At 58.1% G+C, this 44,445-nt stretch carries 40 protein-coding genes and 5 pseudogenes; 26 read left to right on the forward strand and 19 right to left on the reverse strand.

The genetic code is table 11. From position 1 onward, the window contains the following. Window positions 1-844: pseudogene (locus G442_RS22975) on the forward strand (IS701 family transposase); the annotation flags it as partial. Window positions 845-958: 114 nt separating this feature from the next. Here the strand turns inward: G442_RS22975 and G442_RS0116735 are convergent. Continuing rightward, entirely contained in the window at window positions 959-1,495 is a 537-nt protein-coding gene (locus G442_RS0116735; protein WP_051292466.1) for a YybH family protein, read from the reverse strand. A 618-nt stretch (window positions 1,496-2,113) separates the two neighbouring features. Between G442_RS0116735 and G442_RS22980 the strand changes: the two genes are divergently transcribed. The 6 genes and pseudogenes from G442_RS22980 (at window position 2,114) to G442_RS23000 (ending at window position 8,312) form a co-directional block, all read left to right on the forward strand. Then, window positions 2,114-2,527, forward strand: coding sequence for a DUF2946 family protein (locus G442_RS22980; RefSeq protein ID WP_051292467.1), 414 nt, complete (start codon window positions 2,114-2,116; stop codon window positions 2,525-2,527). A gap of 408 nt (window positions 2,528-2,935) precedes the next feature. Then, window positions 2,936-3,403, forward strand: coding sequence for a DUF2946 domain-containing protein (locus G442_RS22985; protein WP_246789507.1), 468 nt, complete (start codon window positions 2,936-2,938; stop codon window positions 3,401-3,403). A gap of 99 nt (window positions 3,404-3,502) precedes the next feature. After that, window positions 3,503-5,698 carry a TonB-dependent siderophore receptor gene (locus tag G442_RS22990; RefSeq protein ID WP_084440672.1) on the forward strand — a complete coding sequence of 732 codons (2,196 nt, stop codon included), beginning with the start codon at window positions 3,503-3,505 and terminating at the stop codon, window positions 5,696-5,698. A 2-nt stretch (window positions 5,699-5,700) separates the two neighbouring features. Further along, window positions 5,701-6,615 (forward strand): alpha/beta hydrolase, encoded by a 915-nt coding sequence (locus tag G442_RS22995; RefSeq protein ID WP_084440673.1) that lies wholly within the window; start codon window positions 5,701-5,703, stop codon window positions 6,613-6,615. Window positions 6,616-6,788: 173 nt separating this feature from the next. Beyond that, window positions 6,789-7,690 (forward strand): annotated as a pseudogene (locus G442_RS0116765) (IS3 family transposase). A gap of 94 nt (window positions 7,691-7,784) precedes the next feature. Next, the gene (locus G442_RS23000) at window positions 7,785-8,312 is read left to right on the forward strand and encodes a substrate-binding domain-containing protein (RefSeq protein WP_264801185.1); all 528 of its coding nucleotides are present in this window, start codon (window positions 7,785-7,787) and stop codon (window positions 8,310-8,312) included. Window positions 8,313-8,320: 8 nt separating this feature from the next. On the opposite strand, the gene G442_RS23005 is transcribed toward G442_RS23000, so the two are convergent. Continuing rightward, entirely contained in the window at window positions 8,321-9,220 is a 900-nt protein-coding gene (locus G442_RS23005) for a serine hydrolase (protein WP_246789508.1), read from the reverse strand. Window positions 9,221-9,747: 527 nt separating this feature from the next. On the opposite strand from G442_RS23005, the gene G442_RS0116780 reads away from it, so the two are divergent. Next, window positions 9,748-10,452 carry an IS6 family transposase gene (locus tag G442_RS0116780; protein WP_026398910.1) on the forward strand — a complete coding sequence of 235 codons (705 nt, stop codon included), beginning with the start codon at window positions 9,748-9,750 and terminating at the stop codon, window positions 10,450-10,452. Between the two features lie 52 nt (window positions 10,453-10,504). Here the strand turns inward: G442_RS0116780 and G442_RS0116785 are convergent, their stop codons facing one another. Together G442_RS0116785 and G442_RS0116790 are read right to left on the reverse strand one after the other, a co-directional pair. Next, window positions 10,505-11,200, reverse strand: a complete 696-nt coding sequence (locus G442_RS0116785) for a creatininase family protein (RefSeq protein ID WP_026398911.1) — start codon at window positions 11,198-11,200, stop codon at window positions 10,505-10,507. Window positions 11,201-11,224: 24 nt separating this feature from the next. Further along, window positions 11,225-12,328 (reverse strand): GntR family transcriptional regulator, encoded by a 1,104-nt coding sequence (locus G442_RS0116790; protein ID WP_026398912.1) that lies wholly within the window; start codon window positions 12,326-12,328, stop codon window positions 11,225-11,227. Between the two features lie 176 nt (window positions 12,329-12,504). Here G442_RS0116790 and G442_RS0116795 point away from each other — a divergent pair, with 176 nt between their 5' ends. From G442_RS0116795 to G442_RS0116810, 4 genes are read left to right on the forward strand one after another with little or no spacing between them, the layout of a single operon-like run. After that, window positions 12,505-14,844 carry a TonB-dependent receptor domain-containing protein gene (locus G442_RS0116795; protein ID WP_026398913.1) on the forward strand — a complete coding sequence of 780 codons (2,340 nt, stop codon included), beginning with the start codon at window positions 12,505-12,507 and terminating at the stop codon, window positions 14,842-14,844. Window position 14,845: 1 nt separating this feature from the next. Then, entirely contained in the window at window positions 14,846-16,309 is a 1,464-nt protein-coding gene (locus G442_RS23010) for a peptide MFS transporter (protein ID WP_051292473.1), read from the forward strand. Further along, the gene (locus G442_RS0116805) at window positions 16,306-17,220 is read left to right on the forward strand and encodes a polysaccharide deacetylase family protein (protein ID WP_026398914.1); all 915 of its coding nucleotides are present in this window, start codon (window positions 16,306-16,308) and stop codon (window positions 17,218-17,220) included. Before G442_RS23010 ends, G442_RS0116805 begins: the two co-directional genes overlap by 4 nt. Continuing rightward, window positions 17,217-18,155 carry an isoaspartyl peptidase/L-asparaginase family protein gene (locus G442_RS0116810; protein WP_026398915.1) on the forward strand — a complete coding sequence of 313 codons (939 nt, stop codon included), beginning with the start codon at window positions 17,217-17,219 and terminating at the stop codon, window positions 18,153-18,155. Before G442_RS0116805 ends, G442_RS0116810 begins: the two co-directional genes overlap by 4 nt. Window positions 18,156-18,371: 216 nt before the next feature. Here the strand turns inward: G442_RS0116810 and G442_RS26270 are convergent. The 4 genes and pseudogenes from G442_RS26270 to G442_RS0116825 form a co-directional block, all read right to left on the reverse strand. Further along, window positions 18,372-18,578: pseudogene (locus G442_RS26270) on the reverse strand (IS5/IS1182 family transposase); the annotation flags it as partial. Between the two features lie 226 nt (window positions 18,579-18,804). Beyond that, window positions 18,805-20,115, reverse strand: coding sequence for an MFS transporter (locus G442_RS0116815; protein WP_026398916.1), 1,311 nt, complete (start codon window positions 20,113-20,115; stop codon window positions 18,805-18,807). A gap of 73 nt (window positions 20,116-20,188) precedes the next feature. After that, window positions 20,189-21,886, reverse strand: a complete 1,698-nt coding sequence (locus tag G442_RS0116820; RefSeq protein ID WP_026398917.1) for an alpha-keto acid decarboxylase family protein — start codon at window positions 21,884-21,886, stop codon at window positions 20,189-20,191. Window positions 21,887-21,919: 33 nt separating this feature from the next. Further along, window positions 21,920-23,755: a hypothetical protein gene (locus G442_RS0116825; protein ID WP_051292474.1), complete on the reverse strand. Its 1,836-nt coding sequence runs from the start codon at window positions 23,753-23,755 to the stop codon at window positions 21,920-21,922. 146 nt (window positions 23,756-23,901) lie between these two features. Here G442_RS0116825 and G442_RS25315 point away from each other — a divergent pair, with 146 nt between their 5' ends. Together G442_RS25315 and G442_RS26595 are read left to right on the forward strand one after the other, a co-directional pair. Further along, on the forward strand, window positions 23,902-24,057 hold the full coding sequence (locus tag G442_RS25315; RefSeq protein ID WP_154660403.1) for a hypothetical protein: 156 nt from the start codon (window positions 23,902-23,904) through the stop codon (window positions 24,055-24,057). Window positions 24,058-24,217: 160 nt separating this feature from the next. Next, window positions 24,218-24,604: a transposase gene (locus G442_RS26595; protein ID WP_146882609.1), complete on the forward strand. Its 387-nt coding sequence runs from the start codon at window positions 24,218-24,220 to the stop codon at window positions 24,602-24,604. A gap of 84 nt (window positions 24,605-24,688) precedes the next feature. On the opposite strand, the gene G442_RS0116840 is transcribed toward G442_RS26595, so the two are convergent. The 3 genes from G442_RS0116840 to G442_RS0116855 all read right to left on the reverse strand — a co-directional run bounded on the left by G442_RS0116840 (window position 24,689) and on the right by G442_RS0116855 (window position 28,112). Then, complete coding sequence (locus tag G442_RS0116840; protein WP_026398919.1) at window positions 24,689-25,576, reverse strand: hypothetical protein; 888 nt, start codon at window positions 25,574-25,576, stop codon at window positions 24,689-24,691. A 98-nt stretch (window positions 25,577-25,674) separates the two neighbouring features. Further along, the gene (locus G442_RS0116845; protein WP_026398920.1) at window positions 25,675-26,817 is read right to left on the reverse strand and encodes an FAD-dependent oxidoreductase; all 1,143 of its coding nucleotides are present in this window, start codon (window positions 26,815-26,817) and stop codon (window positions 25,675-25,677) included. Between the two features lie 425 nt (window positions 26,818-27,242). Beyond that, the gene (locus tag G442_RS0116855) at window positions 27,243-28,112 is read right to left on the reverse strand and encodes an alpha/beta fold hydrolase (RefSeq protein ID WP_026398921.1); all 870 of its coding nucleotides are present in this window, start codon (window positions 28,110-28,112) and stop codon (window positions 27,243-27,245) included. Window positions 28,113-28,198: 86 nt separating this feature from the next. On the opposite strand from G442_RS0116855, the gene G442_RS0116860 reads away from it, so the two are divergent. After that, a complete protein-coding gene (locus G442_RS0116860; protein ID WP_026398922.1) occupies window positions 28,199-28,561 on the forward strand; it encodes a winged helix-turn-helix transcriptional regulator in 363 nt (120 codons plus the stop codon). Window positions 28,562-28,684: 123 nt separating this feature from the next. Here G442_RS0116860 and G442_RS0116865 read toward each other — a convergent pair whose 3' ends face one another. Continuing rightward, window positions 28,685-29,053 carry a hypothetical protein gene (locus tag G442_RS0116865; RefSeq protein WP_026398923.1) on the reverse strand — a complete coding sequence of 123 codons (369 nt, stop codon included), beginning with the start codon at window positions 29,051-29,053 and terminating at the stop codon, window positions 28,685-28,687. A 25-nt stretch (window positions 29,054-29,078) separates the two neighbouring features. Beyond that, window positions 29,079-29,984, reverse strand: a complete 906-nt coding sequence (locus G442_RS0116870; RefSeq protein WP_026398924.1) for an SDR family oxidoreductase — start codon at window positions 29,982-29,984, stop codon at window positions 29,079-29,081. A 156-nt stretch (window positions 29,985-30,140) separates the two neighbouring features. On the opposite strand from G442_RS0116870, the gene G442_RS25945 reads away from it, so the two are divergent. The 6 genes from G442_RS25945 (at window position 30,141) to G442_RS23030 (ending at window position 33,955) form a co-directional block, all read left to right on the forward strand. Next, window positions 30,141-30,518 carry a LysR family transcriptional regulator gene (locus tag G442_RS25945; protein WP_211229166.1) on the forward strand — a complete coding sequence of 126 codons (378 nt, stop codon included), beginning with the start codon at window positions 30,141-30,143 and terminating at the stop codon, window positions 30,516-30,518. Beyond that, entirely contained in the window at window positions 30,472-31,071 is a 600-nt protein-coding gene (locus G442_RS23025) for a LysR substrate-binding domain-containing protein (protein ID WP_211229167.1), read from the forward strand. The genes G442_RS25945 and G442_RS23025 overlap by 47 nt, the downstream gene beginning before the upstream one ends. 199 nt (window positions 31,072-31,270) lie before the next feature. After that, the gene (locus G442_RS0116880) at window positions 31,271-31,723 is read left to right on the forward strand and encodes a MarR family winged helix-turn-helix transcriptional regulator (protein WP_035376833.1); all 453 of its coding nucleotides are present in this window, start codon (window positions 31,271-31,273) and stop codon (window positions 31,721-31,723) included. Window positions 31,724-31,780: 57 nt separating this feature from the next. Further along, window positions 31,781-32,347 (forward strand): cysteine hydrolase family protein, encoded by a 567-nt coding sequence (locus G442_RS0116885; RefSeq protein ID WP_026398926.1) that lies wholly within the window; start codon window positions 31,781-31,783, stop codon window positions 32,345-32,347. Window position 32,348: 1 nt separating this feature from the next. After that, window positions 32,349-32,678 carry a hypothetical protein gene (locus G442_RS0116890; protein WP_026398927.1) on the forward strand — a complete coding sequence of 110 codons (330 nt, stop codon included), beginning with the start codon at window positions 32,349-32,351 and terminating at the stop codon, window positions 32,676-32,678. A 5-nt stretch (window positions 32,679-32,683) separates the two neighbouring features. Beyond that, window positions 32,684-33,955, forward strand: a complete 1,272-nt coding sequence (locus G442_RS23030) for an MFS transporter (RefSeq protein WP_371863421.1) — start codon at window positions 32,684-32,686, stop codon at window positions 33,953-33,955. Window positions 33,956-34,137: 182 nt separating this feature from the next. Here G442_RS23030 and G442_RS25325 read toward each other — a convergent pair whose 3' ends face one another. The 3 genes and pseudogenes from G442_RS25325 to G442_RS0116905 all read right to left on the reverse strand — a co-directional run bounded on the left by G442_RS25325 (window position 34,138) and on the right by G442_RS0116905 (window position 35,683). Then, the gene (locus G442_RS25325; protein WP_154660404.1) at window positions 34,138-34,299 is read right to left on the reverse strand and encodes a hypothetical protein; all 162 of its coding nucleotides are present in this window, start codon (window positions 34,297-34,299) and stop codon (window positions 34,138-34,140) included. An 18-nt stretch (window positions 34,300-34,317) separates the two neighbouring features. Then, window positions 34,318-34,812, reverse strand: a pseudogene (locus G442_RS23035) (SDR family oxidoreductase); the annotation flags it as partial. Between the two features lie 235 nt (window positions 34,813-35,047). After that, window positions 35,048-35,683 carry a TetR family transcriptional regulator gene (locus tag G442_RS0116905; protein ID WP_026398928.1) on the reverse strand — a complete coding sequence of 212 codons (636 nt, stop codon included), beginning with the start codon at window positions 35,681-35,683 and terminating at the stop codon, window positions 35,048-35,050. Between the two features lie 503 nt (window positions 35,684-36,186). Between G442_RS0116905 and G442_RS0116910 the strand changes: the two genes are divergently transcribed. The 4 genes from G442_RS0116910 to G442_RS0116925 are packed head-to-tail and all read left to right on the forward strand — an operon-like array spanning window position 36,187 to window position 38,676. Next, a complete protein-coding gene (locus G442_RS0116910; RefSeq protein ID WP_035376835.1) occupies window positions 36,187-36,870 on the forward strand; it encodes an O-methyltransferase in 684 nt (227 codons plus the stop codon). A 25-nt stretch (window positions 36,871-36,895) separates the two neighbouring features. Further along, window positions 36,896-37,759: an SDR family oxidoreductase gene (locus tag G442_RS0116915; RefSeq protein ID WP_026398930.1), complete on the forward strand. Its 864-nt coding sequence runs from the start codon at window positions 36,896-36,898 to the stop codon at window positions 37,757-37,759. A 32-nt stretch (window positions 37,760-37,791) separates the two neighbouring features. Then, complete coding sequence (locus G442_RS0116920) at window positions 37,792-38,187, forward strand: darcynin family protein (protein ID WP_026398931.1); 396 nt, start codon at window positions 37,792-37,794, stop codon at window positions 38,185-38,187. 42 nt (window positions 38,188-38,229) lie between these two features. Then, entirely contained in the window at window positions 38,230-38,676 is a 447-nt protein-coding gene (locus G442_RS0116925) for a GNAT family N-acetyltransferase (RefSeq protein ID WP_026398932.1), read from the forward strand. 221 nt (window positions 38,677-38,897) lie between these two features. Here G442_RS0116925 and G442_RS0116935 read toward each other — a convergent pair whose 3' ends face one another. After that, window positions 38,898-39,956: an IS110 family RNA-guided transposase gene (locus G442_RS0116935; protein ID WP_026398933.1), complete on the reverse strand. Its 1,059-nt coding sequence runs from the start codon at window positions 39,954-39,956 to the stop codon at window positions 38,898-38,900. Between the two features lie 232 nt (window positions 39,957-40,188). Between G442_RS0116935 and G442_RS23040 the strand changes: the two are divergent. Then, window positions 40,189-40,894, forward strand: a pseudogene (locus G442_RS23040) (IS6 family transposase). 53 nt (window positions 40,895-40,947) lie between these two features. Here G442_RS23040 and G442_RS0116945 read toward each other — a convergent pair. Together G442_RS0116945 and G442_RS25620 are read right to left on the reverse strand one after the other, a co-directional pair. Then, window positions 40,948-44,013, reverse strand: a complete 3,066-nt coding sequence (locus tag G442_RS0116945) for a glycosyl hydrolase (RefSeq protein ID WP_026398934.1) — start codon at window positions 44,011-44,013, stop codon at window positions 40,948-40,950. Between the two features lie 23 nt (window positions 44,014-44,036). Continuing rightward, on the reverse strand, window positions 44,037-44,445 hold a 409-nt coding region (locus G442_RS25620; protein WP_026398935.1), incomplete at its 5' end, for a Gfo/Idh/MocA family oxidoreductase.

The following is a 44,445-nucleotide window of genomic DNA, read 5'->3' on the forward strand; positions in this document are numbered from 1 at the left end:
CCTGGCGGCGCACGAGGTACCGGTCATGGTAGGCCTGCGGCTGTTCCTGCCGGACAGCTGGATCGCTGACCCGACGCGTATGACCCGGGCGCGCATACCCGAAGAATATCAGACTGCCAGGAGCAAGCCCGAGATTGCGATCGCGGAAATCGACCGGCTGAGAGCGGCAGGTATACGGTTCGGCTGCGTGCTGGACGATGCCGGCTATGGCCTGTCGGCATCGTTCCGCCAGGCTTTGAGCGCGCGGGGTCTGTATTGGGCCGTCGGCATTCCGCGTCACCAGAAAGTCTACCCGCACGATGTCCAACTGATCTTCCCCGAGAGTGCGCGCGGTCGGCCACGCGTCCGCCATGTGCCCGATCAGCCCTCGGTCAAGGCCGAGGCGGCGCTGGAGACCGCCACATGGCGGAGAATTAGCTGGCGACGGGGCACCAAGGCCGGCCTGGCCGCCCGGTTCGCCGCGGTGCAGATCCGCATTGCGGACGGACCGCCCCAGCGTATCGGCAGGCTTGGGGCACAGCACATGCCGGGCGAAGAAGCCTGGCTGATCGGGGAGCGGCGAAGCACCGGCGAGCGGAAATATTATCTGTCCAATCTACCGGCCGATACGCCGCTCAAGGACCTCGCCCGAGCGATCAAGGCACGATGGGTCTGCGAGCAGGCCCATCAGCAACTGAAGGAGGAACTCGGCCTCGATCACTTCGAGGGGCGATCGTGGATCGGGCTGCATCGGCATGCTCTGCTGGGCATGGTGGCCTACGCCTTTCTCCAATCCTGTCGCCTCAAGGCAGCAGGGCGAAAAAAAAACCATAACGGGTCCACCGCCTCAGCCCAGCCTGCCAGCGATCCGTCAGGCCATACTTGATCGCATCCTCCGACCACCATGCCGGCAGTGTCCTCACTGCGGCAGGACGCTCAGCCCACCCTCACCACAGAAAATGCCAAAGTAGTGCTAGGTTCATGGCTTGGAGTGCAGATCGGCCATCCCGGTTTCAATATTCACCGGCACCGAGACATGCTCATGCACGATAAACCAACGACCAGCGATTTTGCGATATACGTCTGTGACCCGCGCGGATAGATCCACATTGCCGCCACCTTTCTGTTTGCCGGAAAAATGCTGGATCATGTAACCGTAAGCCAGATCTCCACTCACTGTGATATTCAGATTTGCAATTTCGAGGCTGGCTGGCCCATCGAAGGATGCAAAATAGCCTGCGACATTTTTCTCCCAGGCTACTCTACTGAGATATTGGCGAGGAGGAACGACATCGAAAATCACTACATTCGTGCCTGGTTCGTAAAGCCGCATGACGGTTGCAACGTCTTTTTCATGGTTGGCTTTGATAAGCCGATTCTCAAGCGCCTGAATGGCCGCCACATCGATTTGTATGACGTCTGCGGCTGCGCTCTTGGCTATGCTTGCTGCGACCAACGGGAGGCAAATCCCGATCATCGAAAATGCTTTTACGATCATGATGATTCGATTTTTCATTGCGATGGTTATCTAAGGGCGGTTCATAATTGGCTTTCTACCGGCAGGATCTTCAATTTCTTGCAATTAAGTACCTCGGTGATGAAGATCGTGGCTCATTGTAGATTTTAGTCACCACGTCTCAAAGGACAGATTACCCTCATAAAAGGTCATATCGACCATAAGTATATTTAAACACTTAATCGGAAATAGGAGGCTGATTTTGTATTCAGCGGGCTGCTGAAGAAGCCAGTGATGTCCAGCGCGAGCACGAAACACTCGAACAAGATCTCAGCTATTGCGCTGTTTCGCGCAAAACCTGTCTGTCCGCTTCTCCCCACTGGATTGCCTATCCACTCATGGAATATGAAGCGGACAGGCTGCTTCGCCCTCATACCGGCCGTTCGATCGCAGTGGAGGCTGCACTGATAGCGGACATATTTTCCCGATCGACTGTCAGTTTGCCGCGTCTCTCCACTCGTGGGACATTTGGACGTAATATGTAAAACGTGTCATCAAAGCTCTTCCAGCCGTCAGAGCAAACTGATCGGCGCATTCGGGAAGGCGTCGTTTTTTGTGAGGTTGTCAGGTTCAGGTGTACGCGATCGATCGAGGAGCTGGATACGCAAGGCGTATCTGGTGCTCGTCGTGTGTGCGCTGATCGAGCTCATGGGCCAACTCACATTGCAGAGCCGCGCGCTACCAGATGAAATGCCGCGTGCGACATTTGAGCGCTTGACTGGTCTGCAGATCGGTCCGGCTGACGCTGATGTAACCGATGTTGTTATGATGGATAGCGACATGCCGGCCATGAAGATGGCCGACATGTCCGATATGGGCGGAACATCCAGACCGCATCACCATCACGATGGCTACTGTCCACTTTGTCCACTACTCCATTTGCCGATCGTGGTCCTGGCATTCGGACTGGCGGTTCTGCTGGCTTTCCTGCGCGTCTGCTACAGCCCTTATCTGACCGAAAAAGTATCTTTCCTCGGCTATCGTATGGACAGGGTGCACCCCCCGTCCACCGGACCGCCGATCTTTTCGTGACACTGTAAGCCGGCCATCTCGCGCCCCCGAAGGGGCGATCGTCCGACCTCGTCACGGATTAACGACCATGTCTTTCATTCCAAGCCGACGCGCCTCGCGCGGCGGCCTGCCCCTGCTTGTGTTAGCTGGGGGCTGCGCCCATGCGCACCCTCAGACGGACAAGACCCTAAACGCCGCCGTCATGTGGTGGCGACAACGTCTGGCGTACAGGCTTGATGCACCGCCAGTCCGCACACGACCGGCATTTTCCATGGCATTGGTAATTTCAATAGCCGCCCTTGCCTTACTGTTCCCGTTGTTCGGCCTGTCTCTGGCGGTGGTATTGCTACTCGACAGGATAGTTCTGCGACAGGCGCCGGGTGCTCGACGATGGTTGGGCCCGACGAGTATCGCCAGATAACTCGCCTCATGCCCGCTGTTCCTTGCTGTGCTTCGTTGCCTAACCGTCGCTTGCCTCGCGCGCTGAAAACGCTTGTGGTGCTGGTGACGTTACTGGGACTGTTCGGGCAGCTTGCCTTACAAAGCTTGGCGCATCTGGATGAAATGCCGCGGACCACACTGGAACGCCTGACCGGGTTCCAGATCGGACCGAAAGCCGTCCACCACGATATGCACATGACCATGCCCGGCATGAGCATGGCGATGGATCGGCACCACACGGCGCCCGATCATCAGCATTCGCATCATGACGATGGCGCGTGCTTTCTGTGTCCTCTGCTACACTTGCCCGGCATCGTGCTGACAACCTCACTCATCGTCATGGTGGTGGCGGTTCGCGTTGTTTGCACGCGATACATTCTGCCCCCTGCACAAGCACCACCTTATGGGCACGGGATCCGGTTGCCGCCGCCGACGGGGCCACCCATGACCGCCTGAGTCATCGTCACTGCCCGATAACAGGACTGAGCGTCTTCGAATAGACGACACACATCTGTTTTCTCGGGCTGCCTTCTGCCTCAGATCCGGATCTCTTTCATGAAATATCTTATCACTTTCCGTGCGTCCTGCGCACGGGCGCTCGCCTGCGGCTGTGCTCTTGCCGCGCTCAGTTGTGGACCTATCGCCCTCGCGTCCGAGCCATCAAACGTCACATCAAAAAAGGCGGCAGCATCCAAAAAGCGCGCCGATGAGCCAACAGACGTCCAGATGTCGAACTGGTCTGGAGAGACTCTCATCGTGAGAGGCAAGCACCTCAGTTACACGGCACCGACGTCCTCAGCAGCAACACGCACCGATACGCCGGTCATTCAGGTTCCCCAGTCGGTCCAGGTGATCACACGCACACTCATTCAGGAGCAGGACAGCCACTCATTGAGCGCCGCTCTGGTCAATGTTTCTGGCATTACGCCGACACGAACGGACGCGATCCTGTTTGTTCCCCCGATCGTGCGGGGATTTCCCGCAGAGGTCTATCTCGATGGCTTGCCTATTTTTGCGGGCAACCAGCAGGCCTTCGCCCCCAACGCATTAGTGGGGGTCGAGCGCATCGAAGTTTTCAAAGGACCGAGTGCTACACTTTACGGCGGCGGGCTTGGCACGCCGCTTGGCGGGATCATCAACATTGAATCAGAGCGGCCGGGTGACAAAACGGGCGGATACGTGGCGATGCGTGGAGGGAGTTACGATACCCTGAACCCATCTGGCAATGTGAACCTGAAGCTCTCACCAAGGGTATCCATCCGTCTGGCCGGTGAATACCAGAGCTATGAAAGCTGGATTAACGAGGTTCATGGCAAGCAATGGTCGGTGCAACCCAGCCTGTTGTATCAGATCGATGACGACACCGATCTGATCGTGCGCGCTCAGTTCAATGACCGACGAAACCTCGAATATTCTGGTCTCCCGGCTGACGAAGCCCTTGCCGGTAAACTTGACCGCCACGCGTTTCCCGGCTCACCGATTAACCAGCCTGAGACAAACAATGAGAACCGTATGGGCTCGATTGCCCTGCATCATGCTTTTAATGATCGTGTAAAGCTAACCGTTACCGGACGCTACTACGACAATACCGTGCATGAATATGGTAGCTTCGTCGATCCGGATCTATTTCCGACAGAAGCCTCTGCACCAACTGTTTATGAGGTGTCGCCGATCCTGATGCATAACCGCACCAAGGAGGCAACTTTTGATGCCAACCTGTCTGCCAAACTGCGTTTTCTGGGTGGAACCCATCAGCTTCTCGGTGGGATTAATTATGACTGGACAAACTTTTACAGTGCCATGGGTTTTGGCGTCAGTGATACGCCGTCCGGCACGATCGACCTCGCCAATCCGGTCTATGCCCTCAGCTACACGCCACAGCTTCCTGTTAATTCGTATACCAACGACCATTATCAGACCTACGCCGTCTATGCGCAGGATCAGGCGACTTACGGCCGTCTCCATGTAACCGGAGGCCTACGTTTCACCGCTCTCAAATTCCGGGAGACAAGCGATTACGGTGTAGCGAATAATTCGACGTATTATCACGTTTCGCCGCGAATAGGCGCTACGTTTGATATTGCGCAAGGTGTTGCGCTTTATGCGGGCTATGCGACGGCATTCAGGGCAGCCTTTGGATTTGTAGGGCTGGAAGCGCCGAAACCCGAAACGTCTCACAACGTCGAGGTGGGTATGAAGTTTGCACTTCCTGAAACCGGCCTTTCGGGCACGGTCGGGCTGTTCCGCCAGACACACGATAATGTTGCCGTCTCCGATGTGAACAATGTGGGCTATTACGTGCAGAGCGGCCGTCAGCGCGCGCAGGGTGTGGAGGCCGATATGGTCTGGGAACCTAGCCCGGCTTTCTCTTTGCTCGCCAATTACGCCTATACGGACACAAGGGACGAAGGCGTGTCTCCAGGAGACCAGATCGCCCGTGTCCCTAAAAGCAGCGGGCGTGTCGCTGCGCGCTATCGGATATTACATGGCTGGGCAAAAGGCCTGTCGTTCGGCGCTGGCGTGACAGCCTACACTTCGCGGGCATTGACACTACCCAATACCATTTCCGTCCCCGGCTATGCCGTAGTCGATGCTCAAGTGGACTACACATTCGATCGGTATACTCTTGGTATTTCCATTGTGAATCTTGGAAACAGGAAAGCTTGGGATCCCTATTCCTACATGGGAAATCCTGTCGTTGCTCCCATTCAGCCGCTGTCGGCTTATGCGACGCTGAAGGTTAGGCTCTGATCATGAAGCAAGCAATAAAGTGTCCTGACGCGGCGATTTTCTTCGTCTTCGTCAGCCTGTTTATCTGCGCCGCGTCCCCGGCTCCGAGCCCAGGCACAACAATATCACTTTACCCCGATCGCGCTTTGCCGTCGCTCGGTGTTCCGGAGACGCAGGCCAAGATAGGTAACACGGATGAAACGATGATCTTCAACGTCAGTAATCCGACGCTTGAGTTGTTAAGACCTCGTGCTGATCACTCAAACGGCACCGCAGTCATCATCGCGCCCGGTGGTGGCTTCGTCGGCCTCAGTTATGAAGCCGAGGGAACCGCTGTGGCGCGTAAGTTGACCGAATATGGTATCACCGCTCTGGTGCTGAAATATCGAACGATACGAAGTCCTGATGACGCGATGCATATGCCGTCTGTTCATATGAAGGAGATGGAGACGATCATGGCGCGCGCAAAGAGTGGCATACCCGCTGAGGTGCCAACCTTTGCAGGCGAGCCCCATGCCGTGGAAGACGGCAAGCGTGCTATCTCACTAACGCGCCAGCATGCAGTGGAGTGGGGCATTAACCCGAGGAGAATTGGATTCATTGGTTTCTCGTCTGGCGCTTTTTTGGCAGCCGATCTCGCGATCGGGGACAAAGCCACTCGACCAGCTTTCGTCGGTTTATTTTATGGCGGATTGCGCACTCCCGTGCCGACAGATGCGTCTCCCGCTTTCATCGCAGCCACAGCGGATGATCCGTATTTACCCAACGACAGCACGCTACTCTATACAGCCTGGCGAAGGGCGGGCTCTTCGGCTGAGCTCCATATCTACGAACAGGGCGGCCACGGCTTCGGCTTCAAGGTAAGGGGCGGCAGGAGTGATCACTGGTTTGACGAAGTTATTTGGTGGATGCACGCGCGAGCTTTACTGAAAGAGTGAAAAAGACATCACTGTAAAGACTCTCGTATCATCGCCGGGATAATATGGTTGGGTCTATCCGCTATTGATTGTTCTCTCCCAAGAGCGGACAGACAGGCATCGCCCTCGAGTGATCTGCCCCCCGCTGAGTGGCCCAGAGACTATGATAGTCTGGACCACGAAAGGGACGATGAATGCCGAGCAAGAAGCACAAGCCGGAAGAGATTATAGGCAAGCTGCGTGAAGTTGAGATTGTGCTGGCGCAGGGAGCGAGCACGGCCGAAGCCTGCCGTCGGATCGCGGTCAGCGAGCAGACCTATTATCGCTGGCGCAAGGAATATGGCGGCCTGAAGACCGACCAGGCGCGGCGGATGAAAGATTTAGAGAAAGAGAACCAGCGTCTTCGCCGGGCGATCTCGGACCTGACGCTGGACAAGCTGATTTTGCAGGAGGCTGCCAAGGGAAACTTCTGAGCCCTGCGCGGCGGCGGCGCTGCATCGATCATTTGCGACGAGAGCTTCCGGTGTCCGAGCGACGGATATGCCGGGTGTTGGGTCAGCATCGATCGACACAGCGCAAGGCGCCGCGCGGGGCGGATGACGGTCGCAAGTTCCGCATCCTCACGATCATCGACGAGGCCAGCAGGGAATGCCTGGCGCTCATCGTTGCACGGCAGCTCAAGCATGAGGATGTTCTGGCGGCCTTGGCCGACTTGTTCATCGCGCGCGGTCCGCCCGCACATATACGGTCTGATAATGGCAGCGAATTTATCGCGACCGCTGTCCAGAAATGGCTGGGGCAGATCGGTGTGAAGACGCTCTATATCACGCCGGGATCACCATGGGAGAATGGCTATAACGAAAGCTTCAACGGGTCGCTTCGCGACGAACTGCTCAACGGCGAGATCTTCTACAGCCTCGCAGAGGCCAGGGTGATGATCGAAGCATGGCGGCGGCATTACAACACCGTTCGCCCGCATAGCAGCCTGGGATATCGACCGCCGGCGCCAGAAACGGCGACGCCGCCATATCCGGCCTCCGGTTCCGCTTCGCTCCACCTCCGTCCGGATATGGCGGCGATGGGCTTAATCCACTAACAAACCAAACGGTCCACTCGGTGGGGGCACATCACCCGCAATCCGGTCTGCGATCCTGCCTGATCGTGGGGGGATCGAGGCGAATCTGGCGGCGCTGGTCGATGGGGAGGTCGATGTGTTTCTGACCTACGCTCACCGTCATGTTAGCCTACGCTTGGAAGACGGGCAGTTTGAGTTCCTGACGGTCGCATCGGATCAGGCGATCCCTGTCGTTGCGCCGGAGCTGGTCGTGGATGACATCCGCCACGATGGACGCTCGGTTCTGGCGTCGGCAATAGCGGGAGAGCTGACGCTTCCTTACGCGAGCTATGGCGGTGAATCGTTCTTTGGCCTTGCCCTGAGACGCCTTTTCGACTTGTCGCCCTCCTTCCGGCGAACCACGGTTCATGAAAACTCGATCGCCCACGGATTGAAGGCAATCTGCATGTCAGGCGGAGGTGTGTGCTGGCTGCCCAGGAGCCTGGTCGCCGCAGAACTCGCATCCGGCGCTTTGGTCCAAGCATCGACAGATCCAAGATGGATCCTGGATCTGGATATCCGCCTCTACCGTGCAGCGGAAGGAGGAAAAAGCGCAGTTGCGGCCAGCTTGTGGGATCGCGCCCGCAGGCTGGCCACGCGCTGAACTCCTGGCTATTCGCCGGAAGGGGGGTGGTGGAATGCGGCGAAGACCACTTCAGATATCCGATTCATCACCTTGATCCCTTCGGATTCGTTCGGCAAATCGCGGCTGAGTTCAACCAGGATGAAATGCCTGCCGCTTGGCAGGAACACGATGGCAGCGTCATTGCGCACGCCATTGACCCAGCCGGTCTTGTGCGCGACCGGCGTGTGTGTGGGCAAGCCGGGCGGAATGATGTCATTGAATTTCTGGCCTAACATGATGTCGATCATGGCGTGGCTTTCAGGCGCCCCGACGATTTCGCCGTGGTCCAGCTTCTGCAGGAAATTGCCCAGTCCCCGCGCACTCACGCGGTTGCGGATACCCTGTCGATCCGCATCGAAATCCTCGATCATGCGGCCAAAGGTGATGCCGTCCAGCCCCTGCTGGCTAACAACGGCACGGATCGGCATGACGCCCAGCCGCTCGATCATTAGGTTGGTTGCAAGATTGCTGCTGTACTGGATCATGACCCTCAGTAGCTCGGCGACACTGACCGGCTTGCCTGCCTGAGCATAAAGAGGATCATAGGAATCCTCCTTCTGTTCCAGCGCGAAGTTACCTGTCCCGACCAGGGAATGAAAGCGATTATGGACGATGATCGTCTCGTCCGGCTTCAATGCGCCTTCATGAAACGCGACATACGCGGCATCCAGCACGAAAAGCTTGATCGTGCTGGCGGCATTGATCGGCTCGTCGCAGTTCAGGCAGGCCGAGGGCGATTGTCCGCTTCGCGCTGCATAAACGGAGAAATATCCGGGTTGTCCGGCGGTGATCTTCGATATGGACTCCGCAAGCGTTCTGGCATGCGCCGATGCCGCAAGCTGGAGCGCCAAGCCGATCATCAAGAACCATGCCGCTCCAGATTGCATGAAACGAAACCCAGATAGAGTCATGTGCCTGTTCCTTGCCGGAGAGGATGTAGGTGCCTAGGGGCAGGTATAGGCGTCGGCGCGTGTCATGGCCAATTCATGATGCTTGTGTAGGGTTAGCCTGAGGTTATCAGAAGAGGATAAAGTTTAGCTTTCATGGACGTCCCATGGTCGGCGCAGGAGGGAAATCGAGGCCTTACCTTGTGGGGGTGATTTAGGGGCACTGCTCCTCGACAGGTTCGCGAGAATCCTGCCGCTACGACGGACCGCTGGAATGCTTGATTCTCTCATGGTTTGTATGGCTTGTCCGTGATTCCATTCCGCCTGTGGTGGTTTGGGAGTGCTTTCACGTTAACTGCGCGGTTGTATGTTCTCCTGCACGAGTGCTCCTACTGTCCGCTACAAACGTCACCGCTTTCCGTGCGAACTGATCGCACACGCTGTGTGGCCGTATTTCCGGCTTCCGTTGAGTTTCAAGTTGATCGACGGGTGCTGTCACGTTAAGTGGGGCGTGATAGTTTTGCGGCATGACCGTCGGCTCTGTGAGCTACAAGCGACATCGTTTTCCGCGTGAGATCATCGGGCGCGCGGTGTGGCTGTATTTCCGGTTCCCGCTGAGCTCTCGGCTGATCGAGGAGATGCTGCTCGAACGCGGGATTGTCGTTTCGTATGAGACGATCCGCCGGTGGAGCCTGAAATTCGGCGCGGCGTATGCGCGCAGGCTGCACCGAAAGTCGGCGAAACGCGGAGACATCTGGCATCTCGACGAAGCCCGGATTGTGATCGGCGGCAGTCCGCACTGGCTGCGGCGGGCCGTCGATCAGGACGGTTACGTTCTCGATGAAATCCTGCAGGCGCGGCGCAACACGAAGGCCGCGAGACGCCTCCTGACCCGATTGTTGAAGAAACAGGGCGCTCGTCCCCAAAGGATGATCACCGACAGGTTGAAATCATACGGGACGGCCAGACGCCAGGCCATGCCGGGCGTGGAGCACCGCTCTCACAAGGGGCTGAACAACAGGGCGGAAAATTCACACCTGCCGCTGCGAAAGCGCGAACGCGTCATGCAAAAATTCCGGTCTCCGGGAGGCTGCCAGCGTTTCGTCTCCGTCTTCTCCGCCGTCCGTAACCTCTTGGCCGCGCCCCGCTCCATCGACAACGCCCTCTCCAGGCATATCCAGCGGGTCAGGGCATTTGCCCAATGGAATAACGCCACCGCGCTCCCCGCCTGAAAACGTCAAGCCAGCGGGTAACTCAAAATGCCAAAGTTAACGTGACAGCACCTCAGATCGCCGCGACGATTTGCCGCGTCTCCTCGACCGCAATGGCCCATATGGCGTGCATTTCGGCGTCTGTGCGTTCATAGCAGCCGCCAAAATTACCGTCGCCAAGATAGGACCTTACCATCTCCGGAGTTGCGCCTTGCAATTGCTCCAGCCTGATAGCTGGCTTTTGATTTTCAGGCTGAAGAATGCCAGCAAGACGTGTCCACGGAAAATTCTCCATCCAAGACGCATGCATTGCCACGGGATCAGTCTTGATGACGGTGCGCCATGTTTCCGGTGCGCGCCACCAATCATGAAATGCATATTCACAATCAATATGTTCATCAAACCATGACGAGAGTGACGAGCAGATCGGGGTATTGCCTCCATGCCCGTTCACGAATACGAAGCGCCGAAACCCCTGGCCATGCAGGCTGCTGACCAGATCCTCAAGCACAGCAAGATAGGTTTCCCTGCGCAGGGAAATCGTGCCGGGATAAGCGAGGAAACGCGGGGTCATGCCGTACGGCACGACAGGACAGACTGGCACCCCCAGCGGCGCGCAGGCGTCAAGCGCCACACGCTCCGCGAGAATTGCATCCGTGAAAAGGCTTAGATAGGCATGCTGTTCGGTCGAACCTAGTGGAACAACGATGCGATCATCGGCTTCCAGATAGGCCTCGACCTGCATCCAGTTCATCTCGCGTAAATTCATAATGCTTCCTATAAACCTGCCGTCTTACGGCTGCCGCGCCGTCAGTTCCGCGACCAGGCGGTCGACGTCATGGGGATTGGGAGTGTGCTGATATTCAAAGTGAACCGCTTCAGCAGGGAATTTCAGCCCGAGATCGTCTGCGCCCGTCGCATAAACAATCACATCGGCGTTCTTCATCCGCTCTTCGCATTCCGGCGTGCCGATCAGAACGACTGCGGGCTTCGTGATATGCGGCGCGAACTGCTCCACACCCGCCTTCATCGAACCTGCGAATTCCGGATTGATGACGACGAGAACAACGAGGCTTCCCGGGTCGATCTGTGCCAGTTTCATCCGTGTCTCCATCGACGGAATGAAGGTGATGACTGCCACACCCAGCCCGGGAAGCATACGGGCGACTTCCGCTCGACGGTGCGCAAATGTAATAGCCATATGGCACAAATCGACACGGTGACGCTCTGACGGAGTAGTCTGCAAATGGGTGATGGTCGTCGCCAGAAACCGCACCTTCCCCTCGCTCAACCGATCCATCTGTCGGCAGTAAGCCAACGTGGTCTGCATGAAATTGCCCACCACCATCACAGTTGGTGGCGGCCCCGCCAGACCCCCGCCTTCCATCCGCGCACTGACCAGCCCCAGAACCTCGCTCGTGCTCAGTCCTAGCGCGCGCGCCCGGGTCACCAGCCCATCGATGGCGACCTGAATTTCTGAACTGCGCACCCCTCGTGCCGGCCATCCGGCCATCAGGTCGGCAACGAAGGTTCCAGCCCCTGTCCGCCCGCGCAACACGCCGCCACGCTTGAGCTCGGCATAAACCTGCCCCACCGTGACGGGGGAGATTCCAAGCCATTCGGCCACCTCACGCACCGGGGGCAACCGCTGGCCTGGCCTGATTACGCCCAGTCCGATGCCATATTCGATCTGCCCTTTGAGCTGCGTTCCAATGGGCAAATCCAACGTCCTGTCGATTCGGAAAATGGTCACGCTCAGACGTTCGACCTTATCCTGGTTCACGGCATCCAGGTTGGTGCTGTCCTGTCGAATGACCCGATCCTCCTCCTTATGACCCGAGGCCGGACCGCCATGACGGCATGCCGGCGGGCCGGCGGGCCCGATCTGCCAGATCATCCTAGGGCGAAAACTTGTCACACACAAGAATGCTAAATTTCGTCAAATCGTTTATCTTGTGTCATTGTGGAGTAACATATTGTGTGCTTAATCCGATATCGGTTCGTTCCGGTATTTGAATGACCTGCCAACGGACCCGACGACTGACATGACGTAACGGAAGCGCAGGTAAGCATATGTTCACAAGAAAGATGAGCCCCTTCGGCGCCGCAGCGTTCATGCTGCTGTCCTCGACCGCCCTGGCTGCAGCAACACCAGACGTCCATACCCGTCAAAAGCCGCATGCAAAACCGGTGCCTCCGCATGCCGGGCCTGCGGCAGTAAACGAGAACGTCCTGGTCACCGCCGCCTTGCGGGCCGCCCACAGCGCCATCACCGATGTATCCCGCAAGGATATGGAAAAATTCGTTGCCGGCACCAGTCCGCTCAAGATCCTCGGCAGCCTGACCGGCGCGAACTTTGTGTCGAATGATCCTCTTGGCCTCGATATCTATTCCAAATCGTTTTATGTGCGCGGCTTCAACCAGAGCCAGCTCGGCGCCACCCTCGACGGCATTCCGCTGGGCGATCAGTCGTATAACAAATATAACGGCCTCGACATCAATTCGGCGATCACGCAGGACAACATTGCCCGTATGAATCTCAGCCAGGGGGGCGGGGATGTCACGCTTCCCTCGACCAGCGAACTCGGCGGCGCGATGGAATTCTATTCCGCCGATCCGGCGGACAAGGCTGGCGGCGTTATCTCGCAGATGTTCGGCAGTTACAACAGCTTTCGCACATATGTAAAAGGCGATACCGGCACGTTCACGCCTTTCGGTACAAAGGCCTATGTGTCCTACATGCGGGTCGATGCCGACAAATGGAAGGGTTACGGCGACCAGTTCACCCAGCAGGTCAATGCCAAGATCGTCCAGCCGATCGGCACCAACAGCAGTATCAAGGCGTTTTTCAACTGGAGCGATCTTGCCCAGTACGAATACCAGGACTTGTCTCTCGAACTTCTGCACAAGGTGGGCCAGCGTCTGGACAATTATGCGCCGGACTATCGCGCCGCCTACCTGGCTGCGCAGGGGGTTTACCCCGCGTCGTTTGCGTCGCTATCCGATCCCGCAGATGCCGCTTATTACAACGGCGGACAAGCCGAACGTGACTATCTGGGCGGCCTGACACTGGATTTCGACATGGGTCACCACATCCGATGGAAGACCCTGTTTTATGGCCATGGCAGTCAGGAATATTCGACCTGGGCCAACCCGTTCGTCGCCTCGCCGACCGGTGCCCCGCTGTCGTTCATGGCCATCCCTGAACAGGTCCGGCGTCTTGGCTTCACAACCGAGATGACACACACGTACAAAAACAATGTGCTGCGCACGGGAGTGTGGTTCGAAAACAATGACTACAGCATAGGTAAATATTATTATTCAGAACCCGTGCTCGGCCAGGGCGCTCCGATCGGCGCCATCGGCCCGTTCAACACCTATGGCGGCCCTTTTGCCCAAGTCTGGGGCATGGGCTTCAACACCAATACGGTTCAATACCATCTGACCGATACATACCACATCCTGCCCGGCCTTGCGATCACGGGCGGTTTCAAGTCTCTGGTCGTCACCACGGCAGGCGGCGCGAACGAAAATGACGTCTCCTATACCCATGTCGAGCAACTGCCCAATGGCAGCGTCACCTCGTCAGCCGCGTTCCTGCCGCACATTAATATCGATTGGCATTTCCTTCATGATCACGAACTCTATTTCGACGTGGCCGAGAACATGCGCGCCTTCACCTATGAAGGGTACCAGTCCGGCAGCGTGCCCTCGCTATGGGGTGTGAAGAACCAGGCAGCATTCGACGTCGCGCGCCGGACACTGCGTCCGGAGCGGAACTGGACCTACGTCGTTGGCTATCATTATTACGGTAAGGTCGTCTCGGCCTCGGTCGATGCCTACCGCTCCAACTTCACCAACCGTCTTGGCCTCATGGCTTCCGGCTCGCTGGTCAACCCGACATCGACCGTCGGCAATCTGGGCGGCGTGACCATGAACGGTGTGGACGCCGACGTGGTGATCCGCCCGATCCGCCACCTCACGATCGACAACAGCATCAGCTACAACCACTCGACCTACGACAACAACATCACCTCGGCGGGCGTGCTCTATCATCTTCAGGGCAAGAAGGTTCCTGCCTATCCCCAGTTCATGTACAAAACGAGCCTGATCTACAGCTACCAGGGGCTCACGGCGCATTTCGATGCAAACTACATTTCACGGCGCTATCTCAGCTACACCAACGACACTGGCGTGCCAGGTTTCTGGATGACCAATATCGGCGCGCGCTACAGCTTCGGCCAGCAAAGCATCTTCCGCGACCTTTCGGTCTCGTTTGATGTCTACAACCTGCTGAACACGCCTTACATCTCGACGGTGGGTGAACAGGGCTTCCCCCTTGTTGGCGACCGCCAGTCCTTGTTGGCAGGCTCGCCTCGCCAGTTCTTCGGCTCAGTCAGCGCCAAGTTTTGACATGATGGAATCCCGCCGGCGCACCTTCCTGCGGATCGCGACGCTCGAATTATGCGAACGGTTCGGCTTCTACGGTCTGCAAAGCGTCTCGGTCCTGTATTTCGTCAGGACCATGGGTCTGTCGGAACAGGGTGCCATCATGCTGTGGGGTGCGTTCAGCGCCCTCATGTTCGGCGTGCCCGTCCTGGGCGGCTGGCTGGGCGACAGGATGCTCGGTGCCCGGCGCACGGTCGCTGTGGCGCTCGCGCTTCTGGCCACCGGATACACCGGTCTGGCCAGCGGCATGGGCGGGGCGGCCGGCGTCTCCCTCGTGCTGGCCGTCCTGGTCTGCGGCGGCGGCATTTTCAAGCCCAATATCACCAGCCTGCTGCGTCATGCTTTCAGTGACGGCGACGACCGGCTCGATATCGTGTTCACCATCTATTACATGTCCATCAATGTCGGTGCGACGATTGCGGCCCTTGCCATCCCCTTTCTCGCCGTTCACATCGGCTGGCAGGCCAGCTTCGGCGTTTCTGCCGCCGTGCTGTGGATCGGCTTTGCCGTCTCGCTGACACTTCCGGCCACCGCCCCCCCGCCAGCCGGCGGTGGAGATCGCCGCCTGTGGCTGCTGCTCGGTGCCGGTATCGGCGTCGCCTTCACATTGCTGCACTATCCGGCTCTCGCTAAAATCTGTATCTGGATCGCCGCCGCCGCGATCGTGCTGATCTGGATTGTGCTGTATAGGCGCGCGGCACCGATCTGGCGCGCCGGCCTTAAGCTGTCCTTCGCCCTTCAGGCCGAAGCCATCCTGTTCTTCCTGTTCAACCAGCAGATCGCAACCTCCCTGACCGGCTTCGCACGCGATCATTTGGCGGGCACCATCCGCCTCGCGGGCGTGGACTGGGCCGTGCAGCCAGGCCAGTTTCAATCGCTGAACAATCTCTGGATCGTAATCTTCGCTCCTTGTCTCGCTGCCCTGTATTATCACGCAGAACGGAAAGGCCGGCCGATTTCCGTTCCAATCCGCTTCCTGTTCGGCTTCGTGCTGCTGACGGCGTCCTTCGTCCTGTGGCGTGCGGCCGCACTGGCCGGCGCGGCCGGTCCCATTTCCCCCTGGTGGATGGTCGCGGGATATGCGCTATTCTCGCTGGGCGAATTGCTGATCGCGGCCCTCGGCCTCGCCGTCATCGCCCGCTATGCACCGCCCGACGGCGTCGGACGCCTGATGGGCTGCTTCTCGGTGTTCGGTGGTCTTGCAAGCTATCTCGGCAGCCTCGTCGCCACCTATGGAATGGCGGGCTCCGGCACGGCTTCAACCGCAGGCTATACCCACCTGTTTGGAAATCTCGCGGCACTTTCGGCCATTGTCGCACTTGCCTCCGCGCTGTTCATCCCTTTTGCCCGCAAGATGGACGCCCATTGGCGCCACGCCATTCCGCGGCCGTCTTCCACCGATAAAACGCCTACGGAAATCCTGCCATGACGACGCCCGACATGCCTCTCCCCCCCTGGCAATGGCCTGAAAGGCGCTGGCGCGCCGCGGTCGGGCGCGCCAGAGCAGGGCGCTCGCTCCATCCTGCCTTCTGGCCGGGCGGCGCGCGCTGCGCCTTCGCCATTTCCTTCGATGCCGACCACGACACGATTCCGCTGCGCGATGGCGACGAAAGCCCGATGCGGATCAGCCAGGGCCATTACGGCAATCGTCGCGGCGTGCCGCGTATTCGCGCGTTGCTGCAACATCATGCGGTACCGACAACTTTTTTTTACCCGGCTGTTTCTGCCCTCATCTATCCCGATGAGGTACGAGGCATCGTCGCCGACGGGCACGAGATCGGCATCCATTCATGGATTCACGAACGAAATACCCATCTGGATGCCGAAACCGAAATGGACCTGACATCGCGCGCACGCGATGTCCTGCAGGATATCAGTCGCAGGCCGGTCGTCGGCATCCGAACGGCAAGCTGGGATTTTTCGGTCAACACCCTGTCCATCATCCGGCAGATGGGCCTGCTGTACGACAGCAGCCTGATGGCCGACGACGACCCGTACGAACTGGTGCAGGACGGAGAAGCCACCGGCATCGTCGAACTGCCGCCTGAATGGATCAGGGACGACGCGGTCTATTTCAATTTTGACCGCTTCTCGGCCCTGCGTCCTTATACGGCGCCGCGTGACGTGCTGGATATCTTTATGGCCGAATTCCAAGGCGCTTATGAGGAAGGCGGTCTCTTCCTGCTGACGCTGCACCCGCACATCAGCGGGCACCGCAGTCGCATCGGCGTCATTGCCTCCCTTCTTGAAGCCGCCCGACAGAAGGGTGATGTCTGGTTCGCCACGCACCGGCAGGTGGCGGCCTGGTGCGCGACCCAGTCTCACGGAACGACAGCATGACCACCGTACCAACCCGCACCGTCATTGCCCTGCATGGCGGTTGCGGCGTCATGTCCCGCGCCCTTCTATCCGAGGCGGAATGGGAAGACGCGTGCGCAGACATCCGTAAAGCGCTCGAAGCTGGATACACGGTCCTGTCCGAAGGCGGCTCCGCCGTCGAGGCGGTCGAGGCCTGCGTAACGGTTCTGGAAGATTCCCCGCATTTCAATGCCGGGCATGGTGCCGCGCTGAATGCCAACGGGCAGCATGAACTCGATGCTTCAATCATGGACGGCGCGACCGCGCAGGCGGGCGCCGTCGCGGGCGCCCAGGCGGTCCGCAATCCGGTGCGCCTGGCCCGAAAGCTCATGGGACAGACTATCCCCATGATGCTCGCTGGCCCCGCCGCAGACGCATACGCCGTTACCCAGGGGTTGGAGACCATGCCCCAATCCTACTTCACTACGCCACGCCGCGCCGAAGCCCTGGCCGCCATGCGCGCGCACGACCGTTTGGGCACTTTCGCCAGCGAAAGCGAGAAGCACGGCACCGTCGGCGCAGTAGCTCTGGACTGCGCCGGTAACCTCGCGGCCGCCACGTCCACAGGCGGTTTTACCAACAAGGCGGTCGGCCGGGTGGGCGACAGTGCGGTCATAGGTGCCGGCACCTACGCGCGAAACGGGATCTGCGCGGTCTCCTGCACCGGACAGGGTGAACAGTTCATCCGCCATGTCGTGGCACATGATATCGCGGCGCGCATATGCTACGGGAACCAGACCCTTACCGAAGCAGCCCGCACGATCCTGGCGGAATCCTTCACGCCCCATGGTATCGGTGGCGGTATTATCGCGATCGACCAAGAGGGCACGATCTGCGCGGAGTTCAATACCGAAGGTATGTTTCGCGGCTGGATCGATGCCGACGGTGCACTCTTCGTTGCCACCCACAGGGACTGAACCGCAAGATTCACGGCATCGACGCAACGCGGCCCGGACGGGCCACGCGAAGGCATGGAAAACCCGCGTTGGATCGTATCAGTTGGAGGGTTCGAAGAACCGTTGGTTGATGTGCCTTGGCTCTGATTATAAGCTTTTGGCGTGCTGATTGACGGTTCCTGGGGTCGCTTTCGATCTGCGTTTTGAACAGATCAGGGGCTGCCACCCGCAAGATTGCTACGCAGCGCTACTGATCTGTTCCAGGAAGAGAAAACGGCGCATGTTGTAGACGATATTGGCCAGGCCGATCCTCATCGTGGCCCGGGTGATACCGACAGTTCAGATGAACAATCCCATCTGTGATTTCTGATCAGCAAAGACATGCTCGACAAGCGAGCGGACCACCGACTTCCTCGCGTTGGACCGCTGGATATGGCGGGGCATGCCCCGAGACACTTGTCATCACATCAACCCCAAGACATAAAAAACGGGAACTCTCCTTTTGAGTGGATACAAAAAGGGGGGCACGTCAAGACACTTAAGCGTGGTTGCGGGGACACGGTCTGGCCGTTGCCGACATTCGTTATCAGCAGTCATCTAAGAGCGAAGGCTGGAGAATTTCACAATATGACCAAAAGGCAGTGATAGATTTCTTGGATTATACAAATCGTCACTCGGCCTTTTGCACAGCCCAGCCTGTTTCGCGTAGCGGAGATGAGAGGACGATCGCGATGACAATGCCGATGATCAGTGGCATGAAGGCGCGCCGATAATCCGCCATCGACAGGTCCACGCCCTTGTGCATGAGAGACGAGACCAGTGGCGACATGACCCCGGTTGTTCCAAACACGAGGAAGTTCATAACACCGGCCGCCGTTCCCTTGACCTCAGGCGGGTTAGCTTCTTTCATTGAAGAGAACGGAATCATAGCGGCGCCCGAGGCAATGCCCATGACCAGCGCCACCATGTATTTTGGCATTACACCGACCGGGACATACAGGGCGCACAAGCTGGCGGCCAGAAGAACCACCGCGCCACCGATCAGCACAGGTTTGCGACGTCCGATCTTGTCGGATATCCACCCCAACAGCGGGCAACCGATCACCCAGCCGATGGGCACCATCGACACGTCCGAAGCCGCAAACGCCATGCTGGTGTGTTCACCACCGCTCAGCATCGACGCCCCCCAGCCAAGCGCGCCAATGGTGGTCGGCACGAACAGCAGGCCGCCGATCAGGCCCGCGATCCAGCTTTGGGGGTTGGAGAAGATAATCCTGAACGGCTTGAGCAGGTTGGTCAGCGTGAAGTCACCGTGATGATGTGCGCTGTCTCCTTGGTCACGAGGCATAATGAACCACACGGCAACCGCCAAAATCAGACCAATGGCACTGAATCCAAGCCAGATATGCTCCCAGGAAAAATGGAACGAACCATTGGGATCAATGAGCATCCGCGTGGGTTTTGAGCCGAACGCCGCGCCTGCCATGCCTAGGCACTGCGTCAATCCCACGAACAGCGCAAGCGTGCGGGCCGGCAGATACCGGGCCGCGACATAGGAAGACCCCACAAAAGCGCAGATCGCGCCAATGGCCTGAATGACATAGCCCCCGACACCCGCCACGGCACTCCCTTGGGCGAAAATCAGGCAACCGACAGCCGTAATAACAATAAAGCTGGGAAAAATGGCGTGGGCGCCATACCGGTCGAGCAGCACACCGACTACCAGCGCCATCAGCGCATAGACGATATAGTAAGACGCAATCATCAGACCCAGATGGCTGCTTCCCCATGCGGCCGTCAGCTCGTGCTGCATGATGCCCGGGGCCGAGCGGATGGCATATTGATAGAAATAGAACAGCGCGCAGAGGAACCACGCCAGAACATAGAGCGGCTGGAGTTTCTGGGGCCCGGTCGGCGCGGCTTGTGCGCCCCCTGCCGCCGACGCGGAAAAAGCAGGCGCAGATAAAAGTGCAGGCGGCATGGAAGCTCCAGAACAATAAGAATATTCAGACAGACCGGGTAGCCGGCAGGCCACCCGTTGCGCGGAATAATGTTTAGTGCGCTGGCGGACGGGCATTGGCAGTCGCCACATGCCGCCCCCACGAGATCAGTTCGCTGGTGCAGTCATCGCGCGGAATGACACATTCAATCAGAACCGGACCGTCCTTATGCGCAAGTGCGGCTTTCACGGCCGCGTCCAGCTCGCCGATCGTGGTCGCGCGCAGACCTTTTCCCTTGCCGTCCTCGGCATTGAAACCCTCGACGACGGCCGCATAGTCCCAATTTTTGATATTATTGTAGGGACCGTCGTGAATCTCCACCTCGATCGTGTAACCGGCATTGTTGATCAGAAAGATGATAACCGGCAGCTTGCGCCGCACCATCTGCCCGACTTCCTGCGCAGTGAGCTGGAATGAACCATCACCGACCATCAAGATGTTGCGCCGCTCCGGCGTGGCGACAGCGTAGCCGAACATGGCAGGCACCGACCAGCCAATATGGCCCCACTGCATTTCGTATTCCACGCGAGCGCCACGGGGGAGTTTCGTGCGGGCCACGTTGAACCACGAGTCGCCCGTCTCGCCAAAGATCGTCGTTTCTGACGTCACAATGGATTGCAACGTGCGCTGTATGTGCTCACGGGTGAGCTTGCCGCCCTTTGCCGGTGCTTCCATGGTATTTTCCGCGACGCCGCCGCCGATACGGCGGTATTCGACCATCGTCGCGTCTTTCTTCGCCTTCCCGGCAAACTGCTTCGCCACACCGTCCAGAAGATCGCGCAGATGGATGGAGTCAAAAGCCAGATCAGCGACCTTCGTCACCTCCTTGTCCGCGTTCACCACGTTCGCGCCCTTCGGCCACTCGGTCCAGCCCTCTGTGGAGTAATCATTGAAAATACAGGCAAGCGCCAGAACGCCGTCGGCCCAGTTGAAGACGTCATTCACCTTGGGCGAACTGGCGCTTCCCCAGAATGTGCCGATGTAACCGGGATGATCCTCGGGGAAGAAGCTCTTGGCCGCGCCCATGGTGGCGACACTGCAGCCCAGCGCATCCGCCAGACGAATAGCGGCCTCTTCCGCGCCCGCCGCACGCAGCTTGCTGCCAATCAGGATGACCGGTTTTTCCTTTTTCTCGATGAACTCAGCTACGGCCTTCACGGCCGCCTTGAGCGTATCCGCATCGGATGGCGCATCGGAGACGACGGCGCTGATCGGCCCGGGCGCACGGCAGGACTGTCCTGACACGTTGCACGCAATCTCGATATAGGCCGGCTTCTTCTCCCTCAACGCCGTCCGGATAACGTAGTCGATCTTTTCGGGCGCATCTTCTGCGGAGGTAATGGAAACTGCGGCGCAGGTGAGTTCCTTTGCGATGCGGAGCTGATACCCGTAATCGGTGGTGCCGATCGTATGATGAAGGATATGACCGCTGCCGTGATCGTTGGAGTTGGGCGCACCCGAAACCAGAATGACCGGCAGATTTTCCGCATAGGCCCCGCCAATGGCATTCAGCGCGGAGAGGGCGCCGACACTGAACGTAACAACCGCCGCCGCCGCGCCATTGGCCCGCGCATATCCTTCCGCCGAAAAACCGCAGTTCAGTTCATTGGAGCAGTAAACCTGCTCACACTCTCTGTTCTTCAGAAGCTGGTCGAGTAAAACGAGATTGTAATCACCCGCCACGGCGAAGTGATGCTTCAGTCCGATCTGCGCGAAGCGTTCTGCGAGATAGGTGCCTACTGTATAAGACATGCTGGTCTCTCCGGTATTGCGTATAGGTTTCTGTTATTGAAAGGGAAGATATCGGAATGTGACATAGACTGTATTACCCGATGTCGTCGGGTAGACACTGTTGCCCATGCCGTCATTGCCTCGAAAGGCAAATTTCCGGATATAGGTATACTGGACTCCGCCCATGACGCTGCCCCACTGGCCATCGAGGAAATGCCACCACCCGCCGGTCGTAAACGAGGCCAGTGTCCGCGTCTGCGCGTTGCAGGTCCCGAATTCGATGTCGCAACCGCCGAGATTCTGGTCGGAAACACCATAACCGTACTGGTGACCGTCGGCCGCCGTATAACGGCGCCGCCCGGCTGTCTCTACACCCCCATAAGCGTACAGCAGCACGGATTTACGGGGATGCCCAATCAGCCCCAACGCCCCACGCAACTCGGGAATCGGCGTGAGCTGCCCACGACTGTTGAAGGTGGTATCCGGCAAAAGTGAAGGCCCGTAACGGCCAATGCCCTCACCTGCGATGACATTCCCCGCGAGCTGGAGCTTCGGCGTGCCTAGCGGAACAGTCATGGCGCCACCCACACCACCACCGAATTGTGTGTCCTTATGAGTATGGCTCGCCCCGGGAGACTGGATGACGGAGCGAAACCAGCGCGCAAGCCCAAATACCTCGTAATGACCGATTGAAGTATCGATGGCGCCCTTCAGGACGATATCCGGAACCGGATTGTCCGTGTACTGTGTCTCAGGGTTGAGCAGGACACCGCCGCTATTGGAATAATAAACACGCGGCCCTTCGCTCTCGGCGCCCACGGCTGGCAACCTGCCGCCGGATGTCATGGAGGAGGAATAGGAAACCGTTGCCTGCGGGTCCTCGATGGAGAGTGCTAGCCAGTATTTCTGCCCCCAGTCCTTACCGATCCGGATCTGGGGCACGCGGGTGAATGTAATGCCGGGGATCTGGTTATTGTCGGTGACGGCGGGGAGTTGCTCGTTTCTGGGCAGAACGCCCTTCGCATACGCGGTCGTCAGGCTCCAGGCCTGCCCCATCAGCAGGTGAAAGCCCCAGTCCTTCTGCGTAAATGTAAAATAGCCCTGCCGCAGGCGCGGCGTATAGCCATTGACCTGCACGCTATTGGTCGTTCCACCCGCCCCCCCGAAATCGGACTCAATATAGGCTTGCAGGCGCGTTGAAGGGGTGGGGTTCGCTTCGAGCAGGGTGGAGAGACGACTGAGCTGGGACGAAAGACGCTCTTCGCTCAACCCGTGGTTGGGACTGTTGGCATAAGGAAAATTGTTCCATGCGGTGGCAGGACCACTGGTCATGTTCGAGTCGCGCCATATATTTGAAAGTTCCAGAAAACCACCAATCTTGACTGAAATGTTTCCGATACTGAACACGGGCGGCAAACGGTCCACGTCAGTCTGGGTAATGGCCAGAGGACTGGACGAGCTGAGATCCATTCCCTGCCTTTCAGAGGCAGACGCTGGCTGTCCCGAACTCATGTCCGCCGGGAAAGAACCGCCCATATGGAAAAATGGGGATGGTATCTTCGCATCATGAAACGCAATGTCCGACTTGGATGGCGTCATGTTTCTCGAGACCATCCGAGACGACGCAGTCTTCGCTCCTGATGACGTGCGGATGGTTCGCTCGGGCGAGGGCAGCCGTCCCCTTCCTTGCGACTGTCGTTCATGTCGGCGATTTTCAATCGCCAAAACGCGCCCCTCCAACTGACGGATCTGCGCCTTAATGGCAGCCAAATCGTCATCGTCATCGGCATGGGCGACATTTCCCGCACCAACGGTCAAACCTGATCCGACGCAGAATACAAGAACAGCGCGTATTAAGTCTTGCGGGGATAGGTATACGGAAGGCTTCATTCATTGATGTTTATCGACATGGCAGTGGTATGAACTTGATCTACGTCAAATCATTGTTAAAATATATTTTATTATTTTTTGCAACATCCCGTTGCCTACGGCACAGGCGATGTCACGTGTACCCTGTCCTGTGATAAACAGGGCCGATGAACGACACATTAGTGAAGGTGCTGTCACGTTCACTGGCGTGGGGTATTGGAAGGCGCTTGAGTGATTTTTCAGGCGGGGAGAGCGATCGCGCTATTCCATTGGGCGAACGCTCTCAGGCGGTGCAGATGTCGGGCGATGGCGTAGTCGACTGAGGCTGGTGGAACGAAGGCGTTACGCACAGCGGAGAAGACTGCGACGAAGCGCTGACAGCGTCCCGGTGCTGGAAACCGTCGCATAGCGCGTTTGGACTTGTGACGATTTTGTGCCGGTGCACTGAGCATTTTATGCTCGCATCAGGAGAGGCACGGAATCATGGCTGTGACACACACAGAAGAATTTCGCCGTGAGGCGGTAAGGATTGCCTTAAGCAGCGGTTTGTCACGGAGCCGCGTGGCGGCGGATCTGGGGATTGGCAAATCGACATTGGGACACTGGATTTCGCAGTATCGGACGGTCGAACTGCCAGTGCCTGAACTGCTGGCGGATCTCCCCGGTGAGACAGAAGAACTCATCGGGGATCGTGGTTATGACAGCAATAAAATCAGGCAGTCTCTCGCAGACCGGAAGATCGCCGTCTGTATTCCGCCGAAGAAGAACCGGAAATCAAAACCATTTTACAACTGGCATCTGTATAAGCAGCGTCACCTGATCGAAAATATGTTCGCAAAGCTGAAAGACTGGCGGCGCGTGGCTACCTGATATGATCGCTGTGCTCATACATTCATGTCCGCAATCAACATCGCCGGAAGCTTCATCTTCTATCTCAAAGAATAAGTCCTGAGCCTAGATGGCATTTACTTCAGCTTCTGATTTGTGCGGCGTGGCAACATGTACACTGGCGTAATGCCATGTTAATCCAGAGAGAAGAGCCAATACTGTTGCCTCGAACAAAAACTGACTCTCACTCAACACGGCCTCCCCTAGAGGCGAACTCGAAAAAGGAGCATAGAGAAACCACCGCAGCGCCACACCATCCATGAATAGAACAATAATCACGAATTGAGCCAGTCGCACCAGGATACGCTTCGAAAGCCTGTCCCACACAAGAGCCGCCATGATGACCGTTGCGACAGCCGGTTCAAGATAACTGACATATGCCGGAACCAGGACATTCCATCCGTACGGGATTGAATAAACATCTTTATGACCCAGGTAAGATAGCGAACTCAATAGCGGGCTGGAAACAGACTCCACCAAAGGAGCCACTGCGAAATGAACAAAAAATCCAATGGCCGCGCCAGCGACAGGCCATACCCACCGCCCCTGAGCCAACTCCCCTGAAAAGACAACCAAGGCGGCCGACGTGAACAAAAGAAACAGGCCGGGAAGCGCCTGTAGTATTGGATACAGCCATGCTGTGGTTACGACACCATTCATAATGATCCCGCGTACTGTCTCGTGCTCCATTGCTGTCAACGCAAACAGCGCGACAGTGGACAATATAAGCCCACCTTTGCCCAGCACAGGGCGAGCCAGCCCGTAAAAAGCACATGTCGCCGTAATCGCACTGATTTCGATCAGCATGTGGGTCCATACTGGGGTTGATCTTGTATCAGGGAAGCTAACCCCCAGCACCTGCAACATCACCACATGAATACTTAGCGCACACGCTCCTGAAATCACGACGCCAGGAAGGAGAGTTTTCCACTTTGTCGCCGGCATCACATCCATTCTCATTTCACACCTCAAAATCTACTGATGTGGTCTTTTTTGAAATCAGACGTATTAGTCTGATAAATAACACAATGATGACAGATGCCATCTATAAATCACTCATTGCAACCCTTGTTCCTTCCATTCGAGAGTAAGAAACTGGCCAGCACGTCTGGAGCCTCATCTCCAAGCATCATTGACAGCATTTCATAAGCGCCCGCAGCTGCCTTTTGACTCCGGGGAAACATCGCCTGCTCATATTCCGCTATCGCCTCGTCCGGGTCGTTCACGTGAAGGATGATGGCGTTTGCAAGTTCCGCACCGTCCAGCAGGGCAAGGTTGGCGCCTTCTCCAGCCGGAGGCGCGAGATGAGCCGCATCACCTAACAATGTCACGCCGGAACTGCGTGCCCAATGATGATTAATAGGCAACCCGTATAACTTGCGTAAAACCGGCGCCGCCGTGCCGTCCAGAATCAAGGATAAACAGCCAGCCGGCCAGCCTGCGAATTCAGACGCCAGACGCGCCCGCACTGCGGAAGAATCATCAAAATCAATCCGAGCAAGCCAGTCCAGAGAACGCTTCAGGGCAACGTACGCGTGCAAGACGCCATTCGGTTCCCGGTGTACGAAGATACCCTGCCTCGGCGCGGGCACCATCAGGCTTCCGCTTCCGACAATTCGTGCGGCTAGTGAATGCTGCGCATCAACGTTCTCCAGCCAGGTTTCTACGAAGGAGACGCCGGTATAGACAGGTTGTGCTTCAGACAATACGGGCCTGACTCTGGACCATGCCCCATCTGCTCCGACAAGGAGACGACTGACGCAGGTCGATGCATCAGCAAAAGTCAATTTATGCTGTCCGTCTCCCAAAGGGGTGACGTTTTCGAGTTTTTTCCCCCACCTGATCGTCCCAGCCGGCAACGATTCCAGCAAAATTCGCCGCAAATCCCCGCGCAGCACCTCAGGCCGACTGCCGCCCCCGTTGTCATGGGCTTCAAACAGGACGACTCCGTCCTGTCTGAGCACACGCGTCGCTTCCGCTCCGTGATGAACGATCGCGCGAAATTCTTCCATCAAGCCTGCCGCGGCGAGCGCGAACTGCCCGTCGTGCTCGTGAATGTCAAGTTGACCTCCCTGTACACGAGCGTCAGCCGACGCTTCAGCCTCGAACACCGTCGCGCTGACACCATGGAGGTGAAGAATACGGGCCAGAACGAGTCCTCCCAGCCCTGCGCCGACAATCGTTACTTCCGACATATCTCTGTGTCTCACGTGTTAAAATGAGGTTCAAATTCATAGTTATTGAACAAAACGCGATGTTTTCAAAGTAAAATTGTTGTCGAGCACGAAAAAGAAACTGTTTGGCAACGCCATAATCTTTCGAAAGCACGAATCTTACTTTGTCAGACTCGGAACTTTCGAAGCCGGAGGCAAAACAGCACTCATGCTTCGCTTCGCGTCCCTCCAAACCTTACGCGAGGCATCTACTAGCATGTCGCCGATAAACAGGATCTCCTTATTGGCGCAATCGACCGCATCATTACCCCAACGCATGCCCGCATCGAAGAGACTTGCGATTCAGAAAAAGGCTGCCCGAATCTTCGGCCCAGACATATTCGACACGCACAAGGGTCATTTCGATTGGGCTCGCCGAAGCAGGATGCCTTACGGTCGGATTTGCATCATCTTGATCCGACGTCGATCCGCCCCATGAAGTCGACGACATACCCGGCAATCTCCTGATGATGGGTCTCCAACGCGAAGTGGCCTGTGTCGAGAAAATGTATCTCCGCGTCCGGCAGATCGGAGCGGTAGGCGAGCGCGCCCGCCGGCAAAAAGGCGGGGTCATACCGCCCCCATACCGCCAGGAGCGGTGGACGATGCGCCCGGAAATAGGCGTGAAAATCTGGGTAGAGTGCGACGTTACTCCGATAATCAAGGATCAGATCCAACTGAATTTCCTCAACACCCGGGCGCGCCATATAAGCGATATCGAGTTCATAGCCATCGGGCGACAATAGAGTCGGATCAGCGCCCGTTCCATACTGCCAGTTGCGGATCGTGTCCGACGAAAGCGATGCACGGCACGCTGCGCGGCTGGCATCGCTGGGGTCTGCCCAATAGGCTCGCCACGACGCCCACTGGTCGCTGAATCCTTCCATATAAGCATTGCCGTTTTGGGAGATGATTGCGACTACCCGTTCCGGGTGGCGCATGGCAAGCCGCAGGCCAATCGGCGCTCCGTAGTCAAAAATGTAAAGCGTATAGCGCGTTATGTGTAACGCCTCGACGAAGCCACTCAACACGTTGGCCAGATTGTCAAAACTGTAAGCAAACCGTTCACGCGGCGGCGCGTGTGTCTGGCCAAAACCGGGAAGATCGGGCGCGATAACGCGGTATCGGTCCGACAAGAGCGGGATCAGATCCCGGAACATATGGCTGGCGGTGGGAAAGCCATGCAGCAGCAGGAGCACTGGCGCGTCTTTCGGACCTGCCTCCCTGTAGAAAATGCTCACATCGCCTACTTGTTGCCAGTGATAGTGAGCCTGCATCAATCCACTCCTCCTGAGCGACATCCTTGATGACGACCACATAGGTCCCCACATACTGATAGGCAATTACATACCTGGGAGTAAGTATGTCTGAATTTCCATCAACTACGATCACAGCAGCAGACGTCATGAAGGCCGACTGCCGCGCGCGAACACTGCTGGCACTACTCGCAGAGAAATGGGCGCTCCTCATCATCGAAGCGCTCAGCAAAGGGCCCCGTCGCACAAGCGCGCTCAAGCGACAAATCGGCGGCATCTCGGAAAAAATGCTGGTCCAGACCTTACGGCGTCTTGAGAAGGTTGGTCTCGTGGAACGCTACGACTTTCGCGAAGTGCCGCCCCGTGTGGAATATTCGCTGACCGAGCGCGGCCACTCGCTCAGTCCGATCATCGTCTCGCTGGATCGATGGGTCGAGCGACATGCATTCGACATACTGCCAGAGGCATGATCAGGACGGGTACATAGCCTGCACGGGTGGGCCGTCCGTCGTTTGATCGCGCTCCATCCCCTCGTCGGAAATCACTTAAAGAGGTTCACCAGCGGCTTTCGTTTCTATCCCCCACCAGTCCGTTTATGATGATTGAGGCGAGGGAATACTGCCGGGTTGTGTTCCGGCACAGTTTTTTTCAGCTTGAACGCGCTGGACAGCCTCCTGCTTTCCTTTTTCCCTGGACAAAATACCCGCGACGTCACTACCGGACAATTCCGAGAGCGGCACTGCAAGAAAAATCATGCTCCACGTATCTGTTTTGTGAGCAAGCCTTTGCCTGTCAGAAAGCGTACTCACAACATCCTTTTCCTTAAACTCATCCGTGGCCAACTGTGCGCACGATTCCCGCGAATACCTATTATCTGAAATATATTCAGACTTTACGCGTTGCGGGCTGGGCGCGCAGGCGCTCAGGATTAGAAGAGCAACAATAATAGTCGCTTTGCTCAATTTTTCCTCCATCTCTTCGAAGCCATCACGTGCTCAACGCTTTGACTGACGGATCGAAATAGGATGACAATTCCAGATCGGCGAGCAGGTCGTTTTCAACAGGCTTCCACCCCAGTCGTTCGCGCGTTAATCGGCTTGAAGCCAGCACGTCAGCCATGACGAACCGCCCGAGCCACCCGAACTGATTTTCTGCTTCGTCAACCGGAATACTGCGAACCGGTGCCTCTAGCCCCCTGCCGATCGCTTCAGCTATAGCGCGAAAGGCGACGCCTTCGTCCTGCACCGCGTTGAAACGCTGATCGGGTTCGCCTCTTTCCAGAGCATCGCAAAACAACCGCGCCGCGTCATTTCGATGAACGGCGGGCCATCGGTTCGCGCCGTCTCCGACATAGGTTGACACGCCGGTACGGCGCGCCGCAGCGATAGCGGCCGGCACGAAGGCCGTATCACCTTTTCCATGAACCGAAGGCGGAAGCCGTATGACGCCCGTCCGCACTCCGGTTTCGCTGAAACGCAGAAACCGCTCGGACGCGCCCCGCGGGATTGCAGGGCTGGCCGCCTGATCCTCTGTCGCGATCTGGCCCGGCGGAACCACCGCAGTGCTGGACGTCGCGATCAGAGGCTTGCCCGTGCCGCCCAGCGTCTCGGCCATCGCATCGAGCAGCGCTCCGTCGTCTGCGCAATTCTGCATATAGGTCGAGAAATCGTGGTTGAACGCCGTGTGAATAGCCCCGTCGACCGACGCCAGAGCAGCCAGCACACTCGCAGGATCATCAATACTGCCACGATGAATCTGCGCCCCTTTTGCCCGCAGGTTATCGGCAGAAGTTTCGCTGCGTGCGAACCCGACGACGACGTGGCTCCGACGAAGCAGTTCATCGACGATGGATGAACCTATGAACCCGGTAGCTCCGGTGACGAAGACTTTCATGAGCGACTTTCTCCAAGAGCGACTCCGGCCCCGTCGTTCGCAGTCGCCAGCTTTCTGATCGCTTCAGTCCCGCAGAACTTAGAGCGGCCCTTTTCATGTTTCCAATGGATATTTATTATGTAGCATTATCCTTATATCGAATAACGGGGCGTTACGGTGCTTGAGCACATCGACCTGAACCTGCTGGTTGTTTTCGAAGCGTTGATGGTCGAGCGCAACGTGACGCGGGCCGGAGCCCGGCTCGGGCGCTCGCAACCGGCGACGAGCGCGGCGCTGGCGCGGCTGCGCGCCCTCATGGCGGACGATCTCTTCGTGCGTGGAGCGGACGGGTTGCGGGTTGCAACCGACGCCGCGCGCGCTGGATCTTGCTGGCCCGATCGGAGAGGCGCTGTCCTCCATACGGCGCAGCCTGCCGCCCGTGCAGGGGTTCGAACCCGCGACCTCCGTCGCGTCACTGACCATCGGCATGACGGACTTTCCAGCCTCCATGCTTATGCCCAAGATCGTCGCGGAGATGCGGACGCAAGCCCCTAACATGACGCTCAAGTTTCGGACATTCATCGGCCGTAACGACGCGGTGGCCCTTCTTGATGCAGGGCAGGTCGACATGACCATCAGCGTTCCACCAGACCCGGCCGCGCGAATCCTGTACCGCCCCGTTTTCTCAGAGACTTTCGCCTGCGTCGTGCGTCATGACCATCCAGCCGCCGGTCGTCTGGACCTGCGGACATTCGCGGACCTCCCGCATCTTCTCGTCTCGCCGGAAAACGAAAGCTACGGCTTCGTCGACGCCGCCCTCTCCCGGGTCGGCCTCAAACGCTTCATCGCCCTGACGGTCCCCCAGTTGTTCGCCGTTCCGGCCATCGTCGCCGCGTCTGACCTGATCGCCACAGTACCACGCGGCGCACTTGCGGACGGGACCGCGCCCCTTTGCTTGCTCGTGCCGCCGCTCGAGCTTGATCCTTTGCCGTTCGTCCTGTGCTGGCATCGCCGAAATGACGGTCACCCTGTGCAGGAATGGGCGCGCAACAGCATCGTGGCGTTGACGTCGCCCCGCGATCCGATCTCCACAGCCGGGGTACGCTGAACCTCGCGGCACGGGACGATACCCCGCGCGGCGACACATCGGTATGCAGTGCGGCGGCGACAGTTCCACTTCTATTCGCAAGCACAAAAGCTCTACGCGACCGACCCGAAGAGAAGACCCGACGATCTGCAACGATTGTTCGTAAAATTATATACAGTTTAACTGGACAGTTTGACTGTTCATATGGCAAACGCTCCTCATGAGCAATCCGCTGAACCACCAAATCGTCGAGCCGGCCGCCGCTCTGGCGCAAGACCTGCGAGCCCTCGTCAGCAAACTCAAGAGACGCCTGCGTGAGCAGGCGCATGTCGGAGATCTGACCCCCTCCCAGGCGTCCGCGTTGCTCCGCCTGGAGAAGGAAGGACCATCCACGACGTCGAACCTCGCACGCGCCGAAGGCATGCGCCCTCAATCCATGGCGGCAGTCGTCACGGCGCTGGAGGCTGCAGGCTTTGTTACGGGCGAACCGGACCCGACAGATGGACGCCAGACGCTGCTTTCGCTCACCCCCTCATGCCGCACATGGATCGAGGAAGGCCGAGCGGCCCGCCAGGACTGGCTGGCCAGCAAGTTGGCGACGCATCTTTCGTCGGAAGAATTGTCCGACGCCGCAAAAATCGTTGGATTGCTCAAGCGCCTTGCCGATGAGTGACAGCATCGCGCTTAACCCTGGACGCACGCCAACCAGTTTTTCAACAAAGGACCACCCATGCCGCTGACCGCTTTGGACCCCAAAACCGCTCTGCTGGTCGTCGATCTCCAGAAGGGCGTCCTCAACGCCCCCTTCATCACTCCCCTCGGCGACGTCATCAAGCAGACGCGCTTGCTGATTGACGCGTTCCGAAAGCACGGTCTGCCGATCGTGCTGATCAACGTCGCGGGCGGCGCGCCCGGGCGCACCGAACAGCCACGCCGCCATGACGGTCCGTTCGCCGCCGACTTCACCGATTTCCTGCCCGAACTCGACCGGCTCCCCGAGGACATCGTTGTCACCAAGAAAACCTGGGGCGCCTTCGCCAGCACCGATCTTGAGAAACGTTTGAAGGGCCTGGGCGTAACCCAGGTCGTTCTGACTGGAGTGGCGACCGGAACAGGCGTGGAAGCGACCGCACGGCAGGCTTACGAGGCAGGGTTCAACGTCACGCTCGCGCGCGACGCCATGACCGACGTCCGGCCGGATGGCCACGAATACAGCATAAATACTGTGTTCCCACGCCTAGGAGAAACCGGAGACGCGCAGCAGATCGTGGATCTCCTGTCATCAAGGAGCGCGTGACATGTCCTGGCTCGCTTTGTTTTCGTATTTTTTCGGTGGCGTCTTCGTGACGAACGCGATTCCGCACGTGGTCAGCGGTCTTATGGGGCGCGCGTTCCAGAGTCCTTTCGCCACACCGCCGGGAGAGGGCCTGTCATCCTCTGCCGTCAATGTGCTCTGGGGATTTTTCAACATCCTCGTCAGCTATGTGCTCCTCAGCCGCGTTGGCGCCTTCACGTTGAACGACGCACGCGACGCCGCCGCTTTTGGCCTCGGCGCGCTCATCATCTCCTTGCTCCTCGCTAGCCATTTCGGCCGCATCAACGGGGGAGCGCGACCGCCACGGAAGTGAAATCCTTGTCCTTGGGACCCTTCCGGTCACTGCGAAGCGTCAGCTACCGGATCTGGGCCGCCGGCGCCCTCGTCTCCAATATAGGCGCGTGGGTTCAGCGCACGGCCCAAGACTGGCTGGTCCTGACGCAGTTGACCCATCATAACGCCTCGGCAGTCGGAGAGACGATGGCCCTGCAACTTGGCCCCCAGCTGCTCCTGCTCCCCTGGACCGGCGTTGCCGCCGATCGCTTCAACCAGCGCAAGATGCTGATGCTCACTCAGGCGACCATGGGTGGACTCTCCCTTGCGCTCGGCCTGCTCACTGTCACTGGCGTCGTCACGCTCTGGCAGGTCTATGCTTTCGCGTTTCTGTTTGGCTCCGTCGCGGCCTTCGACGCTCCGGCGCGACAGGTCTTTGTCGCCGAACTGGTCGACGATGAAGACCTCCATAACGCGGTGGCGCTCAACTCAACGTCGTTCAACGCAGCGCGGATGATCGGACCAGCGGTCTCAGGGCTCGTCATCGCCTGGCTCGGGACGGGGTGGGCGTTCGTGGGCAATGGTCTCTCTTTCATCGCGGTGCTGGCTTCCCTCGCCTTCCTGCGCGCTTCCGAACTCCGCCAGGCTACCAGAACCCGCATTGCCAGAAGCGGCTTCATGGAGGGGCTCCGCTACGTGGGAGGACGCCCCGACCTAAAGGCAATCCTGATCATGCTCGCCCTGATCGGGACGTTCGGCCTGAATTTTCCGATTTTCATTTCAACCATGGCGGTCGGTGTGTTTCATGTCGACGCTGGCGGCTACGGCCTGCTGTCGTCGATCATGGCGATTGGCGCGATGGCGGGTGCACTGCTAGGCGCCAGCCGGGACAAACCTTCGTTCACCTCCCTGCTGAGCGGCTCCGCGCTGTTCGGCGCAGGTTGCGCCCTCGCCGCAATCGCCCCGGATTACTGGCTGTTCGCGGCCTGTCTCGTCGTCATCGGCGGCGCGTCGCTAACGTTCACCACGACCACCAACAGCCTGATGCAGCTCTCGACCACGCCCGCCATGCGCGGACGGGTCATGGCCCTGCGCGTGGGCGTGGCTCTCGGGGGGACGCCAGTCGGAGCGCCAATCATAGGGTGGCTGGCCGACCACTGCGGACCGCGATGGGCTCTCGGGATTGGTGCGCTCTCTGGCTTTCTCGCGTCAATCGTCGCGATGCGCGCCCGGACGGGCCAGCCGCCTGATCCCCGCTCCGGTTCCGCATCAGAGCGTGCCAGAACAGATAAGATCACGATAAGGGACGAACGGTGATCTCGACCCTTAGTTCCTACGCAACGATGAAATCTCAATTTACGGGCTTTAATGAGCCGCGCTATCCAAAACCCTCGCCACCATCAAAAAGAATTCCGCCCAAACAAAGTTTCTTGAGCGAGCGTCCGGCTCCATAGAGCCCTGCGCGTTACAAACTCTCATTTCTAATGACATGAAGTATTTCAATTAAACCCGAACGCTGGCGGAAACTGCGCATCTCTCTGCGCAGTTGGTCCGATAACGATGTCCCCGACATCCTCATTGGGCGCCCGGGCAATGGCGAAGGCGAAGGCGAAGGCAATCGCTTCCGCAATTACATATGCTGGAATGGCGATTTCTTTCATCGCGGCTACTCCATGCTCTCACATGGCCGTATTCGTCATGAACGAGGGCAGTTCGGTCTGCACGCAACCAGAAGAGACGCCCTTCATTCTGATTGACGGACCAGCCTCCTGGGCAGCCCTTCTGAAATTGTCCTGACCGCGTTTTTCGACCCGGCACAGATTGACATTGTCGGAACGATTCGAAGGCCTATCTGTTGATAGAGTATTGAAGAAATGCCCCAAAGCCTGCCGACGAAAAACAGGCAAAGCTGCGACGATCCCGAAGAGAAAGCCCTCGATGTTAACATCGATCGTCGCTTCCCAATCCTCAACGCAAAGATCGTCGAACAGTGAAATTGGGGCGATGCCGGCGCTATTGATCAGAACGTCAAGCTTGCCGGGTTGATCAAGCGCGAGAATGACCAGTCCAGCCACGTCAATAACGCGATACAACGCCGCGCCCCCTTCTGCAATGATGCTTTCAACGAGCGCCTCCAGTCTGTCGTCGCGTCTGGCGCCCAGCACAACGATCGCCCCTTCTTCGCAAGAAGCCGCACCGTGGCTTCACGTATGCCGCGGCTTGCACCGGTGACTGCGATATCCATGGTGATTCGACCCTGCGGAACGCGCGATATCGTAAGCCATTGACCCAATGTTACCGAGAGACAGCGGCAGCCACAGCTTCCGATTTTCTTGCCCCGAAATGGCGCTTTCTCCTGAACGTTGTCCAATCGCTACGACACACACACACCAATCCAGATTAGCTGAATTACGCCTCTCTGGCGATCCTGCCGAGATAGGCGCAGAACATGTCGGCCATCGCATTTGCATAGGCTTCCACGTCGGCAGCCGTACGAGTCGTTTCGGAAAAATCTTTTCCGACCGCACTGAAAGTCGTCGTGATCAGATCGGCCGCCAGGTCCCGTACCGTGTCCGGCGCATTCGGCAGAACTTCCATCATGAAACGCTGGAAAACACGTTCCCCCTCCGCCCGGGCGCTGGCGGCCTCGGGAGCGTCACGATAAAGAGGCGCCGCATCGTTAAGCGCCACGCGGACAGACGCCTCCGCGCATTCAGAGCGCAGAAACGCAAGAACCAGCGCGCGCAGACGTTCAAGCGGCGGGCGCCCGACATCCTCGAGGATGTTGCGGAGCATCTCGCTCGTCCGACGCCATTCGTCGGTCTGCAGCCGGAACAGGATCGCGGCCTTATTCGGAAAATACTGGTAGAGTGAGCCGATACTGACGCCAGCCTTCTCGGCGACGCGCGCGGTCGTAAAACGTGGTGCGCCTTCTTTCGCCAGAACCTGAGCCGCTGCCTCCAGAATCGTGGAGACGAGTTCGGCTGAGCGAGCCTGACTGGGCCGTTTGCGGACTGAAATCTTAAGTGTGCGGCGTTCGCTCATCTAATCGCGCTCATGCAAATGATCGGGTCGACGGATTAGTCGTATTTCCATTCCACCACAAGGTGCTGCAATCGCCGCCAAGCTACGAGCGACGCCGAATCCTTCACACGCAGAGCGACGCACGGCCTGCCCCCGACGGGAGACGGCAATGGGCGAAAGCATGCTGGCGTCAGGTCTTGGGGCGTTGATCGTCGCATCCTCAACCCCCAGTCTCGGCAGGCCTTAGCGACAGGTCAAACCGTATCAGTCGCGATCCCTGATGAGACCACATGAAGGCAGGCGCCTCCGATGGGCTGAAATATGAGCCCATCGCCAAATGGCGGCTAGTCGTAGCGTGATTCTCTTGCCCGCTCCTGATGTTTTTTTAAAGGAAAATCAGCGCCTTTGCGTAAGGCTCCACGGAGCAGAGATAATGCGAATAGCTGATGCGACGAATTCATCGTATTTTCGTGGTGCGCTGGAAAAGCGCGAAAATGTCCTGAAGCCCTGAGCGGAGACATGCCATGGCCCCCCTAACGACATCCGACAACATCACCACACTGACCAGCACTTCCGTAGGCCCTCTGCTTGACCGTCTGTTCGCGCAGGCCGACGCAGCCACGAGCCCTGCCGTCAAGGATTTACCCCGCGACGAATTAATGAGGCTCGCTGGGAGCAAGACTGAATACCGGACATTCTACGGTCTTGCAAAAGACCTCTGGCTGCCCGTTTCGCGTGACACAGGAAAGCTGCTTTACATGCTGGCACGCGCTACATGGGCTAAGAATATTGTTGAGTTCGGCACGTCGTTTGGGATCTCTACCGTCCACCTCGCCAGCGCCCTGCGCGATAATGGCGGAGGCAGGCTGATCACCACGGAATTCGAACCCTCCAAGGTAGCCCGCGCCAAAGAGCATCTTAAGGAAGCCGAACTGGCCGATCTCGTTGAGTTCCGCGAGGGCGACGCGCTGATTACCTTGGCGAATGATCTGCCCGACATCATCGACCTCGTGCTGCTCGACGGCGCCAAGCCTCTTTACGCCGATATTCTCGCCCTTCTGGAACCCCGGCTGGAAGCGGGCGCGCTGATCGTCGCCGATAACGCCGATCGTTGCCCCGACTATCTGGCGCGCGTGCGCTCCACCGCGGCCGGATATCTATCCGTGCCTTTCGCCGCCGACGTTGAATTGTCAGTAAGGCTGAACTGAACGTCATTTTTCGGAGAAAACAATCATGCATGTATTCGTAACAGGGGCCACTGGCTGGGTCGGATCAGCCATCGTCGAGGACCTGATCGGCGCAGGCCACCAGGTCACTGGGCTGGCCCGGTCCGACGACAAGGCGGCTTTGCTCACCGCAACCGGCGCCCAGGTCGTGCGCGGCACGCTCGACGACGAGACCTTGCTGCAACAGACGGCCTCAAACGCCGACGCAGTGATCCACACAGCGTTTAACCACGATTTTTCAAAATTCCTGGAAAACGTCGCGCAGGACCAGCGCGTAATCGAAACGCTGGGCGGCGCGCTCGCCGGGTCAGACCGCCCACTGATCGTCACCTCCGGCCTTTCGGGCCTGCCCGCAGGCGCAGTAGAAACAGACGAGCCGAACCCTGCCTCTCCCCGCAAGTCGGAAAACGCGGCGAAGGCGCTCCGTGCACGCGGCGTCCGTGCGGCGACGGTCAGACTCGCGCCGTCCGTCCATGGCGTCGGCGATCACGGTTTCATCCCGATCCTCGTTCGGCTGGCGCGTCAGACGGGCGTATCCGCCTATATCGGCGACGGGAGGAATGAATGGTCGGGCGTGCATCGGCTGGACGCCGCTAAGGTCTATCGCCTTGTCCTCGAACAGGGCGTGACCGAACCTGTCTACCACGCCGTCGCCGATGACGCGGCGCCGTTCAAGGGCATTGCTGAAACCATCGGCCGCCAGCTTGCTCTGCCGGTCGTCTCAAGGGAGCGCGAGCATTTCGGCTGGTTCGCAAACATGGCGGGCGGGAACATGGCCGCGTCGAGTGAACGAACGCGTGCACTGCTTGGCTGGAATCCGGTTGGCCCGTCCCTGCTGACAGATATCGACCAACCTGACTACTACACCTGACCCCGGACTGTGCCCCATAAAGGAAAAATCCCATGAGCGATCTCGGCTCACAATACGACCTTGCAACCAACCCCATGACCATCTTCTGGCTGATCAAGACGACGCCGGAATGGCTGGAGCTTCCGCCACATGGCGATAACGGGCGTTTCGCATTCGGCAAGAACGTCCTGGACCCCATTCTGGACCGTTACTCGGGCGCTATAATGACTTTTTACGATGCCGAGGCGTTTACGGCCGATTGCACAGACGTGATGGTGTGGACCGTAACGAGCCTCAAGGACTATAATGGCGTGGTTAATGATCTGCGGGAAACGAAATTCTGGAGTCATTACTTCACGATCGAGAAAATCATTCCGGCGATCGAAAACGAATACGCCAAGCATTATGAAACCGCAATTCATGGGCAGTCTGCGCAGTCCGCAACCTGAGGCGCGAGTGCGTGGACACGCCAGAATGTGGAGCCATACGCGATGATTAGACAAGCGGTAACGGAAGACGTATCCGAAATCAGGGATTGTGCGGTGAAGGCTTACAGACGTTACGTTTCCTTGATCGGGCAGAAACCTGCACCTATGATTGCGGACTTCGCGAAGCAGATCGCAGACGGCTCTGTTTATGTCGCGGCAGACGGAGATGGCATACTTCAAGGATTTATCGTATTTTATCCGGAAAACGGTAGTATTTTTCTGGAAAACGTCGCTGTCATGCCTCATGCGGCAGGACATGGCATTGGTAAATCGCTTATTTTTTTCTGCGAAGATCAGGCTAGACAACTAGGTTTCAATGCAGTGACTCTTTACACAAACGAAAAGATGATCGAAAATATTCTGATCTATCTCAAGCTCGGTTATGTCGAGACAGGCCGCCGCACCGAACACGGATTCAAACGTATATTTTTTGAAAAATCACTCTTATGATCAATTTTTTCCTGAGCACAGGCTCCAACGGCGTTTTCGAGGCCGCCTATCGAAACTGCACGGATTTTATTCACACCCTTTAACCGACATTTGACTCGGAAAATTCATTTCCGGGATGCCTCAGACACCCGCCGATCGAGACATATCCTTTCACTCTACAATTTCCACACGAAAGATACGTTCACGAACCAGACTCGGCGGCGCTGAAGCTCCTATATTCGTCAAGTGGCCAATCCAGCTACCTTGGGTTGACATAAGGCATTGAAGATTTCACGCACGATGTATCGCTTGAGGCATCGGATGATCTCGCTCTTGGTCTTTCCTTCTGCGGTGCGCTTTGCGACGTAAGCCAAGGTTGGTGGGTGGTTGCGCATTCTGACGATCGCGACACGATAGAGAGCGGCATTGGCCTGCCTGTTACCGCCCCGGTTCAGCCGAAAGCGATTTGTCCTGCCGCTTGATGCGGGGATCGGGCAGACCCCGCACAGACGTGCAAGAGCGGCCTCCGATTTGATACGGGTGGGATCATCACCGATCAGGATCAGCATGTCCACAAGGGTCATCGTGGCGATACCGTGTGCCGCGTGCAGTCCGGCAGCCTTGCCTGCAACCAGGGTGTCGAGTTCCCGATCGAGGGCTGCGATTTCGTCATGGAGGAACAGCCATCGCCGGGCCAGGGAGCGCATGGCCGGTTTCGTCGATGAAATCAACGTTCTTTCCTTCCCGATCCGGAATGCGGCAATGAGACGAATGAGCGCCATCCTGCCGCGACATTGCCCGAGCGCTTCCCGTAACGGCGCCGGAGCGGTGATCATGAGCGATTTCAGCGTCACCATGGCCTGTGAGCGACTTTTAACTGCCGTATCACGCACGATCTTGATCTGGCGGATCATCTCCACAGCTCCAGTGTGGGGTTTGGGAACGGCGGTGGCCTGGCCGTTCAGGACGGAGCGTGCAGCGCCCTCAGCGTCGAGATGATCGTTTTTGCCGTGTCGGCCACGGACCAGACGATTGGGCCGGCTGACTTCGATCACCCGGTGACCGTGGTCAAGCAACAGGCGTGACAGCGCGGTCCCATACGAGCCGGTTCCTTCAATGCCGAAGGCTTCGACCTTACCGAAGGTCAGCGCCCAATGTTCCAGTTCGAGATAGCCAGGCAGAGTGGCTGCGACGGATCGGCTTCCCAAAGTCGCTCCCCGACTGTCGAGGGCCACGGCAACGTGCGTGTCCTTGTGGGTGTCCACGCCAATAACGATCGCCTGGATCAATTGCGATGTCATGAAGGGCCTCCTTGCGAAAAAGAGCACCCGCACGCCGGACGAAGAGGACAGGACTGTGAGGGGACGAACCCGCCAGGCTCCTATCAGGTCACATCCCCATCCGGCGCCCGGGACGGACCGACAACCGACACATCAGCACCAGGGCACGAAGCCAGTCACATTAAGGGTCAGGGTGTCGGCCCGCGAAAACACACTCACAGTCACATTAACTTGGGGCTGTAGATTGCCCCGGATGAGCGCTCCCCCTGTCAGCTACAAACGTCACCGCTTTCCGCGTGAGTTGATTGCACATGCTGTGTGGCTGTATTTCCGATTTCCGCGTGAGTTTCAGGTTGATTGAGGAAATGCTGCTCGAAGGCGGGATTGTCGTGTCGTATGAGACGATCCGCCGCTGGGGCCTGAAGTTCGGAGCTGCATTTGCGCGCAGGCTGCGCCGCAGGCGCGCGGCTCCAGGCGACGTGCGGCGTCTCGACGAGGCCAGGATCTTGATCCGTGGTCAGGTTCACTGGCTGTGGCGAGCGGTCGATCAGGACGGCTACGTTCTCGATGAAATCCTGCAAAGACGACGTAACACGAAAGCGGCGAGGCGGGTGCTGACGCGGCTGCTCAAGAAGCAGGGCGCCAGACCAAAACGCATGATTACCGACAAACTGAAGTCATACGGAGCCGCCAGGCGTCAGCTTATGCCGTGCGTGGAACACCGATCTCATAAAGGCCTGAACAACCGCGCCGAAAACAGCCTCCCGCCTTTACGAAAACGTGGGCGGGTCATGCAGAAATTCCGTTCGCCAGGCGGATGCCAACGTTTCGTCGCAATCTTCTCCTCTGTCCGCAATCCCTTCGTCCCACCCGCCTCCACCGCCACCGCTCTTTCCCGCCATATCCATCGTATCAGGGCTTTCGCCCAATGGAACAACGCGACGGCTCTCCCCGCCTGAAAAATCCCTCAAACGCCTTCTAATACCCCACGCCAGTTAACGTGACAGCATCCCTAAAACGGCGTATATTCTGGATTTTCCATTTGGTTCTGGCCATAGCCTGAACGCAACAACACAGGTCCCAACAGACCAGATTTCAACAACCGGTCATGCGTGGACCATAACTTCCAGGTTGCAAAAGCCTCTCGTCCGGACGTGCGCGCCGTTTTCTGCTCAAGCCAGGCTGGCCAACGCACCAGTTTTTTGCCGAAGCCCGAGAATGGCCCGAAAGTCGCATCCTCCCAGACTGCGTCATCAGGGAGCGTTTCATCGCCGATCAACCGATTAGGCCACAGATTGGCGACAACGACGCTGACCTCGTTCCGGCCTTCCTTTACGAACCGCCCAATATCAATGACAAAGGGCGGCTTCCACACAATTCCCGCAGACTGTCCGTTCAGAAAAACCTGCGCTACAACGCATACATCTCCGAGGTCTAAAATTACGGGCGCACGCTCCGTCAGCCGCCCCGCAGGGATATCGACGTAACCCGTATATCGCGCCTCGCCAGCATAATATTTTATCGCAGGATCATGGTTTTCCGACCACGATTGCAAAGTCGGAAATAGCGCCGACTGCGGCGCGCCTCGACCGGAGATAAACTCCACGCGCCATGGTCCCTCGATTGCAATCGGAGGCGCCCCTTCCAGCATAGACGCCGGAGAGGTTGGCAACGACGACGCGCCCCGTTGCGGGAAAACTACAAACACTGACTCGTGCGCATCCAACGCTAACGACACCATGCTCTGATCGCCATTGCCCCTGGCCACAACGCCAACGCGCCTCGTCCCTGCTTCAGGCTCCCAAACCTCACACTTCCCGCGCGCACGGAATGAACAGACGGCATGCACCGGTCGATCCGTCCTGTTAGCGACAAAGAAAATATCGGTTCCGTCTTGCAGACGTCTATGCGCGCTATGAAAAAGCGTCCGATCTGGAGCCGTGAACGACGGCGCGACGCCCTCCCGGCGCAAAACCTCCTCAGCCGCCACTCCAGACACCACGCGTCCACGTCCGACCCGGCGATCCGTCTGGTCACGCCCTCCTGTTCCCCACAACGCCGTCACCAGTTCAGCGAGCCTCACATCGCATTTCGGGTATTGGCTCAGGCTGGGAGAACGCTCCGGCGGAGCACCGATCAGGGTCATCCCCTGTTCCACAAGTTCCAGTATCCTGGCCAGTGTCTCTGGCGTCATCATGCCGACGCCGCGCATGTTGGAACCGTACTCCGGCAAGACCAGGGCGAAATAGGTCTTGCCGTCAGGCAGCGTCAGACGTCCATCCTGAACGCTGACGCGTGACGTCAACGCCTGCGCAGGACAGCCGTCGTAGCGATAAATGCCCTCAAGCGGAGGAGATGGCGAGCGGATATCGACGTCCCGTCCAACAAAGCGGGAAGGCGCTCCCTCAGGCGTCAGGTAAAGCAGGTCGGCGACCGGTTTCCCCTGCTGCAACATGTAATGGCAACGGGTCAGATAGCCGTGCCAGGGACCGCTGTAAGACCACCATGTCTGCGTTCGCTCATAATGACACCCCCACGCCCCCATCGTCATCCCGGGAGCCAGATCAGGCCACGGCTGCATCGCATAACGATGAATGATGAGATGATTGACGCCGGTCGAAAACGCCCAGTCGGCCAGCGGCTTCATCGTCGCTGGGTGCGCCAGCCAGCGTTCGTCCGGCATTGCCGTAAACGCTTCCGCCGCAACCCGCGTCCGTCCATAGACATGCGCGGAAGACGTCATCGCCGCAACCCAGTCCCATGAACGATAGATATCCTTGAAAAAATCTCGACCATACCAGAATTCGGCCTGAGGAATCGTCGCCTGAGCCGCATAGACAAGCTGCTCCGTGGGATCTGCATCGTAGGCCTCAATCGACAGGCCCACCCCCATGCCCTCAAGAACCCTAGTCGCTTCCTCGGCATAATTCTCGATCACGAGATCTGAAATCGTTTTGCGGAAATCCCACAGGAATCGTTCGGTTCGGGACGTGTCGTTCACGACCCAGCCCGCCAGAGCGGGCAGCCACGGCAGCAGGTCATATCCCCGCAACCGCTGAAACTGGGCCTCGAATCCATCCGTCCAGTTCTGCGGTCCGACCTCCCAGCTATCGATGTGCGCTGCCGTCAAAACGTCCGGGACATACTTTTTATTGCGTTCAACAATTTTACCGAAAAATGCTTTGAGATGCGCCTGTATCGCACGCCTACTCAACTTGTCACATTCGAGGCCCAGTCCGCCTTTGGAGGCGGGATGGTTGGTGCGCCCTGTCGTCGTGTAGCCAAACCGCAGAATCCGCCACTGCTCCTTTCCATCCGGACGCCAGTCCAGAACGCCATTCACGTAATACCGCGTAACGTCCTTCACGGCCGACAGAGGCAGGCACACGTCTTGCGGGGCCTGCATCGGCTCCAGCGGAATGGGCGGTATGAAACGATCGTACCCGTCCGCCATGACAGAGGTCGAAAATCCAGCCTTGAATTTCAGATCCGGAATTATAGAACTCGCCGCGATCGAAGCCGGAACCGCCAATATGGCGATATCGCGATAAAAGCCCTGAACTGTCGTCGGCTGCGATAACTCCGTTCGCCCATCAGCCGGAAGAGATTGTGACGACCAGACAACTTTTTTCATCGCCAAATCTGGCGTGATCCACGGCCCGGCGCTTCCTGTCCAGCCATCCGAATCACTCATTTCGATCTGCATGCCCAATCGTGCAGCTTCGCGAACGGTATGATCAAAAAGATCATGCCAGAGTTCCGTGCCAAACTGAGCGTCGCCTGCAGGCACACCCGGATCGACATTCATGATCTGGACGCCGCCGACGCCGACCTTTCGCATGGCCTCGAGATCGGCCGTGACGCCGTCAGGCGTCACATTGCCGTTCACCCAGAACCAGACGACCCAAGGACGCATCACGCCGGGCGGAGCCCGGAAACCGTCTGCAATATCTTGCCAATAACCGCTTGGCGTGTGACCGGTCGTAGCCGCAGTTAGGACATACTGTCCTGACGGGCCAAGCGAAAACCCCGCGCAGCTTCCTCCTACGCCTGAGAGAAAGCGTCTCCGTTCCAGCATTATCTCGCCTTCTGATCGTCAGATTATATCGTGACCCAGATATTGCCGCTTTCAGCCGACGCCAGTGTCGCGTCGATGAACCGCATTCCCCGAACACCCGCCTCAAGTCCCAAAATCTGAGCTGTTTCCAAAGACGCGGACGAGCCTGCTGATCGTACCAAATCGGCCGCATCGCGATATAGCTGAGCGAACGCCTCGTAAAACCCCTCGGGGTGCCCCGTCGGCAGACTGCCCTCCCCGGGCTGTTCCCCTCGCCTCATCAGGCGTTCGCACCCGCCCGCGTCAGCCAGCACAAGATGATTCGGCGTCTCCTGAGCCCAGGACAACGCCCCCTTGTCGCCACAGATGCGCAAGGTCAAAGCATTACGGGCTCCCAGCGTGACCTGACTGCACCACAGCGAACCGGTAGCCCCATTTGCAAACCGAAGCAGC

This window comes from Acetobacter nitrogenifigens DSM 23921 = NBRC 105050, from assembly GCF_000429165.1.
GTDB classification, from domain to species: Bacteria; Pseudomonadota; Alphaproteobacteria; order Acetobacterales; family Acetobacteraceae; genus Acetobacter; species Acetobacter nitrogenifigens.

Coding starts and splice junctions, on each gene's coding strand:
- G442_RS0116905 (WP_026398928.1), bottom strand. CDS start 35,683: ATGAGCGAACGCCGCACACTTAAGATTTCAGTCCGCAAACGGCCCAGT.
- G442_RS0116840 (WP_026398919.1), bottom strand. CDS start 25,576: ATGGATGTGATGCCGGCGACAAAGTGGAAAACTCTCCTTCCTGGCGTC.
- G442_RS0116890 (WP_026398927.1), top strand. CDS start 32,349: ATGTCCTGGCTCGCTTTGTTTTCGTATTTTTTCGGTGGCGTCTTCGTG.
- G442_RS0116860 (WP_026398922.1), top strand. CDS start 28,199: ATGTCTGAATTTCCATCAACTACGATCACAGCAGCAGACGTCATGAAG.
- G442_RS0116805 (WP_026398914.1), top strand. CDS start 16,306: ATGACGACGCCCGACATGCCTCTCCCCCCCTGGCAATGGCCTGAAAGG.
- G442_RS0116870 (WP_026398924.1), bottom strand. CDS start 29,984: ATGAAAGTCTTCGTCACCGGAGCTACCGGGTTCATAGGTTCATCCATC.
- G442_RS0116880 (WP_035376833.1), top strand. CDS start 31,271: ATGAGCAATCCGCTGAACCACCAAATCGTCGAGCCGGCCGCCGCTCTG.
- G442_RS0116810 (WP_026398915.1), top strand. CDS start 17,217: ATGACCACCGTACCAACCCGCACCGTCATTGCCCTGCATGGCGGTTGC.
- G442_RS23025 (WP_211229167.1), top strand. CDS start 30,472: ATGCTTATGCCCAAGATCGTCGCGGAGATGCGGACGCAAGCCCCTAAC.
- G442_RS0116910 (WP_035376835.1), top strand. CDS start 36,187: ATGGCCCCCCTAACGACATCCGACAACATCACCACACTGACCAGCACT.
- G442_RS0116815 (WP_026398916.1), bottom strand. CDS start 20,115: ATGCCGCCTGCACTTTTATCTGCGCCTGCTTTTTCCGCGTCGGCGGCA.
- G442_RS0116925 (WP_026398932.1), top strand. CDS start 38,230: ATGATTAGACAAGCGGTAACGGAAGACGTATCCGAAATCAGGGATTGT.
- G442_RS22985 (WP_246789507.1), top strand. CDS start 2,936: ATGCCCGCTGTTCCTTGCTGTGCTTCGTTGCCTAACCGTCGCTTGCCT.
- G442_RS0116820 (WP_026398917.1), bottom strand. CDS start 21,886: ATGTCTTATACAGTAGGCACCTATCTCGCAGAACGCTTCGCGCAGATC.
- G442_RS22995 (WP_084440673.1), top strand. CDS start 5,701: ATGAAGCAAGCAATAAAGTGTCCTGACGCGGCGATTTTCTTCGTCTTC.
- G442_RS23005 (WP_246789508.1), bottom strand. CDS start 9,220: ATGCAATCTGGAGCGGCATGGTTCTTGATGATCGGCTTGGCGCTCCAG.
- G442_RS0116915 (WP_026398930.1), top strand. CDS start 36,896: ATGCATGTATTCGTAACAGGGGCCACTGGCTGGGTCGGATCAGCCATC.
- G442_RS0116885 (WP_026398926.1), top strand. CDS start 31,781: ATGCCGCTGACCGCTTTGGACCCCAAAACCGCTCTGCTGGTCGTCGAT.
- G442_RS0116795 (WP_026398913.1), top strand. CDS start 12,505: ATGTTCACAAGAAAGATGAGCCCCTTCGGCGCCGCAGCGTTCATGCTG.
- G442_RS0116935 (WP_026398933.1), bottom strand. CDS start 39,956: ATGACATCGCAATTGATCCAGGCGATCGTTATTGGCGTGGACACCCAC.
- G442_RS25325 (WP_154660404.1), bottom strand. CDS start 34,299: ATGAAAGAAATCGCCATTCCAGCATATGTAATTGCGGAAGCGATTGCC.
- G442_RS0116780 (WP_026398910.1), top strand. CDS start 9,748: ATGACCGTCGGCTCTGTGAGCTACAAGCGACATCGTTTTCCGCGTGAG.
- G442_RS25315 (WP_154660403.1), top strand. CDS start 23,902: ATGAACGACACATTAGTGAAGGTGCTGTCACGTTCACTGGCGTGGGGT.
- G442_RS0116855 (WP_026398921.1), bottom strand. CDS start 28,112: ATGCAGGCTCACTATCACTGGCAACAAGTAGGCGATGTGAGCATTTTC.
- G442_RS0116790 (WP_026398912.1), bottom strand. CDS start 12,328: ATGATCTGGCAGATCGGGCCCGCCGGCCCGCCGGCATGCCGTCATGGC.
- G442_RS0116825 (WP_051292474.1), bottom strand. CDS start 23,755: ATGAAGCCTTCCGTATACCTATCCCCGCAAGACTTAATACGCGCTGTT.
- G442_RS0116945 (WP_026398934.1), bottom strand. CDS start 44,013: ATGCTGGAACGGAGACGCTTTCTCTCAGGCGTAGGAGGAAGCTGCGCG.
- G442_RS0116735 (WP_051292466.1), bottom strand. CDS start 1,495: ATGAAAAATCGAATCATCATGATCGTAAAAGCATTTTCGATGATCGGG.
- G442_RS23010 (WP_051292473.1), top strand. CDS start 14,846: ATGATGGAATCCCGCCGGCGCACCTTCCTGCGGATCGCGACGCTCGAA.
- G442_RS0116785 (WP_026398911.1), bottom strand. CDS start 11,200: ATGAATTTACGCGAGATGAACTGGATGCAGGTCGAGGCCTATCTGGAA.
- G442_RS0116920 (WP_026398931.1), top strand. CDS start 37,792: ATGAGCGATCTCGGCTCACAATACGACCTTGCAACCAACCCCATGACC.
- G442_RS22990 (WP_084440672.1), top strand. CDS start 3,503: ATGAAATATCTTATCACTTTCCGTGCGTCCTGCGCACGGGCGCTCGCC.
- G442_RS26595 (WP_146882609.1), top strand. CDS start 24,218: ATGGCTGTGACACACACAGAAGAATTTCGCCGTGAGGCGGTAAGGATT.
- G442_RS0116845 (WP_026398920.1), bottom strand. CDS start 26,817: ATGTCGGAAGTAACGATTGTCGGCGCAGGGCTGGGAGGACTCGTTCTG.